This is a genomic window from Bacteroides caecicola, from assembly GCF_023337095.1.
Classification (GTDB): Bacteria; Bacteroidota; Bacteroidia; order Bacteroidales; family Bacteroidaceae; genus Phocaeicola; species Phocaeicola gallinarum.
Genome location: NZ_JAMBLM010000004.1, coordinates 115344 through 173014, shown reverse-complemented (window position 1 = coordinate 173014; position 57671 = coordinate 115344). Strand labels below are relative to the sequence as shown.

47 protein-coding genes (2 of these 47 cut by a window edge) are annotated in these 57671 nt (G+C 45.5%); 21 read left to right on the top strand and 26 right to left on the bottom strand.

Features of this window, described 5'->3' with window-relative positions; all coding sequences use genetic code 11:
• Positions 1-160, top strand: the 3' portion of a protein-coding gene (locus M3085_RS05455; protein WP_191709754.1) for a cyclomaltodextrinase C-terminal domain-containing protein. Its footprint begins 92 nt before the window's first position; only the last 160 of its 252 coding nucleotides appear in the window; its start codon lies beyond the left edge, outside the window; the stop codon is at positions 158-160.
• A gap of 115 nt (positions 161-275) precedes the next feature.
• Here the strand turns inward: M3085_RS05455 and M3085_RS05450 are convergent, their stop codons facing one another.
• Positions 276-1538, bottom strand: coding sequence for a putative DNA modification/repair radical SAM protein (locus M3085_RS05450; RefSeq protein WP_204499178.1), 1263 nt, complete (start codon positions 1536-1538; stop codon positions 276-278).
• 111 nt (positions 1539-1649) lie between these two features.
• On the opposite strand from M3085_RS05450, the gene M3085_RS05445 reads away from it, so the two are divergent.
• Positions 1650-2555 carry a DMT family transporter gene (locus M3085_RS05445; RefSeq protein ID WP_204499176.1) on the top strand — a complete coding sequence of 302 codons (906 nt, stop codon included), beginning with the start codon at positions 1650-1652 and terminating at the stop codon, positions 2553-2555.
• On the opposite strand, the gene M3085_RS05440 is transcribed toward M3085_RS05445, so the two are convergent.
• The 7 genes from M3085_RS05440 to M3085_RS05410 form a co-directional block, all read right to left on the bottom strand.
• Complete coding sequence (locus M3085_RS05440) at positions 2512-2976, bottom strand: Fur family transcriptional regulator (protein WP_191709757.1); 465 nt, start codon at positions 2974-2976, stop codon at positions 2512-2514. The genes M3085_RS05445 and M3085_RS05440 overlap by 44 nt on opposite strands.
• Before the next feature lie 327 nt (positions 2977-3303).
• Complete coding sequence (locus tag M3085_RS05435) at positions 3304-4089, bottom strand: META domain-containing protein (RefSeq protein ID WP_225230877.1); 786 nt, start codon at positions 4087-4089, stop codon at positions 3304-3306.
• 234 nt (positions 4090-4323) lie between these two features.
• On the bottom strand, positions 4324-5592 hold the full coding sequence (locus tag M3085_RS05430; RefSeq protein ID WP_191709758.1) for an adenylosuccinate synthase: 1269 nt from the start codon (positions 5590-5592) through the stop codon (positions 4324-4326).
• Between the two features lie 10 nt (positions 5593-5602).
• Positions 5603-6070 (bottom strand): Fur family transcriptional regulator, encoded by a 468-nt coding sequence (locus M3085_RS05425; protein WP_178257393.1) that lies wholly within the window; start codon positions 6068-6070, stop codon positions 5603-5605.
• 43 nt (positions 6071-6113) lie between these two features.
• On the bottom strand, positions 6114-6785 hold the full coding sequence (locus M3085_RS05420; protein WP_178257394.1) for a DNA alkylation repair protein: 672 nt from the start codon (positions 6783-6785) through the stop codon (positions 6114-6116).
• A gap of 42 nt (positions 6786-6827) precedes the next feature.
• Entirely contained in the window at positions 6828-8798 is a 1971-nt protein-coding gene (locus M3085_RS05415) for a dipeptidyl peptidase 3 (protein ID WP_249052478.1), read from the bottom strand.
• A gap of 11 nt (positions 8799-8809) precedes the next feature.
• Entirely contained in the window at positions 8810-9277 is a 468-nt protein-coding gene (locus M3085_RS05410) for a helix-turn-helix domain-containing protein (RefSeq protein ID WP_178257396.1), read from the bottom strand.
• A gap of 186 nt (positions 9278-9463) precedes the next feature.
• Here M3085_RS05410 and recQ point away from each other — a divergent pair, with 186 nt between their 5' ends.
• On the top strand, positions 9464-11302 hold the full coding sequence (gene recQ / locus M3085_RS05405; RefSeq protein ID WP_204499303.1) for a DNA helicase RecQ: 1839 nt from the start codon (positions 9464-9466) through the stop codon (positions 11300-11302).
• A 161-nt stretch (positions 11303-11463) separates the two neighbouring features.
• Here recQ and M3085_RS05400 read toward each other — a convergent pair whose 3' ends face one another.
• The 4 genes from M3085_RS05400 to lysS form a co-directional block, all read right to left on the bottom strand.
• Complete coding sequence (locus M3085_RS05400) at positions 11464-12189, bottom strand: HAD-IA family hydrolase (protein ID WP_249052477.1); 726 nt, start codon at positions 12187-12189, stop codon at positions 11464-11466.
• 91 nt (positions 12190-12280) lie between these two features.
• A complete protein-coding gene (locus tag M3085_RS05395; RefSeq protein ID WP_178257398.1) occupies positions 12281-13627 on the bottom strand; it encodes a glucose-6-phosphate isomerase in 1347 nt (448 codons plus the stop codon).
• Positions 13628-13640: 13 nt separating this feature from the next.
• Positions 13641-14636 (bottom strand): NAD(P)H-dependent glycerol-3-phosphate dehydrogenase, encoded by a 996-nt coding sequence (locus tag M3085_RS05390; protein WP_178257399.1) that lies wholly within the window; start codon positions 14634-14636, stop codon positions 13641-13643.
• 68 nt (positions 14637-14704) lie between these two features.
• The gene (gene lysS / locus M3085_RS05385) at positions 14705-16426 is read right to left on the bottom strand and encodes a lysine--tRNA ligase (RefSeq protein WP_178257400.1); all 1722 of its coding nucleotides are present in this window, start codon (positions 16424-16426) and stop codon (positions 14705-14707) included.
• A gap of 374 nt (positions 16427-16800) precedes the next feature.
• On the opposite strand from lysS, the gene M3085_RS05380 reads away from it, so the two are divergent.
• The 8 genes from M3085_RS05380 to M3085_RS05345 all read left to right on the top strand — a co-directional run bounded on the left by M3085_RS05380 (position 16801) and on the right by M3085_RS05345 (position 26087).
• A complete protein-coding gene (locus M3085_RS05380; RefSeq protein ID WP_178257401.1) occupies positions 16801-17562 on the top strand; it encodes an amidohydrolase in 762 nt (253 codons plus the stop codon).
• A 43-nt stretch (positions 17563-17605) separates the two neighbouring features.
• A complete protein-coding gene (locus M3085_RS05375) occupies positions 17606-19225 on the top strand; it encodes a thiamine pyrophosphate-dependent enzyme (protein WP_249052476.1) in 1620 nt (539 codons plus the stop codon).
• Complete coding sequence (locus M3085_RS05370; protein ID WP_191709766.1) at positions 19222-19818, top strand: indolepyruvate oxidoreductase subunit beta; 597 nt, start codon at positions 19222-19224, stop codon at positions 19816-19818. The genes M3085_RS05375 and M3085_RS05370 overlap by 4 nt, the downstream gene beginning before the upstream one ends.
• Complete coding sequence (locus tag M3085_RS05365; RefSeq protein WP_204499168.1) at positions 19815-21128, top strand: aminotransferase class I/II-fold pyridoxal phosphate-dependent enzyme; 1314 nt, start codon at positions 19815-19817, stop codon at positions 21126-21128. Before M3085_RS05370 ends, M3085_RS05365 begins: the two co-directional genes overlap by 4 nt.
• 82 nt (positions 21129-21210) lie before the next feature.
• The gene (locus tag M3085_RS05360) at positions 21211-22512 is read left to right on the top strand and encodes a phenylacetate--CoA ligase family protein (RefSeq protein WP_178256029.1); all 1302 of its coding nucleotides are present in this window, start codon (positions 21211-21213) and stop codon (positions 22510-22512) included.
• Between the two features lie 22 nt (positions 22513-22534).
• Entirely contained in the window at positions 22535-22951 is a 417-nt protein-coding gene (locus M3085_RS05355) for an ACT domain-containing protein (RefSeq protein WP_178256028.1), read from the top strand.
• Positions 22952-23086: 135 nt separating this feature from the next.
• On the top strand, positions 23087-23659 hold the full coding sequence (locus tag M3085_RS05350; protein ID WP_249052475.1) for a helix-turn-helix domain-containing protein: 573 nt from the start codon (positions 23087-23089) through the stop codon (positions 23657-23659).
• Positions 23660-23873: 214 nt separating this feature from the next.
• Positions 23874-26087 (top strand): heavy metal translocating P-type ATPase, encoded by a 2214-nt coding sequence (locus M3085_RS05345; RefSeq protein ID WP_249052474.1) that lies wholly within the window; start codon positions 23874-23876, stop codon positions 26085-26087.
• Between the two features lie 89 nt (positions 26088-26176).
• Here M3085_RS05345 and mfd read toward each other — a convergent pair whose 3' ends face one another.
• Positions 26177-29536, bottom strand: a complete 3360-nt coding sequence (gene mfd / locus M3085_RS05340; RefSeq protein WP_249052473.1) for a transcription-repair coupling factor — start codon at positions 29534-29536, stop codon at positions 26177-26179.
• A gap of 409 nt (positions 29537-29945) precedes the next feature.
• Between mfd and M3085_RS05335 the strand changes: the two genes are divergently transcribed.
• Together M3085_RS05335 and M3085_RS05330 are read left to right on the top strand one after the other, a co-directional pair.
• Positions 29946-32102 carry a tetratricopeptide repeat protein gene (locus M3085_RS05335; RefSeq protein ID WP_191709770.1) on the top strand — a complete coding sequence of 719 codons (2157 nt, stop codon included), beginning with the start codon at positions 29946-29948 and terminating at the stop codon, positions 32100-32102.
• A gap of 153 nt (positions 32103-32255) precedes the next feature.
• Complete coding sequence (locus M3085_RS05330) at positions 32256-32840, top strand: hypothetical protein (protein WP_249052472.1); 585 nt, start codon at positions 32256-32258, stop codon at positions 32838-32840.
• A 24-nt stretch (positions 32841-32864) separates the two neighbouring features.
• Here M3085_RS05330 and M3085_RS05325 read toward each other — a convergent pair whose 3' ends face one another.
• Positions 32865-33713 carry a helix-turn-helix domain-containing protein gene (locus M3085_RS05325; RefSeq protein WP_225230878.1) on the bottom strand — a complete coding sequence of 283 codons (849 nt, stop codon included), beginning with the start codon at positions 33711-33713 and terminating at the stop codon, positions 32865-32867.
• A gap of 154 nt (positions 33714-33867) precedes the next feature.
• Between M3085_RS05325 and M3085_RS05320 the strand changes: the two genes are divergently transcribed.
• The 5 genes from M3085_RS05320 (at position 33868) to galK (ending at position 40434) form a co-directional block, all read left to right on the top strand.
• Entirely contained in the window at positions 33868-35052 is a 1185-nt protein-coding gene (locus M3085_RS05320) for a multidrug effflux MFS transporter (protein ID WP_249052471.1), read from the top strand.
• A 252-nt stretch (positions 35053-35304) separates the two neighbouring features.
• Entirely contained in the window at positions 35305-36591 is a 1287-nt protein-coding gene (locus M3085_RS05315) for a bifunctional folylpolyglutamate synthase/dihydrofolate synthase (RefSeq protein WP_249052470.1), read from the top strand.
• A 97-nt stretch (positions 36592-36688) separates the two neighbouring features.
• Entirely contained in the window at positions 36689-37783 is a 1095-nt protein-coding gene (locus M3085_RS05310; RefSeq protein ID WP_249052469.1) for an aldose epimerase family protein, read from the top strand.
• 49 nt (positions 37784-37832) lie between these two features.
• On the top strand, positions 37833-39179 hold the full coding sequence (locus M3085_RS05305; RefSeq protein ID WP_191709773.1) for an MFS transporter: 1347 nt from the start codon (positions 37833-37835) through the stop codon (positions 39177-39179).
• 100 nt (positions 39180-39279) lie between these two features.
• On the top strand, positions 39280-40434 hold the full coding sequence (galK, locus tag M3085_RS05300; protein WP_178256018.1) for a galactokinase: 1155 nt from the start codon (positions 39280-39282) through the stop codon (positions 40432-40434).
• A 275-nt stretch (positions 40435-40709) separates the two neighbouring features.
• Here the strand turns inward: galK and M3085_RS05295 are convergent, their stop codons facing one another.
• The gene (locus M3085_RS05295) at positions 40710-41468 is read right to left on the bottom strand and encodes a LytR/AlgR family response regulator transcription factor (RefSeq protein ID WP_249052468.1); all 759 of its coding nucleotides are present in this window, start codon (positions 41466-41468) and stop codon (positions 40710-40712) included.
• Positions 41469-41473: 5 nt separating this feature from the next.
• The gene (locus M3085_RS05290) at positions 41474-43495 is read right to left on the bottom strand and encodes a histidine kinase (RefSeq protein ID WP_249052467.1); all 2022 of its coding nucleotides are present in this window, start codon (positions 43493-43495) and stop codon (positions 41474-41476) included.
• Between the two features lie 130 nt (positions 43496-43625).
• On the opposite strand from M3085_RS05290, the gene hemW reads away from it, so the two are divergent.
• On the top strand, positions 43626-44756 hold the full coding sequence (hemW, locus tag M3085_RS05285; protein ID WP_249052466.1) for a radical SAM family heme chaperone HemW: 1131 nt from the start codon (positions 43626-43628) through the stop codon (positions 44754-44756).
• A 73-nt stretch (positions 44757-44829) separates the two neighbouring features.
• On the opposite strand, the gene glmM is transcribed toward hemW, so the two are convergent.
• From glmM to M3085_RS05250, 7 genes are all read right to left on the bottom strand, one after another.
• On the bottom strand, positions 44830-46215 hold the full coding sequence (gene glmM, locus M3085_RS05280) for a phosphoglucosamine mutase (protein ID WP_178256015.1): 1386 nt from the start codon (positions 46213-46215) through the stop codon (positions 44830-44832).
• Between the two features lie 21 nt (positions 46216-46236).
• The gene (locus tag M3085_RS05275; RefSeq protein WP_249052465.1) at positions 46237-46905 is read right to left on the bottom strand and encodes a DUF4827 domain-containing protein; all 669 of its coding nucleotides are present in this window, start codon (positions 46903-46905) and stop codon (positions 46237-46239) included.
• An 85-nt stretch (positions 46906-46990) separates the two neighbouring features.
• A complete protein-coding gene (locus M3085_RS05270) occupies positions 46991-48028 on the bottom strand; it encodes a DHH family phosphoesterase (RefSeq protein ID WP_204499151.1) in 1038 nt (345 codons plus the stop codon).
• Positions 48029-48502: 474 nt separating this feature from the next.
• Positions 48503-50101, bottom strand: coding sequence for a ComEC/Rec2 family competence protein (locus M3085_RS05265; protein ID WP_249052464.1), 1599 nt, complete (start codon positions 50099-50101; stop codon positions 48503-48505).
• Entirely contained in the window at positions 50098-50763 is a 666-nt protein-coding gene (rpe, locus tag M3085_RS05260) for a ribulose-phosphate 3-epimerase (protein ID WP_178256011.1), read from the bottom strand. The genes M3085_RS05265 and rpe overlap by 4 nt, the downstream gene beginning before the upstream one ends.
• 103 nt (positions 50764-50866) lie before the next feature.
• On the bottom strand, positions 50867-52171 hold the full coding sequence (locus M3085_RS05255) for an outer membrane beta-barrel protein (RefSeq protein WP_249052463.1): 1305 nt from the start codon (positions 52169-52171) through the stop codon (positions 50867-50869).
• 3 nt (positions 52172-52174) lie between these two features.
• Positions 52175-52723, bottom strand: a complete 549-nt coding sequence (locus M3085_RS05250) for an RNA polymerase sigma factor (protein WP_178256009.1) — start codon at positions 52721-52723, stop codon at positions 52175-52177.
• Between the two features lie 152 nt (positions 52724-52875).
• On the opposite strand from M3085_RS05250, the gene M3085_RS05245 reads away from it, so the two are divergent.
• Positions 52876-53637 (top strand): hypothetical protein, encoded by a 762-nt coding sequence (locus M3085_RS05245; RefSeq protein WP_249052462.1) that lies wholly within the window; start codon positions 52876-52878, stop codon positions 53635-53637.
• 33 nt (positions 53638-53670) lie between these two features.
• On the opposite strand, the gene fmt is transcribed toward M3085_RS05245, so the two are convergent.
• The 3 genes from fmt to M3085_RS05230 form a co-directional block, all read right to left on the bottom strand.
• The gene (fmt, locus tag M3085_RS05240) at positions 53671-54642 is read right to left on the bottom strand and encodes a methionyl-tRNA formyltransferase (protein ID WP_191709779.1); all 972 of its coding nucleotides are present in this window, start codon (positions 54640-54642) and stop codon (positions 53671-53673) included.
• Between the two features lie 15 nt (positions 54643-54657).
• Complete coding sequence (locus M3085_RS05235) at positions 54658-56457, bottom strand: chloride channel protein (RefSeq protein ID WP_178256006.1); 1800 nt, start codon at positions 56455-56457, stop codon at positions 54658-54660.
• Positions 56458-56534: 77 nt separating this feature from the next.
• Positions 56535-57098: an L-threonylcarbamoyladenylate synthase gene (locus tag M3085_RS05230; RefSeq protein WP_178256035.1), complete on the bottom strand. Its 564-nt coding sequence runs from the start codon at positions 57096-57098 to the stop codon at positions 56535-56537.
• A gap of 110 nt (positions 57099-57208) precedes the next feature.
• Between M3085_RS05230 and dinB the strand changes: the two genes are divergently transcribed.
• Positions 57209-57671, top strand: partial view of a DNA polymerase IV gene (gene dinB / locus M3085_RS05225; RefSeq protein ID WP_249052461.1) — the beginning only. It continues 635 nt past the right edge of the window; only the first 463 of its 1098 coding nucleotides appear in the window; its start codon is at positions 57209-57211; its stop codon lies off the right edge, out of view.

The following is a 57671-nucleotide window of genomic DNA, read 5'->3' as shown; positions in this document are numbered from 1 at the left end:
ATTAAACAGCACTGACAGCGAACAAGTATTATCTGCCGAACATTACAACGTGCTGACTAAAGACTCTAAATCAGGAAAAGAAATTGCAAGCGGAAAGAAAATCGACTTCTCTCAAAATTTAGTGCTATCGGCACGTAAATCATTAAGTATAGAATTTTAAGAACTCTAAGACATTTATGTCGATATTATAAAAGCGCAATGTTTTGAAGTATAACACTTCGAATATTGCGCTTTTGCATTAATATCCAATAAGCCATACGCCTATCATCATCTTCTTACTCCGAAAAATCCAACGTAAGCTGACGTTCGTCTATTACTTTTTTCGGCTTCGGCAACAGCAGTTTTCTAACAGTGGTGCTGCCGAGTTCATGAATCGTTTTTTCGGGCAATTCGTTACACGTTATAAAATATTGGGCTTTCTTGATTACGGCACCCATTTTCTTTAACTCATAAAAGCCGATGCGAGAGAAACGACGAGATGCGACAATAAGCTTTGCCGAACGAGTGCCTATGCCCGGAACACGCAACAGAACTTCGTAATCGGCCGTGTTGATATTCACAGGAAAAAACTCAGGATGGCGAAGCGCCCACGAAAGTTTGGGGTCAATTTCCAAATCTAAGTCGGGAACGTCGTCGTTCACCAGTTCATCTACTTTGAACTGATAGTAACGCAACAGCCAGTCGGCTTGATAGAGACGGTTCTCACGCACTAAAGGAGGCTGTTTCAAGGCAGGAAGCCGCTTGTCGTAAGTGTTCACTGAAATGTAACCGGAGTAATAGACACGCTTCATTGTAGGGTGCTGATAAAGCGATGACGAAACGTTTAATATGTCTTTGTCTGTTTCGGAGGTTGCACCCACTATCATCTGTGTGCTTTGACCTGCAGGGGCAAAGCGGGGAGCATAACGATACTTTTTCCGTTCTTCGGAACTCTCCAGAATGCCCTGTTGGATGTAACGCATGGGCTGATACACACTCCGATGGTCTTTTTCCGGAGCAAGGCGTTTTAAGTTTTCTTCCGTAGGAATCTCCAGATTCACACTAAGGCGGTCGGCATAACGCCCGGCTTCGCGCACCAGTTCTTCGCTTGCTCCGGGAATACTTTTCAGATGAATATATCCGTTGAAACGGTGTACCTCGCGCAGGTCTTTCGCCACACGCACGAGGCGTTCCATCGTATAATCGGGGTTACGCACCACTCCCGAACTAAGAAACAGTCCTTCGATATAATTTCTACGATAAAACTCAATGGTCAGTTCCACCAACTCCGATACCGAAAGCGTGGCACGCGGAATGTCGTTGCTGATGCGGTTGATGCAGTACGCACAATCGTAAATGCAGTAATTCGTCAGCATGATTTTAAGCAGAGAGATACACCTCCCGTCCTCCGAAAAGCTGTGGCAAATCCCCCACCCGCTCACCGTGTTACCCAGTCCGCCTTTGATGTTCCGGCGAGACGTGCCGCTCGATGCGCAAGAGACATCGTACTTTGCCGATTCTGCCAGCACCTTTAATTTATGGATTACCTGCTCGTTCATGCGAAAACTTTTATCACAAACAAAGTTAGTTACTCTGACTGAACCATGCAACGACTTTATGAAATTTATCGTACCTTTGCACGTCAAATAAAAACAAACCGATTCTGCTATATGTGGTTACTACTTGCTTTCTGCTCGGCAGCGTTGCTGGGCTTTTATGATGTTTTCAAAAAAAAATCGCTGGCAAATAATGCCGTATTACCCGTTTTGGGACTGAATACGCTGTTTTCAAGCCTGATATTTCTACCGTTTATTCTTATTTCTTACCTCAAACCGGAATGGCTGGCGCAGACACTTTTTTTCGTTCCGCGCGCAGGATGGGAAGTGCATAAGTTTATCATACTCAAGTCGCTAATCGTGTTGTCATCGTGGACGTTTGGATATTTCGGCATGAAGCACCTGCCCCTTACCATCGTAGGTCCGATTAACGCCACCCGTCCGGTGATGACGCTGGTAGGCGCACTGCTTATTTTCGGAGAGCGACTGAACGTGTATCAGTGGATAGGCGTACTGCTTGCCATCGTTTCGTTTTTCATGCTGAGCCGATCGGGGAAAAAAGAGGGCATCGACTTTCAGCATAACAAATGGATATGGTTTGTGGTACTTGCTGCCGTATTGGGAGCTGTGAGCGGACTGTACGACAAATACCTCATGAAGCAATTCAATAACATGGTGGTACAGTCGTGGTACAACATTTACCAACTGTTTCTGATGGGCGGCGTGCTGATGTTCCTCTGGCTGCCGCGCCGTAAAACCACCACACCTTTCCGTTGGGACTGGTGTATTATCCTGATTTCCGTATTCCTATCAGCTGCCGACTTTGTTTACTTTTACGCACTGAGCATGGACGGCTCGATGATTTCCATCGTGTCAATGGTACGCAGAGGAAGCGTAATCGTTTCTTTCCTGTTTGGCGCAATGGTATTCCGCGAAAAGAATCTCAAGAGCAAAGCCATCGACCTCGTGCTGGTACTTATCGGGATGGTTTTCCTTTATTTGGGCAACGTGTTGGGCTGACGTGTTTCGCACACTCGGCACACGTCCCTTTCACGATGTAATTTACTTTCCGCGCGATGAATCCTTCGGGGATATCAACGTGAGGAATGAGGTCTTGATCCAAGCAATAGGTTTTTCCGCAACACTCGCAGTAGAAATGGCAGTGTTCTTCTTCGTTGGTGCAATGTCCGTGGTTATGACAGAGGCAGTATTTCAACGAACCGCTTCCGTCGTCTACACTATGAATAAGCCGGTGTTCGTGAAAAAGTGTCAAAGTACGGAAAATAACAGACTTGTCAATGCTCTGCAACTGTGCCTCCAGACTGCCCAAACTGAATGTATCCTTCGTTCCGGCTATGGCTTCATAGATTAAAAGGCGGGTAGATGTAGGGCGTATTCCCGTCTCTTCCAATATAGAACTATAGTCTTGCGCTTTTTTCATGTTTCTTTGTCAATTATGCCTTTATTCCAACTAAAAGTTACGGGCATAAAAATAAAAAAACATGCTTACATTTTAAACAAAATATAAGCATGTTTTCTAAGAGCCTGTTTAAATTTTCCAATAAGTTATTTTTATCAGCTTCCCTTTGAGTTTGTTTCCGGTCTGTTTTCCCGTTTTTACTCGTCAGATAGCCCGCTATCCTCCTCGCAAAAACAAAAAAACATCCTCGAAAACAATTCTCAAACTAAAGCCGAGCAAAATTTAAACAAGCTCTTAGAGCCTGTCTAAATTTTCCAATAAGTTGTTTTTATCAGCTTCCCTTTGAGTTTATTTCCGGCTCAATGTTATTACTGTTGTTCCTTCACCGTCGACCAGAAGCATTGTTCCGTTTTCATCCAAACTGAAACTGCGAACTTTATCCAAAGCCCCCAATACTTGACGCTCAATATCCATATCCGGACAAGACATCATCGTAGAAATCATTTGAGTGAAACGTAAAGAAGAGGCTTTATCTGCTTCTTGCTCAAATCCACCATTAATGACATTGCAACCCGCATTTCCGTGAACCCGCTTTTCGGCTACATTAAAAGCGAGAAAAGGAGCTTTCTCCATTCCGCCCAATTCAAAATTATATACCGAAACGATATTCCATTCACCTTCCAAGTCTTTCACCGAAACTTCCGGCTGCAAACGTTTTTCCAGCTTCATAATCTGCTTACCTTCAGAATCATTCAATGACAATCCGCTTTTTGTTTCCTCGTATCCTGCTACTTTATCAAGTGCTTCTACCACTTTGCGTTCGGTTTCCATATCAGGACACATCATACGTGTTGTTGCCACGGAAGCGAAATGGATTTTTCCGGGTTGGATGGAATCAAAATCCAGACTGCCCATCATGCGGTTACATCCCGCATTTCCGTAAATTCGTTTTTCTTTCATGTCCATTCCCAGATAGGGAAGGTTTTCTGCCGTTATTTTTTCACCATTAACTTCTACGATGTTCCACTCTCCTGCCAAATCGACAGACGAAATAGCTTTGCTACCTGTTCCGCAACTGTTCATCATCAGCAAAACGCCGCCTGCAACCACACTTAACATTTTCTTATTTACCATAAATTTCCAATTTAATATTCTCTGGTACAAAAATACAGAGATATTCCGAATACTGCATCCTATTTTAATTTTTTACTTAAACATGGAACTATTTTAACCTATTTGAGAGAGCAGACGGCGTAATAAACCACTACCGAATGGTTACAGGAAAACTGTTAGAAAAAAATCCCCGCCATCCATCGCGCAAATACAGGCAACGGATAACGGGGATCTAACTAAAGCAACTATTCTTGTTTATTCTGTATAGCGTTCAATCGTTTGTTCACGGTCGGGACCTACAGAAACAATCTTAATGGGCGCACCAAGTTGTTCCTCCAAGAATGAGATATAAGCATTAAACTCTTCGGGGAATTCATCTTCGCTGGTCATGTGAGTCATGTCTGTCTTCCATCCGGGCATTTCCACATAAACAGGTTCCACACCTTCGGAAATATCATAGGGGAAATAATCGATTTCCTCTCCGTTTACCTTGTATGCCACACATGCTTTTATCGTATCGAAGCCATCAAGCACATCGCTCTTCATCAGGATAAGCTGGGTTACGCCGTTTACCATGATGGAATAACGCAAGGCAACCAAGTCTACCCATCCGCAGCGACGTTCACGTCCGGTAACAGCTCCGTATTCATGTCCTAAATCACGAATGGTTTTGCCGGTTTCATCAAATAATTCAGTAGGGAACGGACCTGCTCCTACACGTGTGCAATAAGCCTTCATGATGCCATACACCTCTCCTATTTTATTCGGAGCAATACCCAAACCGGTACATGCACCTGCACAAACGGTATTAGAGGAAGTAACAAACGGATAAGAACCGAAATCAACATCGAGCATTGTTCCTTGAGCACCCTCACACAATACGCTTTTTCCTTCTTTCAGCAGATTGTTTACTTCATGTTCGCTATCTACCAAATGGAACTGACGCAGGTATTCAATACCTTCCAGCCATGTCTTTTCCAAATCGGTAACATCGTATTCGTAGTTCAGGCTCTTCAAAATCTTTTCATGACGGGCCTTTGCAGCAGCATATTTTGCTTCAAAATCATGAAGGATATCGCCTACACGCAAACCGTTACGACTAACCTTATCCGTGTAAGTAGGACCAATACCCTTACCCGTAGTACCTACTTTGGCATCGCCTTTAGCAGCCTCATAAGCTGCATCCAAAATACGGTGAGTAGGCAAGATAAGATGAGCTTTCTTTGATATATGCAAACGTTCTTTCAACGGATGTCCGCTGGCTTCCAATGCTTCGGCCTCAGCTTTAAACAAAGCGGGGTCAAGCACAACACCGTTTCCTATTATATTTATTTTATCACCCTGAAATATTCCTGAAGGAATAGAACGGAGTACATACTTCTGACCTTCGAACTCAAGAGTATGGCCTGCATTCGGTCCGCCCTGAAAACGAGCTACTACATCATAACGGGGAGTCAATACATCGACAACTTTACCCTTGCCTTCATCGCCCCACTGCAAACCTAATAAAACATCTACTTTCATGATAATTTTTCTATTTTAGTTTGTTTTTTCTACGTTTTCCTCCCATACATTTGCTGCATAACCCATAAATGTATAACGAATAGTGAGAAGCATGAAAATTTTTCAATTTCGTTTGTGCTATGGCTTGCTTCAAATTTTCATCTTCAAACTCCGTCACTTTCCCACAGCCTGTACAAATCAGATGATGATGGGTTTCATTCTTATACGAACGTTCATACTGAGATGTATTTCCAAACTGGTGTTTAATAATCAGTCCGGCATCAATCAGCAATATGATAGTATTATAAAGAGTGGCACGGCTTACACGGAATTTTTCTTTTTCCGCCATGTAACTATACAGCATGTCTATATCGAAATGTCCCTTTATCGAATAAATCGTATCCAATATAGCATAACGTTCGGGCGTTTTTCGATGTCCGTTTTTTTGCAGATACTCCGTTAGTATCTGTTTCACCGTTTCTTTTACATTCTCTTCCATGCCATTATCGTTCAACGTCCAAAGATAACCTTTTTTGTGTAATTTAGAAAGATTGCAAACAATATTCTATCTCATTTTTTATTTCATCGGCTAAGGCACATACATCCGGCTTATCCGATTTACACAAAAGTCCTAACGGGCGGCTTATCTTTTTCCAATTATTTTTCGAACGTGTTCCATACTTACGCAAGGCGGTTGCCGCAGCTTTTCGCACTTGTAATGAGTCACTTTCCAACCCGGTAAAGGCTTGGTCGAAAAACTCGGCTTCTGCCCGGTCGTCCAACTGCAAGCCTTGCATAATCAAACGTGCCGTCAATAAGAAACCGCATACCTGAAAATACTCACGCTCGTCTGCCATCCACGGGAAAATCACTTCGGAAGCATACGGCAGGTGTTGGAAAAGATTCATTACCGTATATTCTGCCAATTCCGGATAATGAATGTCTTCAATCCATATTTCAGCGATGTCCTGATAAAAGGAGTCAACCGGCTGGAGCAGTCCCGCCATGATTTTACATTCGCGAATATTTTCTTTCCAAAGAGCCTGTGCCAAATCATGATTCGGTTCGTATTCCGCCGCAATTTCCTTGATACGGGGATATTCGATTCCGAAATTCAATTTATAGTCCATCCCTTTGTCTCGCATACTTTGCGAAATCATGCCGTTCATATAAAGCCGGAGCTTTGATTTTATTTCTTTAAGAGTTTCATGCATAAGTAAATCCGATTTACATAATAAAGATACTTGCTTCGGCGGCTACAGATTTGAGTAGTCCCGACTATACCGCAACATCTGCTCGGCATAGCCCTCTGCATAACTAATCTTTACGTCTATGATATTTCCCTCGCCGTCGGTTTCCGGCGTATATACCGGATTGACAAAGCCCTTATAAGGAGCAAGATGTAAAGCGCGATAGCGTTCCAACACTTCGGTATGGAGTTTCGCGTCTACTTTTACGGCATAGGTTTCAACCAAGCGGCGAGCTGCCTCATAATCTCCTTCGCTCTTAATCCGTTGGATTTCTGCCAACAGTTGTCCGAACAGTCCGCGGAGTTTTACATAATCATTGATACGTACGTAAGTTTTCCCGTCGCGTTTCACCCACTCCACTACCCGGTCGGCAAGTCCGTGCTCCAAGCTCCAGCGTGCTATCAACTGCCGATTACGCATGTGGGCTTCCTCCACCGTACATCCCGGCTCGATACGTACCAGTTGAGTCATCAGACCATTCATCATATACGCATAATATTCCGCTTTATAGGCTTCCGAGTCAGGGGTCAGTCCGAGTTCCACCATTTTTTCATCAGGCAGGTAATAAAGTCCGAACAAATCGGCACGAGCTTCTTCGATTGTTGCCCCGTATGCCTTCAGCGCATCGGGGTCGACACCGGGTAATAATTTTCCGGAGCCGTGTCCCAAACATTCATGAAGGTCGGTATGCAAATTATCGGTCAGGTCGGCATACTTATTCAATAATGTTCTTTCCACATCACTGTACACGAATTCTTCGCGGAAGCCATTGCCTCGTGCCGCCTGATTATAGGCAGCAGTCAGATTACCAATGGTTACCGACTTTGAGCCGTGTACGCTTCGAATCCAGTTTGAGTTCGGCAGATTAATGCCGATAGCGGTACTCGGATACAAATCGCCCGCCAGTATGGCAGCAGTTATCACCTTTGCCGAAACACCTTTCACCGTTTCTTTTTTAAAGCGAGAATCTACTGGCGAATGGTCTTCAAACCACTGGGCGTTGTTACTGATGGTTTCAGTACGCCGGGTAGCCTCCATGTCTTTGAAGTTCACGATTGACTCCCAACTGGCTTTCATGCCCAACGGGTCGCCATAACTTTCGATAAAGCCATTCACGAAGTCTACCATCGAGTCTGTATCCTTCAGCCACGCGATGGAATAAGCATCAAAAATTTTCAGGTCTCCGGTGTGATAGAAATCGATCAACAGGCGGATGACTTGCCGCTGTGCATCGTTTTCCGCTACATCTTCCGCCTTTTCCAGCCATCCTACTATCTTACGCAGAGCGGCATCATACATGCCCCCTATTTTCCAGACTTGCTCTTTCACCGTTCCGTTTTCTTTCACCAGCCGGCTGTTCATGCCGTACATTACGGGTTGCTCATCGTCAGGAGCTTTCAGGGCCGCATAAAAGTCTTCCGCCTCTTTTTGGGTTACTCCCTCATAATAGTTTGCAGCCGAGGTTAAAACCAAATCTTCTCCGTCGGCTTGATTTACCCGCTTTGGCATCACGGAAGGATTGAAAATAACGGGGAAAAGTTTATCACACATCGTTTGCACCGTTTCTCCTTCGCCCAGCGGCAGGTACGCCGCGGGCAAAGAGAGAATCACATCCGACAGGTAGTCGGCTGTAAATCCGGGTACAAACTTATCGCACGCATAATGATGGTGAATGCCGTTCGAAAACCATACTCGCTTCAGGTAAACCTCCAGTTCATGGAAAGCCGATGCTGTACGGTCTCCCTGATAATGCAAGTAAACGGCTTCAAACAAGCGACGAATTTGCAGGTTATATTTACCGTTTTGATCGAACAGAATATCTCTACCTTCCAAAGCCGCTTGCGACAAATAATATATCAACTGTTTACGCTGCAACGACAATGTTTCGAAACCGGGAACCCGGTAACGCAACAGTTGCAAATCGGCAAACTGCTCTACAATATAGTCGAACGACGAATCTTCTGTCAACTGTTCCATCAGTGTAAAACTTACTTTTTGGGTGTATGATTAATTCGATACTCGCGAGGTGTTCCCCCCACATGTTTAAAGAAAGCCGCATAAAACGACTGGCGATTGGCAAAACCTACCATCGCACTGATTTCCTCTATGGTTTTATCGGCGTATCGTTTATCTACCAACAAATGTTTGGCGTCGCGTATGCGATATTCATTTACCAGACACGTGTAGTTCATGCCAAAACGCGAATTGATAACTCCGGACAGGTAGCGGGTGTTGGTCTTCAGGTCTTTTGCCAAATCCCGCGCACAGTAATTGGGGTCTTTGTACTTCTTTCGCGCTACGATGATATTTAAAATATCGTCATACAACTTGTCTGCCAGTTCCGCACGTATCATCTCGCGATAGGCAGCCTTTACAATTTTCCGTTCTCGCAAGTTATAAGGCAATTTCTTCTCAGATGCCTGTACTTGCGTTTGCTTGTCTTCAGTCTCTCTCATCTCTTGTTCATTAAAAATTAAGTTTTACAAATTTGGGCAGAAGTTTTTTAATTCACAATAGAAACGGGTATATTTTTTCATTTCAATTACAATCTTCTTACTATTTTTTTACGCCTGACAACTTTCTTTTCTTCCCGGCAAATTGTCTATCTTTGCACACCACTTATATTTTTATATCGATTCATGATGCTAAAAACATTAAAAACTTACTTTGGATATACACAATTCCGCCCTTTGCAGCAAGAAATCATCTCTTGCATCCTCAATAAAAAAGATACGCTCGTACTGATGCCCACGGGAGGAGGAAAATCCATCTGTTACCAACTTCCCGCCCTGATGATGGAAGGAACTGCCATTGTGGTTTCACCGCTTATCTCGCTGATGAAAGACCAAGTGGAGTCTCTTCAGGCAAACGGAATAGCGGCAAGAGCACTGAACAGCAGCAACAATGAAACGGAAAATGCGAATTTGAGGCTTGAGTGTGCGCAGGGGAAAATAAAACTGCTGTATATATCGCCCGAACGTCTGCTGTCGGAGGTAGGTTTTCTTTTACGGGACATCAAAATTTCACTCTTTGCCATCGACGAGGCACATTGCATCTCACAGTGGGGGCATGATTTCCGTCCGGAATACACGCAGCTGAAGGTGCTCCGCCAACAGTTTCCACAAGTCCCCATCGTAGCACTTACGGCTACTGCCGATAAAATTACTCGTCAGGATATTCTTCGGCAGCTCGCCATGCGCGACCCGCAGATTTTTATTTCTTCGTTCGACCGCCCCAACCTAAGCCTCGAAGTGAAACGCGGATACCAGCAAAAAGAGAAGATACGCGCCATCGTAAAGTTCATCGAACGTCATCCCGGCGAAAGCGGCATCATCTACTGCATGAGCCGGAACGGAACGGAGAAGGTGGCGGAGCTGCTTGAAGAGAAAGGATTCAAAGTGGCAGTTTATCACGCGGGGTTAGACAACTTGGAGCGCGAAAAAGCACAAGACGACTTCATCAATGACCGCGTACAGATAGTTTGTGCCACCATCGCTTTCGGAATGGGAATAGACAAATCGAACGTACGGTGGGTTATCCATTACAACTTGCCCAAAAGCATTGAAAGTTTTTATCAAGAGATAGGAAGAGCCGGACGCGACGGATTGCCCAGCGACACGTTGTTGTTTTACTCGTTCGGCGACATCGTTCTGCTTTCTAAATTTGCTGCCGAAAGCAAACAGCAGGATATTAATTTGGAAAAGCTGAACCGTATGCAGCAGTATGCCGAATCGGATATTTGCCGACGACGTATCTTGTTGAACTATTTCGGCGAGACGGCAGACCACGACTGCGGGAATTGCGACGTTTGCCGCAACCCTCCCGAACGTTTCGACGGCACTATCATCGTACAGAAAGCCTTGAGTGCCATCGCCCGCACCGACCAGCAGGTGGGAACGCGCACGCTGACGGATATTCTGAAAGGAGCCGTTACGCAGGAAATCATTGACAAGGGATACGACAAACTGAAGACTTACGGAGCAGGACGTGACATCCCGGCCCGCGACTGGCAGGATTACCTTTTGCAGATGTTGAACTTGGGATATTTTGAGGTGGCTTACAACGAAAACAACCATCTGAAAATTACGGAAGCCGGCAGGAAAGTCTTGTTCGGACACGCCACGGCACAATTGGTTGTAATCAAGCGAGAGGAACGTACCGTCAAGCCATCGCGCAAGAGTACGCGGAAAGATGTTTCGTTGCAACCGGTCATCCCCACCCTTATTCCTGCAATCTTCGAAGATGAAGACGAGCAACTGTTTGAGACGCTGCGCCAACTGCGCAAACAGCTTGCCGACCAACAGGCTATTCCTCCCTACATCGTACTATCCGACAAGACATTACACTTACTCGCTTCACGTCAGCCCCGCACGCTCGATGCTTTCGGCGAGATAAGCGGAATAGGTGAATACAAAAAGAAGAAATACGGTAAAGATTTTATTGAAGCAATAGAAGCGTATAAAGCGGAAAACAAGCGGTAATCCGTCTTAAAACAGTTCTTAAAATTTCTATGGGTAAAGTGTTCGATTCTTACCCATAGAAAGTGATTACCTTCCGAATAGAAAGTGGTCGTCTTCCGAATAGAATTTCCCTTCGCTATGGGATAAAAAAAACGGCAGCCCGCCACACTGAAAAATCGCTGTCACAGCTCGGAATAAAAAGTCTCCCAAGCCTCGTTAAACGCTGGCATAGAAGGGAATAACAAATCTGCCCCTTCGTCTAACAAAGTCTTATCGGGCAGAGGCCCCGTATTGACTGCCACGGTAAAAATACCTGCCGCCACTCCGGCACGCACGCCCAGCGGAGCATTCTCTACAACAATCGCTTCATTAGGTTGAATCCCTGCTTTCCGAAGCGCCATCAGGTAAGGTTCGGGATTGGGTTTGCCATATTTCACATCGAACGCCGTTACCATCAGTTCGGGCTTGAATATATCAGGGAAATGATGGTTCAACTTATCCAACAGCGATTTCTGTCCCGACCCGGTCACTACCATCGGAATAAGTCCCTCTTGTTTGATTTTAAGCAACACTTCGTAAGCCCCCGGCATCCGTTCAGGCTTCGCCAGCCGAGAAAAAATATCGCTTTTGGTTTGATAGATTTCCTTAATCTCAGCCTCGGTAGCTTCATGTCCGCGCTCACGCAGACTGACGATATTGATGGTCGAAGCTCCGGTACGCCCTTCGTGCAGATAAGCCTCTTCAGGACTTAGCGTCATACCGTAAAGTTGCATAGCCTCATGCCAAGCAGCAGCATGATTCTTCATCGAATCAAACAGAACACCGTCCATATCGAAAAGAACGGCTTTTAATGAAATAGAAGAATACTTATGAGTTTGAAGATATTGGGTAATAGCTTGTTCGTACACTGTTTGTAGTTTAAAATGGAAAATGATATATTTAAAACAAAAAGAAAATGGAGAATTAAAGGCTTAATTCTCCATTTCCAACGCTTTCGGCTTATTTCAACCGTGCCTGAATAGCTTCTGATTCTTTTTCATAACCCGGCTTGTTCAAAAGAGCAAACATGTTTTTCTTATATGCCTCTACGCCCGGCTGGTTAAACGGATTGACACCCAGCAGGTAACCGCTGATACCGCAAGCCTTTTCGAAGAAATAAATCAACTGTCCCAAATAATATTCGTTAAGTACAGGGACACTTACACGCAGGTTAGGAACTCCACCGTCAACGTGTGCCAGCTGCGTACCCAGTTCTGCCATCTTGTTTACTTCGTCTACACGCTTGCCTGCAAGGAAGTTCAAACCGTCGAGGTTTTCTTCATCTGTCGGTACACGGAGTTCGTGGTTCGGAGTTTCGACAGACACCACGGTTTCGAAAATCGTACGTTCACCTTGCTGAATCCATTGTCCCATAGAGTGAAGGTCGGTAGAAAAATCTACTGAGCTGGGATAAATACCTTTGTTATCCTTTCCTTCCGACTCACCGTAAAGTTGTTTCCACCACTCCATAAAGTAATGAAGTTTAGGCTGGAAGTTTACAAGGATTTCAATTTTCTTGCCTTCCTTGTAAAGTTCGTTACGGGTAGCTGCATAAAGAGCAGCAGGATTTTCCATCATATTTTCGTTCGCACATACTTTTTCCATTTCGCAGGCTCCGGCTACCAACTGTTCGATGTCGATACCGGCAACGGCTATCGGAAGCAAACCTACCGGAGTAAGTACAGAGAAACGACCTCCTACGTTATCAGGAATGATGAATGACTTATACCCCTCTTTGTCAGCCGTTACACGGGCTGCCCCTTTCTTAGCATCGGTTACAGCTACAATAACCTTACGCGCCATTTCTTTGCCGCGCTGGTCTTCGCATTGCTTTTTCAGCAGGCGGAAGGCAAGAGCAGTTTCGGTAGTTGTACCCGACTTTGAAATATTGATAACACCAAATTTTTTATTTTTCAAGAATTCAGTAAGTTCAGCCAAATAATCCTCGCCAATGTTATGTCCGGCAAAAACGATAATCGGTTGTCCGGCTTTCTTTTCTTCCAGCCACAGGAAACTGTTCGACATGGCTTCGATAACGGCGCGTGCACCTAAATAGCTACCCCCGATACCGGCTACCACCACTACTTCGCAATTCTGGCGGAGTGTTTCAGCAGTCGCTTTCAGGTCGGCCAAATGTTCTTTAGTTATCGAAGAAGGCAAATGTAACCAGCCCAGAAAATCATTTCCCAGTCCCGTGCCTTTCTCTAAAGTTTCCATACATTCTTTCACTTTCGGCTCATAAGCAGCCAAACTTTCTTTCGTGATAAACCCTAAAGTTTTTTCGACGTTAAGTGTAATGTTTCCCATAACTATCTGTATTTTATCTGAATGAATCAGTTAATAATTTAATCTCGATCATCGGAGCAATGCGTTCGTAAAGGATATTATAAACCGCATCCACTATCGGCATATTGACATGCAAATGCTTGTTCAACTCTTTAATGCACTTTGTTCCGTAATATCCTTCGGCTATCATCTCCATTTCAATCTGAGCGCTCTTTACGGAATATCCCTTACCTATCATCGTTCCGAATACACGGTTTCGGCTGAAATTGGAATAAGCCGTTACAAGCAAATCGCCCAAATAGGCTGAGTCATTCGTACAACGATTCACCGGATGAACCGTATCAAGGAAACGGTTCATTTCCTGTAAGGCGTTAGACACCAATACCGCTTGGAAATTATCGCCATACTTCAGCCCACTGCAAATACCGGCTGCTATCGCATATACATTCTTTAATACGGAAGCATATTCGATGCCTGCCACATCGGTATTGACCGATGTTTTAACGTAGTGTCCTGAAAGCTGACGTGCAAAGAGCCGCGCTTTCTCTATGTCCTTACACCCCACGGTGAGATAAGAAAGCCGCTCCAATGCGATTTCTTCGGCATGGCATGGTCCAGCCAAAACTGCAATATTTTCTTCGGGAACGTCGTATACCTTATGGAAATAATCGGAAATTATCATATTTTCATCGGGGACGATTCCCTTAATGGCGGTAACGATGAACTTATCCTTTAACTTGGTTTTTAGCTTCTTCAGGTGGCTTTTCAGATATGGCGAGGGAGTGACGAATATCAGCGTGTCTGATTCGCGCACTACCTTGTTTATGTCTGAAGAAAAGCTGATACGCTTCACGTCGAAACGTACGCTCGTCAGATAAGCCGGATTATGCCCCAGCCGCTTGAAGTCTTCTATCCTATCGTCACGGCGCATATACCAGTTTATCGTGTCTGCTTGGGCTAATATAATCTTAGCGATAGCAGTAGCCCAGCTTCCTCCACCCATGATTGCTATTTTACCGGGTAATTTCATATCAATTTAATTGAAAATCAAAAATGGGGAATTGTGAATTGAATCGTTATCAAATCCCCATTTCCAATTTATTTCGTCCAGTTAGCAACTTCTTCAACAGACGGATTAGTCAGTCCTAATTTATATTTCTTATTTATACCACAAATATCTTGGTGCAACTTCTGAGGATTAACCTCTTTCATGTCTGCCACCATGTTATATCCTGCTTTCTGGATTACGGGAACCCATTCTTCGGGGATACCCAATTCCATAAACTTGGCAGGAGCATCCTTCGGGACTACTTTTTCAGGACGCATTTGCGGGAAGAATAATACTTCCTGAATGGTGCTCTGACCGGTCATCAGCATTGTAAGACGGTCCATACCGATACCCATACCCGAAGTAGGAGGCATACCGTATTCCAATGCACGGACAAAGTCTTTGTCAATAACCATTGCTTCATCGTCTCCTTTCTCGCTCAGACGCATCTGTTCTTCAAAGCGTTCCAACTGGTCTATCGGGTCGTTCAGTTCCGAATAAGCGTTACACAACTCTTTTCCGTTCACCATCAGCTCGAAGCGTTCGGTCAGTTCGGGGTTTGTGCGATGACGTTTCGTAAGCGGAGACATCTCCTTCGGATAGTCGGTGATAAACGTAGGCTGGATGTAGTGACCTTCACAGAACTCGCCGAAGATTTCGTCAATCAGCTTGCCCTTGCCCATCGTGTCGTCTATCTCCATATTCAGTTTCCGGCACACTTCGCGAATCTGGTCTTCATCCATGCCCGTAAGGTCATAGCCCGTAAATTCTTTGATGGAATCAAGCATCGTTACGCGCTTATACGGAGCCTTGAAGTTTATCAGGTTTTCGCCTACCTGCACTTCGGTAGTACCGTTTACGTCCAGACAGATTTTTTCAATCATCTGTTCGGTAAACTTCATCATCCAGTTATAATCCTTGTAAGCTACATAGATTTCCATGCAGGTAAACTCCGGATTGTGCGTACGGTCCATACCTTCGTTACGGAAGTTTTTACCGATTTCGTAAACGCCCTCGAAACCGCCTACTATCAGACGTTTCAAGTAAAGTTCGCTGGCGATACGCATATAAAGCGGAATATCCAGTGCGTTATGGTGAGTGATGAACGGACGTGCCGCCGCTCCTCCGGGGATAGCCTGAAGAATAGGAGTTTCTACTTCTACATATCCTTTTGCGTCGAAATACTCGCGCATGGACTTATATACTTTTGAGCGTTTCAGGAAGATGTCTTTCACGCCGTCGTTTACCACGAGGTCGACGTAACGCTGACGATAACGCAGTTCGGGGTCTTCAAACTTGTCGTATGCCACGCCGTCTTTGTACTTCACGATAGGAAGCGGACGGATGGATTTCGAGAGGACTGTCAATTTCTGTGCATGGATAGAAATTTCCCCCATCTGCGTACGGAACACAAATCCTTCGATGCCTATAAAGTCGCCCAAATCGAGCAACCGTTTAAACACTACATTATATAAATCTTTATTTTCGCCCGGACAGATATCATCGCGGGTAATATAGACTTGGATACGACCTTTAGAGTCTTGAAGTTCGATGAAAGAAGCCTTTCCCATTACGCGGCGCGACATGATTCGTCCTGCCACTGATACCTTACGCGGTTCTGCCTCGTCATCTTTAAATTCGGCTTTTATATCTGTCGAAAAAGCGTTTGTTACATACTCGGCTGCGGGATAAGGTTCAATGCCCATCGCTCTCAACTCGTTCAGACTGTTTCGTCTGATAATCTCCTGTTCACTTAACTCTAATACGTTCATCTGTTAATGCATTAACTCAAATTCGCTACAAAAATAAAAAACATTTTGCAAAACTCGCCTATAATCAAGCGAGTTTTTATACATACCGACACAAAACGGGGGAAAAGCCTCTGATGTTTCTCCCCTCTTGCCGCCCCTCAGACACCTGTTTGCAGAAGGCTCATACCACCGCCTTACAGCGGTAAAAAAACGCTACCCGAAGCGTAAGCAAGTTCTATGGGTAGAACAGGTCAACGCTACCGCATAAGATTAGTAACATTTCCCATAGCGTTTCAAGCGGGACAAAAGATAATAATTTTTTAATTTATCCCATTCAGAATTTATTTTATCCTGAAATATTTCTTACCTTTGACCTCTACCAAATTATGAAAAACATGAAAATTGTCATTTTACAAACCGATATTCACTGGACGAATCCTGCGGCTAACATCCGACACGCAGATGAGATTATATCGCGTTACGCCGACGGAGATTTATTCGTCCTCCCTGAAATGTTTTCTACCGGATTCTGCACGCAGCCGAAAGGAGTGGCAGAAACAGACGGGGGCGAGGCCCTGCAATGGATGAAGCGCAAAGCTGCGGAACGTGGGTGTGCGATAGCCGGAAGCATCGCAGTGGAAGAGGACGGAAAGTATTACAACCGTTTTTACTTCGTACACCCCGACGGCAAAGTGCAGCATTACGATAAGAAACATTTATTTACTTACGGCGGCGAGCACAAACAATACACGCACGGAACGAAACGGGTTATTGTTTCTTACCGGGGCATACGTTTTTTGCTTCAAGTGTGTTACGATTTGCGTTTCCCTGTATGGTCGCGCAACCGGAAAGATTACGATGCTATCCTTTACGTTGCCAGTTGGCCGACTCCGCGCATCGGAGCATGGAAAACGTTGTTACGCGCACGGGCTATTGAGAACCAATGTTACGTAATAGCCGTGAACCGTGTGGGCGAAGACCCTGCCTGCCAATACTGCGGCGGAAGCGCCATCATCAATCCTTACGGCGAAACATTGGCAGCCTGCGAAGACGGTACGGCGTGTGAGGCCGAGGCTGTTATCGACATGAACGAGTTGGAGGGCTTCCGCAAAAAATTCCCCGTACTGGACGATGCCGACGGATTCAGCCTTTTATAAAACCGGCTTTTTGAACGAAAAAAATAAAAACAAATACCTAAATATGGAAAATAACAAACTCTTACTATTGGGCGACCAAGCGATAGCACTTGGCGCCATTCATGCAGGAATATCCGGTGTATATGCTTATCCCGGTACTCCTTCGACCGAAATCACCGAATACATCCAAGAATCGCCGCTGGCTAAAGAGCGAGGCGTACACAGCCGCTGGTGTACCAACGAAAAGACTGCAATGGAAGCGGCGTTGGGCGTATCGTACGTGGGCAAGCGCGCATTGGTATGCATGAAGCATGTAGGCATGAATGTATGTGCCGATGCTTTTGTAAATTCTGCCATCACGGGCGTCAACGGCGGGATTGTAGTGGTAGCTGCCGATGACCCGTCGATGCACTCTTCACAAAACGAACAAGATTCACGCTTTTACGGCAAGTTTGCCATGATTCCCATACTCGAACCGTCTTCCCAACAAGAGGCTTACGACATGATGGGATATGCTTTCGAACTGTCTGAAAGCAAAAAGCTCCCCGTATTGATGCGTATCGTAACCCGTCTGGCACATTCGCGCGCGGCTGTCGCTGTAAGAAATGCGGCAAACGAAACCGCTTGTACGGGCAGAGCTTCCGTCCCCACCGACTGGATATTGCTCCCTGCCAACGCTCGCCAGCGTTACAAAGAAGTTATTAAAGTTCAACCCGAACTTATAAAGCTCGCCGAAGAAACTTCATACAATGCCTTGTCGGTAACAGCCGGAGGCACAGCAGAAAAAGGTATCATAGCTTGCGGCATCGGATATAATTATGTAATGGAGAATTATCCCAACGGTTGTCCTTATCCGCTTCTGAAGATAGCTCAATATCCCTTGCCCGCCGAAAAAATAACCCGGCTGGCTCATGCCTGCAAGGAAATCTTGGTAGTAGAAGACGGTCAGCCTTTCGTAGAAGAACAGCTTAAAGGAGTATTGCCATCGACATACATCGTGAAAGGAAGATTGAGCGGTGAACTGCCCCGCACGGGAGAATTAAATCCCGACAATGTGAAAGCAGCTTTGGGCATAGCCGGCGCACAGGTATATGCTGCGGCACAAAACGTAGTTCCTCGTCCACCCGCACTTTGTAATGGATGCGGGCACCGCGACGTGTACGACGCACTGAACCGTGTAGCTGCCGGATATCCCGATGCCAAAATATTCGGCGACATCGGATGTTATACGCTGGGCGCACTTCCTCCGTTCCGTGCGTTAGACAGCTGTGTCGACATGGGAGCTTCCATCACAATGGCAAAGGGAGCAGCCGATGCCGGACTGTTTCCTGCCATAGCCGTTATCGGCGATTCTACCTTTACCCATTCGGGAATGACAGGCTTGCTGGATGCCGTAAACGACCAATCCAATATCACCGTAATCATCTCCGATAACCTGACTACTGCCATGACTGGCGGTCAGGATTCTGCCGGAACCAACAAATTCGAGGCCATTTGTCTGGGGTTAGGCGTAAAGCCTGAACACGTGCGCGTAGTGGTTCCTCTTCCGAAAAACATGGAAGAAATCACCCGCATCATCCGCGAAGAAATAGAATATAAAGGAGTATCTGTCATTATCCCGCGCCGCGAATGTATGCAGACTCTCAACCGTAAGTTAAAACAAAAAAGAGCAGAAAAGAAATGAAAACAGACATCATACTTTCAGGAGTGGGCGGACAAGGCATCTTGTCAATAGCCACCATTATCGGCGAAGCGGCCACCCGCATGGGATTGACCTTGAAACAAGCCGAAGTTCACGGAATGAGCCAGAGAGGAGGAGACGTTCAGTCGAATCTCCGCTTATCGGATACGTCCATCGCTTCTGACCTTATACCGCTCGGCACTGCCGATATGATTCTTTCGTTAGAGCCGATGGAAGCGCTGCGCTATTTGCCGTATCTGGGAAAAGACGGGTGGATTATCACGTCTTCTACTCCGTTTAAAAATATACCGAATTATCCCGACGAAGAAAAGCTAATGGCTGAACTGAACGCCCAGCCTCACGTGGTGGCACTGGATGTGGAAGGATTGGCAAAAGAGCACCAGATGCCCAAATCGGCAAACGTGATTCTGCTTGGCGCAGCAGCTTCTTTTCTTCAGATACTTGACGTACAGACGCTGCGTGAAAGCGTGGGACGTATCTTTGCATCGAAAGGTGAAGCCGTAGTAGAAACCAATTACCGTGCCTTCGACATCGGGTATGAGTATGTGAAACGTCTTAACCAGCCTGCCTTATGAGTCGTGTATTCAGCGAGGAACAAGTATCCTCGGTAGCCAAAGAGATGAAAGTTGCCGACTTACAAAACGCCACCATCGGCGACGTATTGCTGGTAGCTTCCCGCTTGGAAGAGTTGACAGGCATTCCGTTTATCCGCATGGATCAAGGCTCGCCCGGATTACCCGCCAACCGCATAGGCATTGAAGCAGAAAAGGCTGCGCTCGACCGCGGAGTGGGTGCGCAATATCCTGCCGCAGCGGGAGTAGCAGAGCTGAAAGAGGCTGCTTCACGTTTTGTCAAGGCATTTATTGATATCGACATCTCTCCCCGCGCCTGCCTGCCTACCACCGGCTCGGTAGCCGCTTCGTTCGGAGCATTTATCGCCTGTACCCAACGCATTCCGGGTAAAGATAAAGTATTGTTTATCGATCCGGGATTCCCGATACAGAAATCCCAGCTTCGCATCCTCGGTATCGGATGGGAATGGTTCGACATCCACGATTTCCGCGGGCAGGCTTTACGCCCGAAGTTGGAAAGTTTCCTCGAAAAAGGCGACATCGCTGCCATTGTGTACTCTAACCCTAACAATCCGGCATGGATTTGCTTGGAAGAAGAAGAACTGCAAATCATCGGCGAACTGGCTACCCGGTACGATGCTGTGGTATTGGAAGACCAAGCCTACTTCTGCATGGATTTCCGCCACGCATTCGGTCGTCCGTACACAGCTCCTTTCGTGCCCACCGTTGCAAGATACACGGATAACTATATCCTGATGCTGTCTGCCTCAAAAATATTCAGCTATGCCGGACAGCGTATCGCGTTGGCTTGCGTTTCTGACAAGCTGTTCGACAAGCAATACCCTGCCCTCGCCCAAAGATATGAAGACTCCGGCGTGTTCGGTCCTACGTTTATTGCTTCCATCATGTATATGATTACGTCGGGCTGTACGGCTACTACGCAATATGCCATGGCTGAAATGCTGAACCGCTCGGTATCGGGAGAAATCAATTTCGTAGAAGATGTGCGCGAATACGAACGCCGTGCACGCCGCATGAAACAAATCTTTACGGACAACGGCTTTACCATCGTTTACGACCGCGACGTTACTCAGCGCGTGGGCGACGGATTCTTTTTCACCCTCGGCTATCCCGGCATGACGGGCGGTGAATTGCTTTGTGAACTGATGTATTACGGCGTAAGCAGCATTTCGCTGTCTACTACCGGCAGTGACCAGCAAGGAGTGCGTGCCTGCACATCGCGTATGCGCGAAGAGCTTTACCCGATACTGGAAGAAAGAATGAAAGCTTTCCGCGAAGACCACCCGATATAAATTAATAATGTATATAAAGGAGTGATAACAGAGTATGGTTACGCCGCTCGTTATTCACAGCCTATGTTAACGATTATCTGACATGATTTGGAACACTAACAAAGAATGTATGCCGCGCGAACAAATGCGCGAACTACAAGGCAAACGCTTGCAGAAGCTCGTTGTTTACGTTTATCATAACGTACCTTTCTATCGCAAGAAAATGCAGGAAATGGACCTTGCGCCCGATGACATACGCTGCATCGACGACATTGTGAAACTTCCGTTCACCACCAAGCAGGATTTACGGGACAATTATCCGTACGGGTTGATGGCGGCTCCGCTTTCAGAGGTGGTGCGTGTACATGCCTCATCGGGCACGACAGGAAACCCAACCATTGTAGGTTATACCCGCCGCGACCTTTCCATCTGGTCGGAGGTGATGGCACGGTGTCTGTCTGCTTATGGCGTTACGCGCGATGATACCTTTTCCGTTAGTTATGGATACGGACTGTTTACAGGAGGACTGGGGGCGCATTACGGTGTTGAGAACCTCGGTGCTACCGTTATACCGGCTTCTACGGGAAATACCGAGAAACACGTGCGCCTCATCCGCGACCTCCACATTACGGGTATCGCCTGTACGCCTTCATACGCGCTTTATCTGGCTGAGGTGGCTGAACGCATGGGTATCCAAAAAGGAGAACTCGGACTACGTGTGGGGGCGTTCGGGGCAGAACCGTGGACGGAAAACATGCGCCGCGAAATTCAGGAACGCCTCGGACTGAAAGGATATAATATCTACGGATTAAGCGAAATCATGGGGCCGGGCGTGTCTTACGAATGTCAGGAGCAAAACGGCTCGCACATTAACGAAGACCATTTCTATCCCGAAATCATCGACCCTGAAACGCTTCAGCCGCTGCCCGCCGGCACAAGAGGAGAACTGGTGTTTACCACGCTCACCAAAGAAGGAATGCCTTTGCTCCGATACCGCACGAAAGACCTTACTTCGCTCATGCCGGGCACGTGTCCGTGCGGACGAACCAACGTACGGATGACTCCTATCATGGGACGCAGCGACGATATGCTCATCATCCGGGGTATCAATGTATTCCCGTCGCAGGTAGAAAGTGTTATCCTCGGCATGAAAGAATTTGAACCGCGTTACTTGCTGGTGGTCGACCGCAAGAAAAACCTCGACACACTGGAAGTGCAGGTAGAGGTGCGCCGCGACTTCTTTACCGACGACATCGGTGCCATGTTGGGACTGAAAAAAATGCTTTCCGACAAACTCAAGAGCGTACTGTCCATCAGTGCCGATGTGAAGTTGATGGAACCTAACAGCATAGCCCGCAGCGAAGGAAAATCGACACGGGTAATAGACAAACGTGTATTGGTATAACCTAAAAAGCAATTATCAAGCTATGACAATAAAACAATTATCGGTTTTTTTAGAGAATAAAACCGGACGAATCAACGACGTAGTGCGCACGTTGGGACAAAACGGAATCAACATGCACGCTTTCAGTATGGCAGAAACGGCAGATTTCGGTATCCTGCGTCTGATAGTTTCTGATGTAGACAAGGCCGTAGAGGTATTGCGCCAGCAAGACTTTGCCGTGATGTCTACCGATGTGGTTTGTTTGAGTTGTGAAAACGTACCCGGCTCATTGGCTGTGATTTTAGAGTATCTGGCGCAAGAGCAAATTTTCATCGACTACATGTATGCTTTTGCCCAAAACGACCGTGCGCACGTGGTCATCAAGCCCAACGACATGGCGCGCTGTCTCGATGTACTGAAGCAGCACGGGTGTGAAGTGCTTTTAGATAAAGATTTGTAAATCCACAGCCACTCCGGTGAGAAGAAATCCGCCGTACTTCCGTTGACCCATTGACGCTTTACGGAAGCGCGACGGATTTTTTCTTGGCATATCCGAATCTTTTCGTAGCTTTGTAATGTTATCAAAAGAAAAACTATGGCTACGATACTTTATATTAAAAACATGGTTTGTAACCGTTGCATCATGGTGGTAGAAAGCATTCTGAAAGCAGAACATCTGACAGCGGAACGGGTAGAACTGGGAATGGCTTCCATCAGCGAAACGCTGACGGAGGAACAGAAAGAAAGCGTGCGCCGGCAGTTGGAGGCTGTGGGCTTCGAACTGATGGATGATAAGCGCAGTCTTTTGATAGAACACATCAAGCAACTTATCATCGAGCTTATCCACCGACAGAACGGAGAATTGCGAACCAACCTGTCGGATTACCTCACGGAACATTGTGGACAAGATTACAGTGCGTTAAGCAAACTGTTTTCGGAAATCAACGGCATTACCATCGAAAAGTATTTCATTGCCCAAAAGATAGAGCGGGTAAAGGAGTTGCTCGCCTACGACGAACTTTCACTGAACGAAATAGCTGATTTGCTGAACTATTCGAGTACGGCACACCTCAGCGCACAGTTTAAAAGCGTAACCGGAATGCCGCCCAGCCAGTTTAAGAAGCAAGCCAGCCACAAGCGCTTGTCGTTAGACAAAATCGGACAATAATATCCCCCAAAAACGCAAGCGGATGCGTTGATAAAAACATCCGCTTGCGTTCAACAAAACATGCGGATAAGTTACCTTACGCTATGGGAAGAAATTTTGCAGGCTTCAAACGATACAAAACTTGTAAATCCTATCCTTAATTATATAAATGGTTTTGCGGAAAAGCCGTTACTTTTGCATTCGCTAATAAGAACAGAATCAAATTTAAAAGTATATGGATAAACCCAAAACCATCAAACGGAATTTTCCTGTATTGGAAATGAGCTGTGCCGCGTGTGCAGCCCGTGTAGACAAGACATTAAACCGTCAGCCGGGCGTACAGACTGCAAGCGTAAACTACGCTTCGGCTATGGCAACCGTAGAGTATGACCCTGAAATATGTTCACCCGAATCGTTACGTACAGCCGTACAGACAGCCGGATACGACCTTGTTATCACTGCTGATAAAGAGGAAAGCAAGCAAGAGGCAGAAGATGCTCACGAACTGAAGTACCACGCTTTGAAGCATCGTACCATCTGGGCGGTTCTTCTCTCGCTCCCCATCGCCATAATCGGACTTTTCTTCATGGATATGCCTTACGCCAAGTACATTATGTGGCTATTATCTACTCCCGTTGTATTCTGGCTGGGCAGAGGATTCTACATCAATGCTTGGAAGCAACTGAAACATGGAAGTGCAAACATGGATACGCTGGTGGCAAACAGTACCGGAATTGCTTATATCTTCAGTCTGTTTAACCTTTTCTTCCCTCAGTTCTGGTTAAGCCGAGGCATCCAGCCTCATGTTTACTTTGAAGCGTCGAGTATGATTATCGCTTTTATTCTATTGGGCAGACTGCTGGAAGAACGGGCAAAAGGAAACACTTCTACCGCCATTCGGAAACTGATGGGGCTGCAACCCAAAACGGTGACGCTGCTTACTCCGCAAGGTGAATTGCGCGAAACTGCCATCGAAACGGTAAAGATTGGTGACACGCTGGTTGTAAAACCTGGAGAAAAAATAGCCGTAGACGGAACGGTTACGGAGGGAAGTTCATACGTCGATGAAAGCATGTTGAGCGGCGAACCTGTTCCGGTGGAAAAGTCTGTATCTGCAAAGGTATTTGCCGGCACCATTAACCAAAAAGGAAGTTTCCGATTCAAGGCAGAAAAGGTGGGCAGCGAAACCATGCTGTCTCAGATTATCCGCATGGTGCAAGACGCGCAAGGCAGCAAAGCTCCTGTACAGAAACTGGTAGACCGTATCGCTGCGATTTTCGTTCCTGCCATTATGGGTATCGCGTTGTTGGCGTTTGTCTTGTGGCTGATATTTGACCCCGTAAACGGATTTACCCGCGGACTGCTGGCGGCGGTAACGGTACTGATTATCGCTTGTCCGTGTGCGCTGGGACTCGCCACACCCACAGCCATCATGGTGGGTATCGGAAAAGGAGCCGAGACCGGCATATTGATTAAAGATGCCGAGAGCTTGGAAACAGCAAAGGGTATTGACACCATTGTACTCGATAAGACGGGAACGGTTACAGAAGGGAAGCCCGTGGTTACGGATTTTATCTGGACGGCAGAGACGCCGTTGCTGAAAAACATTTTTTACAGCTTGGAGGTCAGTTCCGAACACCCGTTAGCGGAAGCCGTGGCAAACCATCTGAAAGGCGAAGCTCTCCCGATAAATAACTTTGAGAGCCTGACCGGTGCAGGTATCAGCGGGATAGTTAACGGAAAGCGTTACTACGCCGGAAACCTGCGACTCATGAAGCAACAGCATATCCGTATCAGTGAATCGCTCGCCGCAACTGCCAAACAGCTGACGGAGGAAATGAAAACCGTGATATGGTTTGCCGACGAACAGGAAGCGTTAGCCCTTGCCGCCATTACCGACCGCATCAAGGAAACATCCAAAGAAGCTGTAGAGAAGCTCCGCCGAATGGGTATAGACATCTACATGTTAACGGGAGACAACGAAGCGACAGCTGCATCCGTAGCCAAAGAAGCGGGCATACCGCATTATCGCGCCGAGGTTCTGCCTGCACAGAAAGCCGGATTCATAAAAGAGTTGCAACAACAGGGGAAACGGGTGGCAATGGTAGGCGACGGAATTAATGACAGTGCCGCTCTCGCCCAAGCCGATTTAAGTATCGCAATGGGTAAAGGAAGCGACATTGCCATTGACGTTGCCAAAATGACAATTATCTCGTCCGACCTCCGCAAGATAGCCGATGCCGTCCGCCTGTCTACACTCACTGTCCGCACCATCCGCGAAAACCTTTTTTGGGCGTTTATCTATAATCTCATTGGCGTACCGATAGCTGCCGGTGCACTCTACCCCATTTGCGGTTTCGTTCTGAGTCCTATCATAGCGGGAGCAGCAATGGCGATGAGCAGCGTAAGCGTAGTGACCAACAGTCTCCGCCTGAAAACGAAACGCTGACAAGCGCATACGCAAACTGCTGTCATTGTCCGTACAAAGCTTCGGAACAGTGACAGCAGTTGGTGTATGCGGCAAGTTACTCTGACAGATTAACAAGCCACCATCTCTTGCAATATACGCACGGCAGATTCTACATCGTAAACTTCTTTCATCACCATGCTTCGTTTGCCGCTTTGCTCCCGCAGGTTACAGTTGCGCGGGTATTTCGCCATGTAGTTTATTATCTTACCGAATGCCTTGCTTTGGTAATACGGACTGTCAAGGTTGCTTACGAAGTAGAGCGTCATGCGTCCGGCTTTCAAAACCACTTTCTCAATGCCCAACCGCTTGGCAATGCGGCGCAACGGAACGATACGGATCAACTCTTCGCCTTCGGGCGGTATCTTGCCAAAACGGTCGACCAGACGTGCCTTAAATGATTCCACATCCTTATCCAGTTCCAGCTTATCCAACTCGCGATACAGCAACATGCGTTCGCTACTACTCGGTATGTATTCGTTCGGGAAAAGCAATTCGAGGTCGCTCTCTACGGTACATTCGTCAACAAACTCTTCGCCGCTGAATTTCTCTTCGCCCGCTTTCACCTCGTCGGCATACAGTTCGGCAAATTCGTCGGTCTTTAATTCTTTAACCGCTTCCGCAAGAATTTTCTGATATGTTTCATAGCCCAAGTCGGCGATAAAGCCACTCTGTTCGGCTCCCAGCATATTCCCTGCCCCACGGATATCCAAATCCTGCATGGCTATATGGATTCCGCTGCCGAGGTCACTGAAATTCTCTATCGCCTGAAGCCTGCGTTTGGCTTCGGGGGTAAGGGATGACAACGGAGGTGCCAACAGATAACAGAATGCTTTCTTATTGCTGCGCCCTACACGCCCACGCATCTGGTGGAGGTCGCTAAGCCCGAAGTTCTGAGCTTGATTGATGATGATGGTATTGGCGTTAGGAATGTCGATTCCGCTCTCAATGATAGTGGTAGCTAGAAGCACATCGTAATCATAGTTCACGAAGTCGAAAATAATTTTCTCCAATTCATCAGGCTGCATCTGCCCATGCCCGATACAAACACGGCAGTCGGGGATGTTACGCTGAATCATCATCTTCAGTTCCATCAGGTTTTGGATTCGGTTATTGACGAAGAACACTTGTCCGTTACGGCTCATCTCGAAATTGATGGCATCGGCTATGATTTCCTCGTTAAACGTATGTACTTCGGTTTGGATAGGGTAACGGTTGGGCGGCGGAGTCTGTATCACCGAAAGGTCGCGCGCTCCCATCAGCGAGAACTGAAGCGTACGCGGAATGGGAGTTGCCGTCATGGTCAGCGTATCGACGTTCACTTTTATCTGCCGTAGCTTTTCCTTTACGCTGACACCGAACTTCTGTTCCTCGTCGATAATCAACAGTCCCAAATCTTTAAACTTAACGCTCTTGCCGATGATTTTATGCGTACCTATCAGGATGTTTATCTTGCCATCCGCCAATTCTTTCAATATCCGGGAAGTATCTTTGGCTGTCCGGGCACGGCTCAAGTAGTCTACTTTGCAGGGCATGTCTTCCAAACGCTTCTTAAAGGTTTGGTAATGCTGGTATGCCAATACGGTAGTAGGCACCAACACCGCCACTTGCTTGTTGTCGGTCACGGCTTTGAACGCCGCCCGAATCGCCACTTCTGTCTTTCCGAACCCCACATCGCCACACACCAAACGGTCCATCGGGCGATCGCTTTCCATATCCGCTTTTACCTCCTGCGTTGCTTTTAGTTGGTCGGGCGTGTCTTCATAAATGAAGCTCGCTTCCAGCTCATGCTGTAAAAAGCTGTCGGGACTGTACTTGAATCCTTTCTCCTGCTTGCGCTGCGAGTAAAGTTTTATCAAGTCGCGGGCTATGTCTTTTATCTTGGTTTTGGTGCGTTCTTTCATCTTCTCCCATGCACCTGTACCCAACTTGCTAAGGCGAGGCTGTTCTCCCTCTTTCCCTTTGTATTTGGATATTTTATGCAGCGAATGGATAGAGACAAACACCACGTCGTCATTCTGATAAACCAGCTTGATAACCTCTTGCGTGGTATTTCCGTTAGGGATGCGCACCAGTCCGGCAAACTTACCGATACCGTGGTCAATGTGTACCACGTAATCGCCCGGCTCAAACTGGTTCAGTTCTTTCAGCGAGAGGGCAACCTTCCCGCTGCGTGCTTTGTCGCTCCGAAGGTTATATTTATGAAAGCGGTCGAATATCTGATGGTCGGTAAAAAAGCAACATTTCAGCGTATGGTCGATAAATCCTTCATGCAACGTGCGGTCTACCGCCACAAAACGAATCTTATCTCCGCGTTCCGTAAATATATCATGCAGACGATCGGTTTGTTTCACGCTGTCGGAACAAATATATAACGTATATCCCCGTTGCAGATAATCGGTAAACGAACTCGCCACGAGGTCAAAATTCTTATGGAAAATGGGCTGGATGGAAGTTTCAAACTTCAGGGTTGCCTGCGGAGTTCCCAGCGCTTTATGACCGAAATCAATGCGGCGGAAATCCAGCGAGCGTACCGTAAATTCAGAACCGTCAATCAGTTTCTTTTCCAGATTCATCAGTTCTGTCTGCTCCCCTTCGTAAGCGATAAGCGCCTGCGGAGAAACAGCCTCATCGTGAACGGTTTGAATCCGCTCACGCACCCACACCAAATCTTTCGCCCAAATCACCGTGTCGCGGGGAATGAAATCCAAGAAACACACGTTGCTGTCCGACGTTCCCGACAGTTCGGGCACAATGCTTACCGAGTCTTTCTTTTCTTTCGAAAGCTGTGTTTCCACCTCAAACGTACGGATGCTGTCGATTTCTTCGCCGAAGAAGTCGATACGGTACGGATATTCCGAAGCAAAAGAAAACACATCGAGGATGCTTCCGCGCATGGCAAACTGCCCCGGCTCATACACGTAATCTACATGTTCAAACCCGTATTTCACCAGCGCTTCGGTTATTTTTTCGGTTTCAATCTCCTGCCCTACGCGCAGCGTGAGCGTATTCTCGTTCAGCGACTTGCGGGAAACCACTTTCTCAGCCAGCGCATCGGGAAATGTTACCACCGCAACCGCCTCGTTTCGCTCCAGACGGTTTAACACCTCGGTTCGCAATATCTCGTTCGCCGCATCCTTCTGCCCGTACTTGATGGCACGGCGATACGACGACGGGTAAAACAATGTCTGCTCGTCGCCATTCGCCTGAACGATATCGTGATAGAAATATCCAGCCTCTTCTTCATCGTTCAGGATAAAGACGTATACTCCCGGACGCGCCTTGACAAAAGCGGAAGCATACAGAGAAGCACACGATGCGTGCATTCCGTCTAAATAAACTGTTTTTATATCTTTATTGTCCAACAAAGAAACCAGTCCCGCTAAATTGGGATGTTTCGCATAAATCTGCTGAAGTTCTATTATAGTCATTAGTTAATCGGATAGTTGGCGCAAAAATAAAGAATCTCACGGGAAAAATCGAATAAAATTTGATGATTCATACGCATCCGCTTGCGTTGGATGACACTACCCATAGAAATGGCTAACTCATGCGGTAGAAATCCTTAACGCTAACGGTAGTTTTTTGGAGCACTTCCGCAAATTTATTTATCGCTGTATATCAACACTATAAGGATGCTCTGAAAATTATCAGTCCGATACCCATAAAGTAAGTGATTTTAAAGCATACGCTATGCTTAGAAACTGTTTTGAATTTCTACAAAAAATTATTCTTGGCTTGATGTATCCGTTTTCGTGTGTGCGTTGGTCGATAAATTCAAAACAGTTTCTTACTTTTTCAAATTATCATTATATTTGTACTCTCTATTATTATTTATAAATGTACAACGACATTATCAAATTACTAAAAGAGCGACGACTGAAAGAAGCCTTTGAATTACTGAACTTATCGGCTTCCGATGCCGGAAACTGGCTGGTCAAGTCGGAGGTGGAGAACCTCAAAACCACGTATGGATACATGCTTCAGTATGCCGCCAAAGGTATGCAAGACCCCGAACGGGACAAGATGTACAGCCAACTTGTATGTAAGGCGTACGAACTGGCAGACCGGGTGGAGTATATCCGCACTTATACCTCCGGACAAGGACACCGGGGGGAACTGTTCCGCACGTTCAAGCGTACTCCGCCCCCCTCTTACGGAGAACTGTGTCTGACGCTGGAAACCATCGCGGAAGATATGGGCGTGGTTCCGCTTATGGAAAACGATGAAGGCAAGCGGAAGGAAAAGATGAAAGCATTGTCCGTGCGACGCGAAAAAACGGTAGACACGCTGTTCGACAAGACGTGGGTGTCTGACGGATGGACGGAAGAAGAATTCAACGAAGCAACGGCGTTACTTCGGTCGGTATTGATTCCGGTCAATGACATTGCCGTGATGATAAGTGCCGTAACCATGAGTCTGCTCGATTTGTTCGACCCCCGGAAATATCAGTTCCTACTTACGGCTTATAACGAACGGACCGAAACGTTGCTTACCCAACGGGCGCTTATCGGCATCGTGCTGGCTACCTTCCATCAGAAAGAGCGTCTGGCACTTTATCCGGAATTTATCGCCGCCTTGTCTCTCTTCATGGAAAATCCTGAAACGCTCAGACAGTTGCATGACATTCAGATATTGCTTCTGCTTTCGCGCGAAACGACGAAGATAGACAAGAAAATGCGCGAGGAAATCATTCCGCAGATGATGAAAAACCCACAGTTTAACAACTCCAATATAAATGTGGCAGACTTGGATGACATGGAAGACATGAATCCGGAATGGAAAGCCGGAATAGAAAAAATAAGCGAGCGCATCCGTGAAATGGGGGAATTACAAATGGAAGGAGCGGACACGTATATGACTACGTTCTGCCAACTGAAAAGTTATCCGTTCTTCAACCGGATGGCACATTGGTTTTATCCGTTCGACAAGCAAGTGCCGGAAGTGGCTGCCTTGTTCGATAACGAAAACATCAGTGACAAGTCGCTTATCAATCTGCTATTGGAATCGTCTACTTTCTGCAATTCCGACAAGTATTCGTTTTGCCTTACGGTAAACTCTATTCCCCTTGCCCAACGGCAGGCTTTGAGTATGCAGCTTGACGAGCAAAACGAATTTATGAGGCAAAACCTGAAAGAGGAGAAAAAGGCAAACGATGCAAGTCGCCAATACATCCACGATTTATACCGCTTTTTCAAAATCAGTTTGTTCCGCCAAGAGCATGACGATATTTTTGCCAACCGGATGTCGCTTTGGGAGAATCCGTTCTTACGCCCGCTGATCCTGACCGATGAATATCGCAAACCTATCGCTGACTATTTATTCGCAAAAGATTATGTAGACGAAGCTGCCCTACTGTATACCGAACTGACCCGAACAGGTTCTGAGGATGCTGAGGTTTGGCAAAAATTGGGCTTCTGCCTCCAAAAAGGGAAAAGATATGAAGAAGCCATCGAAGCCTACAAACAGGCAGACTTGTTCAAGCCCGACCACCGATGGACGCTCAAGCATTTGGCACAATGCTACAAACGGATGCAAAATTATGAAGAGGCTCTTTCATACTTCCTGCGGATAGAACAAATGCAACCGGAAGATTTGAACTTACTGATGCAAATCGGGCAGTGCTTAACGGCACAATGCAAATATAATGAAGCGCTGAATTACTTCTTCAAAGTGGAATACCTGACAAACAGTCCGGTTAACGCACAGCGTGCCATCGGGTGGTGTTACTTCATGGAGAAGAAATACGATGAGGCAATTCACATCTACGAAAAGATTCATGCTTCCAGTGAGGTGCGTCCTGCCGATTACCTGAACGCCGGACATGCTTGCCTGCTTCGCAACGATCTCACAAAGGCTCTGGATTACTACCGCCATACGCAAGAGCTTTGTAAGTCGTACGATGAATTTATTGAAACTTATCATGCTGATAAAGAAATCATGCTGCAACATGGCATTACGGAAGAGTATTTCTATTTGATACCCGACTTGCTGTAAACACATCTATATCTATATTATTAAAACGATTATAATATAAGTGAAAAACAGCAGGTAACGACATCGGAGAAAACAAATTATCTGTATATTTGAAACCGTATCGGTAAAGGATTCGACCTCAGCCGATACGGTTTTTCGTTAAAACAGGCTGCCATGAAAAAGTTCATTCTATTTTTATTGATATGTTTGCTTTACCCGTTCATGGGCAAGGCACAAAACGAAACGTCCCCAGCGGTTACCGACTCGCTGAGCGTACCGCTTCCTTCTCCCGTCCCACAAAGCGGATTGCTTTACTCTCCTTTCAGCATGTATGGCATTACGCCATTCAGCTATGCCACATGGAAATTGCATGAAGGATTCAATGCGTCGTTAGGAATGAACATCACGTTCAGTCCGAGCCGTTACGCCCCGTCGGGAGTGGGATTCGGACAGGATGCCGCTTTTTTATATGCCGTACCGCTCACCAAACGATTCAGCGTGGCAGGAGGAATATATGCCAGCAACTTGGATTGGGGATTCATAGACTATCGGAACGTTGGAGTTGCCGCCATTGCTGCCTTTAAAGTAAACGAGCGTATCAGCCTGTATGCTTACGGCAACAAGTCGCTGATGCCCAAACGCTCACCCTTATATTATCCGCTCCCGCACTTCGCCCCCGACCGCTTCGGAGGCATGGTCAATTTCAAATTGGGCGAAAGCAGTTCCATCAGTTTCGGCGTAGAAGGAATACGGTATTAGTTGGCAATACGAACTTTACATGCCTCACACATTTCTTCGCTGGCGAAATTCTTTGGGAGACATCCCTGTGCTTTTTTTAAAGAAACGGGTGAGATACGACTGGTCGGCGAAACTCAGTTGTTCGGCTATCTCGGTAACAGACAGTTCAGGCTTATTCAGCAACACCTTTATCTCGGCTACCAACTGTTCGTCAATCAGTTGTTTAGGCGTTTTGCCTCCTAAATATTCTACGGTTATCTGGTGCAAATAGCGCGGAGTGATACAAAGCTCCCCGGCATAAAAGGCTACCTGATGCTGTTTCATGCTACATTCTCTTACCAACTGCATGAAGCGATGGCAGAGCACCTGCTTACGACTGTACTGATTAACGAGCGCCAGTTTTTCCTGAATCGTATTAAACAGCCACATCAACAGGCTTTGCAGGAAATTGTACTCCAGTTGTTCTCTGAACTGACGGGGCTGTCCGCCGAACAGCATCTGCGCCATTTCCATCCACAACTTCACTTCCCGCCAAGTTTTCTGGCTGCGTTCGTCTGCCGTATGCCGGTAGCAGGGATGCTCGTGGGTATAATTAAAATAAGGAGTATCGATGGGTAACATTGCTTTCAAGAAAACTTCGTTCGGAAACACCAGCATCGTAACCTTGAAATCGGCGGATGAAGAAAGCAACTCCATCAACGCACCGGTTAAAAATATCAATTCGGTCTGCTCATCCAACTCGTACTGCTGCACACCTGTCGAAACAACGCCTCTCCCCTGCGTACATATCAAATAAATACCACACCGAAAATGGAAAGGATTTCCTTTCAAGAAACTTAAATCAGACTCTTCACAGCGTATCGTGGATATTTCGGATAAAAATTGATTATACATAATCATTTCTCTTTTTGCGCAACAAATATACGCATATTCCAAAACAGTACACCTGTTTATTCTTAAAATGAAATGTTTTGTACTATTTAAGTCATATTCCATTTCCTACAAAGCTAATAATTTTGCACCCGAATAAAATAAAGAGTAAAACACGATGAACAAACAAAATAGTAAGACATTTTTATCGATCTTCTTGGGAACAATGAGCGCATTCGGTCCGTTTGTTATGGACATGTATTTGCCTACACTGCCTTCCATGACGAATTATTTTCACTCGTCTTCATCCATGGTTCAATTAGGACTTACCGCAGGAATGGTAGGTCTTGCCGCCGGACAACTGATATTCGGTCCGCTGAGCGACCGGTACGGACGCCGGCAATCGCTGATTGTTGCCATGATTTTATTTCTCCTTTCCACACTGGGCTGCTTATTTTCTCAAAACATCTTCCAATTCACTATCTTACGTGTGGCTCAAGGGATAGCCGGAGCCGGCGGAGTGGTATTGTCTCGCTCGATTGCCGCCGACCGTTATGCGTCGCATGAGTTGGCTGCCATGCTTGCACTCATCGGCGCCATCAACGGAATAGCCACGGTAGCCGCTCCCATAGCCGGAGGTATATTGGCAGGGTTCGACGGTTGGAAAGGTATCTTCTGGTTCCTTTGCCTGCTGGGAGTTGCGCTACTCGTCGGTACACTTTACTTTAAAGAAACCCTGCCCCAAGCGCGTCGGCAGTGCGGGCAGTGGATAAGCGTTTTACAAAATTTCGGCACCGTGTTCCGCAACCGTACGTATATGTCATACGTCTTTCAGTACGGATTTACCATGAGTGTATTGTTTGTCAACATAGCTTCCGCTCCTTTCATCATGCAGCAACATTACGGACTGTCACCGCTTTCGTTCAGTCTTTGTTTCGGTATCAATGCCATTGCGATGGTTATCTCATCCGGTGTGGCTGTCAAACTTCCCACTATGGAGCGCGCCCTGCAGACCGGAAGTTACGGTATGATACTGTTCGCCGCCATGATATGTACCGCCCTGTTCTTAGGATGCAGTTTTTGGATATACGAAGTATTAACTTTCTGCCTGCTGTCGATGGTAGGTATGAGCTTTACCGCTTCAAATGCGCTGGCGATGGACTGCGAACGCCGACATGCAGGCATTGCCTCGGCACTGTTGGGGGCAGTGGGATATGCCGCCGGAGGTATCGTATCACCTCTGGTAGGTATCGGAGACATCTTTATGTCTACGGGAACTCTGTTTGTTGCAGGAAGTATCTGTGCTTACATCTGCACGCGCTACGCGCTGACCCAGCGTTTCTTCCGCCTCCGCACATTTTAAAAATCCAACCCGTCAAAACAGCTTCAGAAGGCATTCAAACAAGCCTGAAAATTCATGCGGATAAGTAAGGCAACGCATCCGCATGTTTTGGTGAAAACATACGGATGCGTTGAGTAAAACTACCGCATAAAATTTACATACCACCGAAAGCGGAAAATAACCCTCTCAAAAAGCCAATAGTTTTCCATCCCGACGGCTTGGGAAAGCGAAAAGAAAGCTCTAACTTTGTTTCTTGATTTAAACCGAAACTTTATGGATTATCAAGAAACACTTACTTATTTATATAACAGTGCGCCGCTTTTCCAACAGATAGGAAAAGACGCATACAAAGAAGGGTTGGAAAATACAATCCGGCTGGATGAATATTTCGGGCATCCACACCAATGCTTCCGTACCATCCACGTAGCAGGTACAAACGGAAAAGGCTCTTGCTCACACACACTTGCCGCTATCCTTCAATCGGCAGGTTACAAAACCGGACTTTACACTTCGCCCCACTTGGTAGATTTCCGCGAGCGCATCCGAGTTAACGGGATACCGGTATCGCAAGACTTCGTTATACGCTTTGTAGAACAGCACCGTGCGTTTTTCGAACCTCTCCACCCGTCTTTTTTTGAACTGACTACGGCTATGGCGTTTCTGTATTTTGCCGAACAGAAAGTAGATGTGGCGGTTATAGAAGTCGGGCTGGGCGGACGACTGGACTGTACCAACATCATCCACCCCGACCTGTGCCTCATCACCAACATCAGTTTCGACCATGTTCAGTTTTTAGGAAACACGTTAGAAAAAATAGCCACGGAAAAAGCCGGTATCATCAAGCCCCACGTGCCGGTGGTCATCGGCGAAACCACCCCCGAAACTTATCCGGTGTTTAAAGAAAAAGCCGATAGCGAACATGCACCCATCGTCTTTGCCGAAGAAGAACAACTGCTGAAACAGACTTCAAGAAACGCAGACGGAACATACCTCTATCAGACAGCCGACTATAAAGACCTGACAGGTGAACTGGGAGGACTCTGTCAGCAAAAAAACACCAATACATTGCTCTCCGCCATCCGGCAGCTCATAAAAGCAGGTTACCCTATCGGCGAAACCAACGTAAGAGAAGGATTTGCACACGTATGCGAACTGACTGGACTGATGGGACGCTGGCAGAAACTAAGCGATCGTCCCACGCTGGTATGTGATACGGGACACAACACGGGAGGGATGCAATACATAGCCGAACAACTTAGCTTGCAAACTTACCGGACGTTACGCATCGTTATCGGCATGGTAAACGATAAAGACATCAGCGGCGTGCTTTCGATGCTTCCGAAAGAAGCGTGTTACTATTTTACCCAAGCCAGCGTGAAGCGTGCACTACCCGCCGAAAAAGTAAAAGAAGCAGCAGCCGGCTTCGGATTGAAAGGAAATATTTACCCCAATGTGGGAGCAGCCGTAGAAGCTGCACGAAAAGATGCCGCAGCCGAAGACTTCATTTTTGTAGGAGGAAGTAGTTTTATTGTGGCTGATTTACTTTCTTTAAACAATTAACCCCGTTTCTTTTTACTCAAATGTTTGGGTATATTGAATAAAATCTTTTTATTTGCATAAAATTTGACACATGTAAATAAAAAGATTTTATTAATATATGAATAACACATTCTACAAAGAAAACAATCTGAGCGGCTTGAAGAGAGCCGATTTCCAGAAAACAATCGGCGGAAAAGAAACCGACCTATTTATCTTGTCGAACGAAAACGGAGCTGAAGTGGCTGTTACGAATTATGGAGGAGCCATTATTTCGATTATGGTCCCCGACCGTAACGGAAAACTGGCGAATGTAGTTCAAAGTCACGATACCATTGATGGGGTAATCAACAGTCCCGAACCTTTCTTGAGTACACTTATCGGACGCTACGGAAACCGTATTGCCAAAGGAAAATTCAAATTAGACGGCGTAGAGTATCCGCTGACGGTAAATAATGGTCCCAATTCGCTTCACGGCGGTCCCACCGGCTATCATGCCCGCGTATGGGATGCAGAACAGACCAATGCTCACAGCGTTACGCTACACTATCTTTCAGCAGACGGTGAAGAAGGTTTTCCGGGAAATCTGGACATTACGGTGGTTTATACCTTTACCAACGAAAATGAAATCATCATTACTTACACAGCCATCTGCGACAAGAAAACCATTGTCAACCTTACCAACCACGCATTTTTCAGCTTGTCGGGAGTAAACAATCCTACTCCTACGATAGAAAACAATATTGTAACCATCAATGCCGATTACTATGTGCCGATAGATGACGTGTCTATCCCAACAGGCGAAATTCTGAAAGTAGAAGGCACTCCGATGGATTTCCGTACGCCACATACCGTGGGAAGCCGTATCGACGAACCATTCCAACAATTAATCAACGGCGCCGGATATGACCATTGCTATGTATTAAATAAAGAAGAAGCCGGAACTCTGACATTTGCAGCAAAATGTGTAGAACCGGAAAGCGGACGTACACTGGAGGTTTACACTACCGAACCGGGCGTACAAGTTTATACCGACAACTGGGCAACCGGTTATCCCGGATATCACGGAGCCACTTTCCCAAGAAGAAGTGCAATCTGCTTTGAAGCCCAACACTTCCCCGATACTCCGAACAAAGGTCATTTCCCCTCTGTCGTATTAAATGCAGGAGACACCTACCACCAAGTAACCATATACAAGTTCGGAGTAGAAAAATAATAGATAACACTAACCTAATTTATAAACTTTATTACAATTACTAACAACCATGAATCAACAAAAACAGAACGGTAACGTCATCGCAATCGTTACCATGTTCTTCCTCTTTGCGATGATTTCTTTCGTAACCAATCTGGCTGCTCCGTTCGGTACTATCTGGAAAAACCAATATGCAGGAGCCAACACGTTAGGTATGATGGGAAACATGATGAACTTCCTTGCATACCTGTTTATGGGTATACCGGCAGGAAACATGTTGGTTAAAATCGGTTACAAGAAAACGGCGTTAACCGCCATTGCAGTAGGTTTTATCGGCCTGCTCATACAATATTTGTCCAGCTTATTCGGTGCAGATACCGATGTTTTTGCTTTGGGAGAATATGCCATTAAGCTGAATTTCATCATCTATCTGTTAGGAGCGTTTGTCTGCGGCTTCAGTGTATGTATGCTTAACACGGTGGTTAACCCCATGCTGAACTTGCTGGGTGGCGGCGGAAACAAAGGAAACCAGCTTATCCAAACAGGAGGTGCGCTTAACTCTTTGTCGGGTACATTGACTCCGCTGTTTGTAGGTGTGCTAATCGGTACAGTTACACCCAACACAGCCATGTCAGACGTTGCTCCGCTGCTGTTCATTGCGATGGGCGTATTTGCTTTCACTTTCATCGTGATTTCATTCGTCAGCATCCCCGAACCTCACATGCGTAAGAAAGGAGAGACTGTAAAAGAAGAAAAATTCTCTCACTCTCCGTGGAACTTCCGCCATACGGTATTGGGCGTTTTCTGTATCTTCGTATATGTAGGTATTGAAATCGGTATTCCGGGTACATTGAACTTCTACTTGGCAGACCCGACCGAAAGAGGAGCCGGCCTGCTTACAGATGGTGCAGCCATCGGTGGTGCCATTGCAGCTATCTATTGGCTGTTAATGCTTGTAGGACGTTTGACCAGTAGTATTATCAGCGGTAAAGTATCAAGCCGCACTCAGTTAATCGTAGCTTCTGCAACGGCTATCATTTTTATTCTGATTGCTATTTTCACTCCGAAAGAAGTAACCATCTCTATGCCGGGATATAGCGCTGACAATGGTTTCCAAATGGCATCAGTACCTTTGAGCGCATTGTTCCTTGTGTTATGTGGTTTATGCACTTCGGTAATGTGGGGAGGAATCTTTAACTTGGCTGTAGAAGGATTAGGTAAATATACCGCTCAGGCTTCGGGTATCTTTATGATGATGGTTGTGGGCGGAGGTATCTTCCCGCTTCTCCAACAATTCATCTCCGATTCATTAGGATACATGCCAAGCTACTGGTTAATCATCGCCATGCTTGCTTACTTGCTGTATTACGGACTGATTGGATGCAAGAACGTTAACAAAGACATACCAGTTGATTAAGAATCATAAAAAATGAAGGATGGAGAATCAAAAACAGGCTCTTCATTCTTCATTTTTGTTTTCACTCATTTGAAATATTAACCTTTAAACTTTTATCATTATGGACATAGAATTTGTAAGAAGCCGCTTTATTAAACATTTTGACGGTACAACAGGCTCAGTATATGCTTCACCGGGACGTATCAACTTGATTGGCGAACACACGGATTATAATGGTGGATTCGTATTTCCCGGCGCGGTTGACAAAGGTATGATGGCTGAAATCAAGCCCAACGGTAAAGATAAGGTTTGCGCTTATTCTATTGATTTAAAAGATTACGTTGAATTCGGATTAAACGAAGAAGATGCACCCAAAGCAAGCTGGGCACGCTATATATTCGGTGTATGCCGCGAAATGATTAAAAGAGGAGTTGACGTTAAGGGATTCAATACCGCATTTGCCGGCGATGTTCCATTGGGAGCAGGTATGTCGTCGTCTGCTGCATTAGAGTCTACTTTCGCCTATGCCTTGAACGATTTGTTTGGAGACAACAAAATTGATAAATTCGAATTAGCTAAAGTAGGACAAGCTACCGAACATAACTACTGTGGTGTAAACTGCGGTATCATGGACCAATTTGCTTCTGTATTCGGTAAAGCCGGCAAATTAATCCGCTTAGACTGCCGTTCTTTGGAATATCAATACTATCCGTTCAAACCGGACGGCTACCGCTTGGTTCTTGTCGACTCGGTTGTAAAACACGAATTGGCTTCTTCTGCTTACAATAAACGCCGCCAAAGTTGCGAAGCCGTAGTAGCAGCCATACAGAAAAACCATCCGCACGTAGAATTTTTACGAGACTGCACAATGGAAATGCTTAACGAAGTAAAAGAAAATGTGTCTGAAGAAGATTACAAACGTGCTGAATATGTTATCGAGGAAATCCAACGGGTGCTTGACGTTTGCGATGCGCTGGAAAAAGGTGACTATGAAACTGTAGGTCAGAAGATGTATGAAACTCATCACGGCATGAGCAAACTGTATGAAGTTAGCTGCGAAGAACTTGATTTCTTAAACGATATTGCTTTCGACTGTGGCGTAACAGGTTCACGAGTAATGGGAGGCGGCTTCGGTGGTTGTACCATCAACTTGGTGAAAAACGAACTCTATGAAACTTTCATTACAACGGCTAAAGAACGCTTCAAAGAAAAATTCGGCCGCAGCCCGAAAGTTTACGATGTAGTTATCGGAGACGGTTCACGGAAAATCTGCTAAACCGTTTTGGAAGAACGTTTAAAGAATAACCATATAGAATCTGTAAAGCCAACCTTCAACCGAGGTTGGCTTTATTTTTTCCGGCAAGGGACAAAAGCCGATAATATTTGTTACAACCTGATAATCAAGCACAAAGAAAAGGATAACCCGACAGCAGTTTATCCCGTAAAACGCAACCGTTAGTGTTGCCCATTTCATGCGGATGAGTTGCCCATTCCTACCCATAGAACTTGCCCGTCCTATGGGTAGAATTTTCAAGCCGTTGCAGGGAGCGTTTAAAGCTGGAAGAAACGCTTCATCATTTCTTTCCGGTACTTTCTTGATACGATTAAATCTTCGGATGGAGCATCGAACGGCGGATACATAACACAACGGTTATCTTGAACCATAAGCAGGTAGCTCAGGTTTATGATGAATGACTGGTGTATCTGAACGAATTGTTCATCGTAAGCGCACAGTTGTTCGGCAGACGTATTACGCCGAAGCGAAATAAATGTACCGTTTGTCAATGCCACCTCCCATGATTTCCGTGCAGACTGGTAACGGAAATAGCCAATGTCAGAAGCACGCAGCACGCGCAAGTCGCCCGTCGGCGTAACCAGCATAAAAGGTTTCTCACTATCCACCGAAAAAACTCCGATACGGTTAGGAAACATATCTTCTTTCTTTTGTGTTTTCACGCGCGACAATACCACTTCCAGTTCTTTTCTATCAACCGGTTTCAACAAAAAATCGAAAGCATAATTGCGCAGAGCGTCAATCATATATTTGCTATAAGCCGTATAAAACACGATTCTCATGCTCCATGACAGCCCTTCACGCAATTTCATAATCACATCCATACCTAACATGTCGGGCAGTTCTACATCAAGAAAAACCAAATCGGGTTTTATTTTCTCTATCAGCTTGATTCCGGCAATCCCTGTGTGAGCTATCCCCTCCACAGATATCGAATCATAATGTTTCAACTCAAAACACAAGTTGTCAACAGAGCTCTCATCATCGTCAACAATAACAGTTTTCAGATTTTCCATATTAATCATCTTTTGTTTAACTGATAAGAATAATCAAGGGGAACGACAAAGCGCACTTCACACCCCGTTTCTCCATCGTCCATTGGTACATTACCGATACACATAGTTATCGGAGTACGGTTATAGTAATTGAGCAACTGGATGGTCCGCGTAATAACTTTCATTCCCGTTCCGGTTCCTTGATTCAGACTTTTCTCGCGGTAACCTCCCCCATTATCGCGAATAATAATCTCAACCGCCTCACCGCCACACCTAATCTGCACATTCAGCAATCGTTTCCCCTGCTTCGTCCGAAGTCCATGCTTGATAGCATTCTCTACGGGAATCTGAATTAACATAGAAGGCACATGAACCGTTGCCAAATCAATATCCTTATCTATATCTTGAACATACGTAAACTGCTCGCCCAAAACCTCTTTTTCCAACTGGATGTATGTAGAAACAAAATCAAGTTCATCGGCAAGCGAAACCGACACACTGTCGGTCATTTCCAGATTGCGGCGAAGCAGTTTTATCAGCCCCATCAGGTTTCCATCGTCTTTTTCCGCTTTAGAGTGAAGGTTTACTTCGCGGCTCAAGACATTAAATATAAAATGCGGAGAAATACGGCTACGCACATTTGCCAAACGCAACGAAGTCATAACGGTTTGCATCCGCCAACGCTCGCGGTCACGTTTCCGCCTGATAACAAGAATCAAAATGGCAAGCAATAGAACTCCTGAAATGGCAGCGTACAGCCATTGATGTAACCGGAGCACTTGGTTTTCTTTCTCCCGGATGGATATTTCTTTCTTCATCAGCGTGCTGTCTCTGCTATACTGCAAGGCTATCTCCATAACCCTCATCTTAATCCATTCGTTTCGTGTGGAGTCATCGATACGCTGGTTTTCCGACTGATAATGGTAAGCCTGCTTAAAGTCTCCCTTCTCAGCATAATAATGTTGCAAATAGCGGTTCCGGATATGCACCATGTTCGGGTCAATATGCTCAGGCTTAACCGCCTCTTTCAGTCTCCGGGACGCCAGCTCAAGGTTGCCTTGCTTCAGAGCAAGCTCTATCAGTTGGGTATCAATGTAATAAAGCGCACTGATGTTTCCGATAGAATGAAAGAAATCATAACAGCGACTCAAATAATATTCTGCCGAATCGGTACGATTCAACAACAAATACACCTCACCCAGATTAATCATCGTCAGATTCCGTTCGAACTCCATTCCGGGATATTGGTTAGAAAGTTCCAAAGAACGGCGGAAATACTTCAAAGCCGTTTCATAGTCTTCGCGGAAATAATACGAGTTGCCCCTGTTATTCAAATAAATATGTTTCTCGAACGGCTGCATACGGTCATAAAAACGATAAGCCAAATCGTAATAATAATCGCATTTAGAAAAATAGCGAAGCTCCATATTAACTTGGGCCAACCCATAATAAACAGGAAAACGCTTTTCTTCAGGGATTCTCAAAGAATCGAAAACCGATAAGGCATACCGATACCAATAAGAACCTTCATCGTAACGCGCCAAGCGGACATAAGCATCTCCCAAATTCAAGCAAATATCGGGAACGAACGTCTTGCCTTTTATTTGCATCGCATATCCGTAGGCTTTCCGGTATGCCCAGACAGCAGAATCGGCAGAGGCCTTGATACGTGAATATACATTTCCCCTGACATTCCATGCTTCTGCACATAACTGTATCACTTCTGGAGTCCGGTTCGCTTTTTCACAATAAGTTTCTATCTTATCCAGATAACACATCGTAGAATCGGAAACAGATAAAAACATCAGTGCCTTTGCTTTCAGCATCAACAGTTGATAATAATCAAAGCTGTCGGTTTCAGAAGCCAACAAACTGTCTGCCTGCTTACAAACCCACGCGGGATTTTTCGACACGGAATCGCCTATCAGCGTCATAAAAGCCTGACTCTTTCCGTCTCGAAAGTCTTTTTCGGAACGCGCACAACCTACTATCAAAAACTGGACAACCAAATATCCTATTAACACAAAGAGTATTGTATGCAGTTTCATATCGGCATTGATTTGTCAACAAATTTAAATAAAATGAACAAAGAAGCAAAAAAGTGTCCTGTTTTATTTAGTCCGGCTTCTCGCAAATATCTGAAAAATAGACTTACCTTTGCAAAAAACAATCAATCTTATGGCTGGTATTTATCTTCATATCCCTTTCTGCAAACGGCGCTGTATTTATTGCGACTTTTTTTCGACCACTCAGAGTAACCTAATGCCCCAATACATTGACGCACTCTGCCGGGAACTGGAAATCCGAAAAGATTACTTGGAAGGAGAACAGATAGAAACCATTTATTGGGGTGGCGGAACTCCGTCGCAGCTTAACGAAGAACTGTTTGAGCAGGTTTTTCATACAATAGATGCAAACTATCAGGTATCAGACGAGGCCGAGGTGACGCTCGAAGCCAATCCGGACGATTTGACTCCGGCGTATATTGACATGTTACGCAAGTTGCCTTTCAACCGGCTGAGCATGGGAATACAAACGTTCGATGACCGAACATTGAAGCTGTTAAACAGGCGACATACGGCACAACAGGCTATCGAAGCCTTTGAGAATTGTAGGAAAGCCGGATTTAAGAACATCAGTATCGACTTGATGTATGGGCTTCCGGGAGAAACAACCGAAAGTTGGGAAAGAGATTTACAGCAGGCTGTCCGCTTGAATCCGGAACATATATCGGCTTACCATCTCATCTACGAAGAAGGAACTCCGCTATGGACGCTGCGCGAGCAACACCGTGTGGCAGAAGCAGATGAAGATTTAAGTCTGAATCTTTTCACCCAACTGATTCATCGGCTGAAAGAAAACGGTTATGTACACTATGAAATATCAAATTTCTGCTTGCCGGGATTCCATTCCAAACATAATTCAAGTTATTGGACGGGGAAAAAGTATTTGGGATGTGGAGCATCTGCACATTCTTACAACGGCTCGTCGCGTCAATGGAATGTTGCTTCGCTAAACAAATACATAGAAGGCATATCGGAAAACAACAATAGCGTGAGCGAAAAAGAGGTTTTAGACCGTTATACGCGCTACAATGACTTCGTGATTACCACGCTCCGAACATGTTGGGGAATGTCGCTCGTCCGGCTTAAAGACGATTTTGGCAATGAGTTATATGACTATTGCCTGCGCATGGCAAAGCCTTATTTGAAACAGGGTACATTATCATTATCTGACAATATCTTACGGCTTACGGATAAAGGCATATTTATTTCCGACGGCATCATGAGTGATTTGCTGTGGGTATGAACCGGCAACAAAAAAGGCGTACGGCAGTTTGTTTTGCCATACGCCTTATATCGTTTTTCCGTTTATCCTATTTTCATGTCAGGCTGTAAACCACATCCATAATCTGTTTACCCAGTTCATCTGCCGCTTCCATTGTAGAAGCCTCTGAATAAACGCGGATAATCGGCTCTGTATTGCTCTTGCGCAAATGAACCCACTTGTCGGGGAAGTCGATCTTCACTCCGTCGATGTCATTTATCTCTTCATCCTTATAAAGTTCTTTCACTTTCGCCAAAATAGCATCCACATCGGTTTCGGGGGTTAAATCGATACGGTTTTTAGCAATAAAGTAGTTCGGATAAGAAGCACGCAACTCGCTCACTTTTTTACCTTCGTGTGCCAAGTGGCTCAAGAAAAGTGCAATGCCTACCAGCGCATCGCGTCCGTAATGCGATTCAGGGTAAATTACACCGCCGTTTCCTTCACCACCTATTACGGCATGTGTTTCTTTCATCTTCGTTACCACATTAACCTCGCCTACTGCCGAAGCGTTGTACTCCATACCGTATTTACGGGTAACATCGCGCAAGGCACGGGTAGAACTGAGGTTGGAAACCGTATTTCCGGGGGTATGTTTCAACACATAGTCGGCAACGGTTACCAGCGTATATTCTTCGCCATACATGGTTCCGTCTTCACAAATCATAGCCAAACGGTCTACATCAGGATCGACTACGAAAGCGACATCGGCATTACCGCCTTTCATTAGGCTCATGATATCTCCCAAATTCTTCTCCAAAGGTTCGGGGTTATGCTGAAAATCGCCCGTAGGTTCACAGTAAAGTTTTTCTATATGCTGTACTCCCAACTGCTCCAACAACTGAGGCAAAACAATGCCGCCCACCGAATTGACACAGTCGATAGCGACACGGAAATTAGCCTTGCGGATAGCTTCCACGTCGACCAGCTTCAATGCCAAAACGCTGTCGATATGTTTCTGGTTATACGTATTGTCTTCTGTATATTTACCGATGTGGTCAACGTCGGCATATTCAAACGCTTCTGCTTCGGCAATACGAAGCACCTCATTGCCTTCGGCTGCATTCAGAAACTCTCCGCGTTCGTTAAGCAACTTCAAAGCATTCCATTGTTTGGGATTATGGCTGGCAGTCAGAATAATTCCGCCACATGCTCCTTCCATCGTTACGGCCAACTCGGTAGTGGGGGTAGAAGCCAATCCGATGTTTACTACATCAAATCCCATCCCCATTAACGTACCGCATACCACGTTTTTCACCATCTCACCCGAAATACGGGCATCACGGCCTACTACAATTTTATTGCTCTTCACACTACTGGTCTTACGGATAAGTGTAGCGTAAGCCGAAGTAAATTTCACAATATCCAAAGGATTCAGTCCTTCGCCTGCATGTCCGCCAATCGTTCCGCGGATGCCGGAAATAGATTTAATCAGTGTCATATTTATTAGATTCCTATTGGTTTACTTTACCAAATCATAAGTTATTTCGTAGTAACACGGATACACCGCCGAGATAGCCGTACTTGTTCCTTCGCTGTGGGGAACAATCAGACGGACACGGGATATCTTTTCTGAATCGGTGGTACGTACCAGTTTCAAATAACGCAGCGGGAGCAACCAGCCTGAAGGTACGGCTACCGAATTGTGAGTGTCATAGATTACCGAATTGCCCACAAAAGAACCGGAATAAGAACTTCCGCTAATCATCACGCGAATCTCATCCGGCTGAGAATAGGAGGAATAAACTCCCCAATTTATAGCCAGCGTATCGCCCACCGAACATCCTACCTGATCGTTGTTGCTTAACGCTATCTCGACAAAGCGTGTCAATATATTGTGTGTTCCCTCTCCTAACACCTCGCCGTCGCCGCGTGTTACGATGTTCATATACACTCCGGTTTCGTCGAACAAAACAAATTCATTTGCTCCGGTGGTAGAGTCTTGTGCCAAGAACTGGTCTTCGCTGATAAATGTAGCGCCGATTGAATCGGTAAGTTCATTCTTAAAACGGTTGATGGCGTCACGTTCTTCTTCCTCCATCTCGGCATAAGTCTTGCTGTTATCGCAACTCTGAAAAACGAAAAAACCTGCACAAACGGCAAACAATATCAGTAAATGTATTTTCTTCATGCTTCTTTTTATTTTATGGCGACAAAAGTAATAAATTGCCTCATATAGTACATATACGATAAAAAATAAATAACGAATTTTATTATTAATTCTTCAACAAGAGGCTTTCATACTTAACCAGTGCCTGCTTAAAGAGCGCAATGGCTTCGTCCATTGTTCCGTAAAGCTCTCCGCCGGAAGCATTCAAGTGTCCGCCTCCGTTGAAAAACTCCGCAGCCACCTTGTTACACGGGAAAGCCCCTACCGAACGGAGCGACACTTTTATCATTTGTTTTTCAGTATCTTCGCGCAAGAAAACCGAAAAGCAAATGCCTTTCATCTGCAAAGGCATGTTGACAAAACCTTCGGTATCGCCTTTTACGTAATGGAACTTGCCCTGCTCTTCTTTGGTAAGCCAGATGAGCGCGGCGCGGAACTGCGGGAATACCTGCATTTTTTCGTATAACACATACCCCATCAAGCGCAAACGTCCCTCGGAATACGTATTGAAAACCTTACGGTAAATCTCGTCTTTATCAATCCCTTTCGACAGCAGTTCACCGATGATGAAATAAATCTGACGGTCGTTCGAATTATATGTAAAGCCTCCGGTGTCGGTCATCATCCCCGTATAGATACATTCGGCTCCTTCACGGGTAATGTCGTCAAAACATCCCATGCGGCAAATCAGCCGGAATATCAGTTCGGAAGTAGAAGAGATTTCGGGGTGCGAAATCGTGACCCGACAGAACGGTTCGGGATTTAAATGATGGTCTATCATCACTTTCCGCCCTTCGGCTGCCTTTACAGACTCTGCCATGGCATCGATGCGTGACAAAGCATTGAAGTCGAGGCAGCAAATCACGTCTGCTTCGGCTATCAGCTTATCGGCAAAATCGGAATATTTATCGTAGCGCACAATGTCTTTTGCACCGGGCATCCAGCGCAAAAAATCAGGAAAAGCGTTCGGAACAATCACGCGCACGTCTTTCCCCTGCCCGCTCAAGAAGTGGTATAACCCCAACGATGAGCCTAAAGCATCGCCATCCGGCGATACGTGGGTTACGATAACTATTTTATCGGCGCGGTTAAAATAGGTTTCAACCTTATCAATATTGGCTTGTAATATAACTTTTGACAACATATTTTTCTCTTATTCTATAATGAAGAAGCAAAATTACGAATTATTTCTTGAGCCGACTGCATTTTTCGCCGAAAAGAATTTTAGAAACTGTTCTGAATTTCTCCAAAAAGTTTTCTGGGCTTGATGTATTCATTTTCGTGTGTGCTTTAGGCAAGTTTTTGGTCCTTTCCGCTTCTGTTCTTCGTCAGATAGCCCGCTATCTTCCTCATCACACAAGTGAAAATGACTCAAAAACTCATCCCAAATCATCGCACGATAAATTCAAAACAGTCTCTAAGAAACTGAGGCAGAGCAAAATTGAAACGACAGGCTCTGAAGCCGAACAAAATTAAAAACAAGCTCTTAAACCCGGACATGAAACGGCGAAAAAAACATCCGCATACGTTCTTATACGCTATGGGATGAACCAATGAACATTAGCGGATGAACGGAGCAAAACATCCCATAGCGTAAAACGGGTATCAAACCACCCGCTCAGGCGAACACATTTCCTGCCGCAAAAGCATTCAGGGCAACCAGTGCTCCGACAAGGCAAGAGGCTTTCCGGTTATACCAATAGGCATAGAAGAAAGCCATACACGCGCATAAGGCTAACGACTGGAAAGCGGAGATATAAAAAGAAGTAATTTGAGAACCGGCGAGTTGCTGAATCCAAGCCATCGAATCGTTCAGGGCTACGGTAGAAAACTGTAACGCCTTTACTGCCCACATTCCCCCAAAAGGAAAAACAACCGACAGAAGAATTGCCCCCAATGCGCAGCCCAAAATACAGACCGACAAGGGAGATACAAGCAAGTTAGCCAGCAAGAAATAAGTAGGAAATGTTCCAAAATAATGAAGCACGAAAGGCAGTGTCCCTAATTGGGCAGCCAAAGAAAGTGACAACAGATTCCATACATAGCGAAAGGGCTTTGAACGAAGCGGACACCAACCGGAAAATACCGGATAAAAACAAAGTATGGCAAGCACTGCCACAAACGAAAGTTGAAAACTGACATCAAACAGATAAAACGGCTGGTAAAGCAGCATCAGAAATGCCGTCAGCGTAAGCGTAAGAAAACCCGAAAAGCGCTCTGATGTAACCAACGAAGCGAAAATGAACAGCGAGAACATGGCTACGGCACGTACTACCGACGGACTTAACCCCGACATGACTGCGAATCCCCACAGAGCAACAACGATCAGGCAGGAAACGAGTTTTTTCCCCACCGGAAACCGGCTGAAGGGATAGAACAAGCACATCAACATACCTGCCAAAATGCCCACATGCAGTCCGGAAAGAGACAACACATGGCTTGCTCCGGTAGCATTATAAACAGCCTTGATCTCAGGAGTCAAACCATCGGTCTCGCCCACCGTCAGCGCAGATACCACTGCCAATGTTTCATCTTTAAGTCCCCACCTGCGATACATATCCGTTATCTGACGTTGTACTCCGGCAGCCTTTTGCCGGAAAGTCAGCCCGCTGCGGTTAGGCAAACGCTGCCAGTCTCCCGCAAAAGCCATCGCAGTACCACTGATACCTTTACGCATGAGGTATTCTGCATAATCAAAACGTGCTTCTTTGAAATCGGGACGCGAAATACGGGCATAAAAACAAACACTATCGCCACAGCGCAATGCGGGGACAAGACTGTCGGGCATCCAGTAGAGCAGCACAGAGCGATTTACAACTCTCCCGCCAAGTGTGTCGGCCGGATTAAACACAGAAGCTACACGTACTTCCGCCCGTAACGTTTTACCTTTGGGGCTGGGCACCGTTTCTACCATTCCGTAATAAACTTGTTTCCTTCCGTCCCACGGATAGTAAACAGCCTCCCGCTCTTTCAGAACCAGAGTTCCGCCAAGCAGTACGAATGACAGGCAGCCACACACACCAAACAAAGCGCGATACTTATATTTGAAAGTGCGATAAAAACAGCAAAGAATCAATACGGAAACTCCGAAAGCCATCGCCACCGAAGTCCACGGCAGGCAGTCGGACGCTATCGAATCGAACAAAAAAATTCCGGTTGCCAACCAAACAGTCAACCGGAACAACGGATAAGCGACAAACGGAGGTATCGTTCTCACTTACCTTTAATTATTTTAAGTTGGTGAATAGCCTCTTTCATATCTGGAGCTTTAAAGACTGCGCTTCCCGCCACAAGGACATCTACGCCCGCTTCTATCAGCTCCGGAGCAGTATTGTTATTGACTCCTCCGTCTACTTCAATCAGCGCATGGGCATTTTTGCGTGCTATAAGTTCGCGCAAGCTGCGTACTTTCTGCAAGGTATGCGGAATAAATTTCTGTCCTCCAAAGCCCGGATTTACGCTCATCAGCAGCACCATATCGACATCTTCTATAATATCTTCAAGCAAAGAAACCGGCGTGGAAGGATTTAGAGTTACCCCGGCTTTCATTCCTGCCTCCTTAATTTGCTGAACTACCCGATGTAAATGCGGACACGCCTCGTAATGCACATTCATCATCATGGCATTCAATGCACGAACCTCACGGATAAACTTCTCCGGTTGTACAATCATCAGATGTACATCGAGCGGTTTCTTGCAAAGTTCTGCAACATATTTCAAAACCGGGAAACCAAATGAAATATTCGGAACGAACACTCCGTCCATTATATCCAAATGTAACCAATCAGCCTCGCTGGAATTAATTTTATCCATTTCTCCACGCAAGTCAGCAAAATCAGCAGCTAATAATGAAGGAGAGACTTTTATTTCTTTCGCCATATCTTTCTTTTGACCTTTATCATCTAATATGATTCAAAGATAAAGATATTTTATCACAATGCAAAGAATTCAGTCTTAATTCGATAATTTCGTCTGTTTCTATTTACTTGGAAAAACTAAAACGCAGTCCTAATTGCAAGTTAAAATTCAGAGGATGCTCTTTACGGAAAGTCTCTATATCACTGCCATCGTCGAAATAATACGCTATACCCGGTTCGATGTACAGCCCGATCTGGCGTGTGAAATTAACTTGCGCACCAACGGCTCCTGTCACAGACCACTGCAACGGATCGACGTCCAAAGAAGAATTAATCTTCTCATGCTCGTTACTTCCTGTTACATATACAGTTTCCAAGCTGCCTGAAACGCATTTTTCAACAGCCCCCCCTGCAGAAACATAGAAATTAAAACGTTCGTTCTGCCAAAGTGAGCGATGTACTTTGAGTGGTATTCCGATGTAATGTAACTTCCATTCTTCCTCCATATAAGAATCAGAGCCGGAATGGGAATTTGATGACAGCAGGGTATAGAACAATCCGGTTTCGATAGCCCAATCTTTATTTAAAAGCCATTTAAAGGATGCACCGACACTTACCGGCATACGATGATGGACTTCCGTTTTCGAAGACTGTTCACGGTTATTGAATAATACTTGGTTATATGCCGTGGTTTCATTCGACAAAGGATTCATCAGCAGACCATCGGCACTACTCTTAACAGCATGTGAAACCATACGTCCGAATCCGCCGAACGAATTGGAAAAAGAATACGGCGTATTACCGGCAGCAAGTCCCATCTGCCATTTCTGTTCCTTGCGGTCAGTATTCTTTTCGGTCCAATAAGCATTACGTTTCACTTGTTCACGGTCCGCTTTACGGGTAGCACGAAGAAGCTGCATCCTTTTTTCTGTTTCATCATCTTCTTTCGTGTCGGCTTTATTCATTGACTGAGGCATTTCCGACGGCTGTTCTGCATAAATGTTTTCTTCCTTTACTACTTCCGGAGCAGCTACAATGTTTTCTTCCAAAACCTTCTGTGATACCAACGATACCGATTCAATATCTTCCTCATCCTTATTTGTTTCGGCTTTCGCCAATATTAAGTTTTCAGATTCATTTACCGGAATAAAAGGTTTGTTATCTTCCAATACGGCCTGTTCCTCTTGCTGGGCTAACTTCCCTTTATCACTTAACGAATCAGCCATAGGTGAAGTCCAAAACCATACACCTACCGAAAAGACAACAGCTACCATCGCTGCCGCAGCCACAAATTGCCACCGCTTCCATAACGGTATTACCTTAGGGACATTAAAATCCTTCTCCAGCTTTCTCCACATATCGGGAGGCAGTGGTTCCGAATAATCGTCCATCCGATTACGTATGTTTTGTATCCACTTTTCGTCTTCCATCACTTATAGTTTCTTTCGATATTCATTAATTTTCTTGGCTAACAAAGTTTTGGCACGATAAAATTGCGAAGAAGAAGTATGTTCGGTTATACCTAACAATGCTGCTATTTCTTTATGACTTTTTTCTTCAAATACATAAAGGTTGAACACTGTACGATACCCGTCCGGCAATTCGCTAATCAACTTCAATAATACCGAACGCGGAATCTTGTTCACATCTTCATCATCTGATATTTGTGTATCCGGTATTTCATCCATCAAAACTTCTTGTTTGGTCTGTATGCTCTTTTTACGCAAATATCCTAACGCTTCATTAACCATTACACGAGACAACCATGCTTTCAACGAGCCTACTCCTTGATAAGCAAATTGATTTTTTATAGATTGAAACACGCGGATAAATCCATCATGGAATACATCCTCGGCTTCTTCCCTATTACCTATGTAACGAAGACAAATGGCAAACAACACACCCCCGTACCTTTCGTACAGTTCTTTCTGTGCCTTTGTGTCTGCCTTTTGACACTGCAACGCCAGTTCCTCTTCTGTCATATTATTTGTCTCGTGCTTTTGGTTTATAAATGATGCAAATGCAAAAATACTGCACGTAACAGCATCTTTTTCTTCTGTTAATGTGTTTTAACACAAAAGAGTGCAGTAAATTCTGTCTCAGCTTATTTTAGAGACAAAAAAAATAAAATACAATGAAAGTCTTTAAGCAAATATATCTTATTGCAAGTGTGTTATTATGCAGTTCAATCATTTCTTCTTGCGATTTAAATGAAGATGATTCGAAATCACTGTTTTATCTGACATTAGGAACAGTCATTAATGAAGATGGGCTAATGGTAGAATCGGATTCGCACGGTATATTAGTACCTTCCAATCCGGGCTATTTTACATCTGCCAAACTGGATACTACCGGACAACGGGTCTTAATGAGTGTGCCCGCCAGCGATTTGGAAGCTATGGTGCCTGACGGGGAGCAACGCATTGTAGACATTGTTGAACTATATAAGGTTTTGACAAAAGATGCCAACGACCTCCGTAACGATTCATTGATAAGCGAGAACGATACCGATTTCGGAAATGACCCGGTTCAGATTACAGGCATATCTATCAGTGCAAAACACCTGAACATTGAAGTTTACATAAAAGGAAATGACCGAGAAAAGCCGCATCGCCTCAGCTTGTTGCTGAATAAAGACTGCAAACTGGATGAAAACGGATGGTTGCCTGTTGAGCTGCGCCACAATGCAGAAGGTGATTCGCAGAAAGATGTGTTTTGGAGTGTTGTATCGTTCAATCTGTCCAGTATTCCTGAATATCAGAACTCAACCTTTAAAGGTTTCCGCGTTTATTATAATAATGGAACAAACCCACACGCTACTTGCGAAATCTCTAAAGGTCAAACTCTGAATCAAAAAGAAATCAATACGAGCCGCATACACAGCAACAACAAATAAGAGCCTGTCGTTTTAATTTTGCTCAAAATACGATTACTTTACCACAGCTCCATCTTCATGATGATAGCCTCGTAAGAAATCAGCCACGCCCATCCGTTTCTTCCCTGCGAGTTGCAAGGAACGGATGTTTATATAGCCATCTGTTACGGCTATGCGGAAATAGGTTTTCTTATCCGTTACAACCGCTCCGGGTTCAAACGAATGTTCGGCAAATATTTTATCGGTTTCATAAATCTTCAATACCTGAGGAGCAGTGCTACCTTGACAGAGTTCAGTCCATGCTGCCGGGTAAGGCGACAGTCCGCGCACGAAATCATAAATTTGTTTCACGCCTTTACTCCAGTCTATGCGGCAGGTTTCTTTGAAAATCTTAGGAGCCGGACGCAGGACTTCTCCTTCTGCCAATTTATCTTGCGGAACAGTCTTTACACTACCGTCAAGAATAGAGTCGACTGTTTTTACAACCAAATCGCCGCCTAAATTCATCAAGCGTTCATATACATCGCCTACATTGTCTGTATCGGCTATCGGAACACGTACTTGGTCAATGATTTCTCCCGTATCAATTTCATGCTTCAAGAAAAAAGTTGTAATGCCGGTTTCTGTTTCACCATTGATAACCGCCCAGTTGATAGGAGCAGCTCCGCGATATTGGGGCAACAATGAGGCATGAAGGTTAAACGTCCCCAAACGGGGCATGTTCCAAACCACTTCGGGCAGCATACGGAAAGCAACCACAATCTGAAGGTCGGCTTTCAGTTCGCGCAGCTCTGCCACGAAACTTTCGTCTTTCAGTTTTTCAGGCTGAAGCACTTTCAAGCCTTGCGATACGGCATACTGCTTCACCGGACTGGGTTGCAACACACTGCCGTGACGTCCCATCGGTTTGTCGGGCATTGTGATCACCCCTACTATATTATATCCTCCCTCAACCAAACGCTTCAAACTCTCAACAGCAAATTCGGGAGTTCCCATGTATACGATTCTCAAATCTTTCTTTTCCATGATACAAAAATTTATTTATTCGGCAGATAAATCGACCAATACCTGACGATATGCTGTCAGCATCTTCGATTTAGATACAATTCCCTTATACCTTCCTTCTTCATCTACAACCGGTAAATTCCATGCCCCGGTTTCATCGAACTTCCGCATCACCTCTTCCATCGAATCTGTGATTTTGATACACGCTTTGGGCGTAACCATGAAATTTTCAACACGGTAACGGTGATACAACTCTTGCCGGAAGATGATGTTGCGAATGTCGTTCAAGGGTACGATGCCCAAAAGAACATTATTCACATCTACCACCGGAAACAGATTTCGTCCTGATTTGGATATAGCTTTTACCATCTCTCCCAAATCCATATCGGGGCGCACTACCTGAAAGTCTGTTTCAATCACACTCTCCATGTTCATCAGAGTCAGTACCGCCTTATCTTTATGATGTGTCACCAGTTCACCTTTCTTTGCCAGACGCATGGAATAAATACTATGCGGTTCGAAGATGATGATGGTAAGATACGCACACACCGAAACAATCATCAACGGCAGGAACAGGGCATATCCTCCGGTAAGTTCGGCGATAAGGAATACACCGGTAAGCGGAGCGTGCATCACGCCCGACATCAGACCAGCCATTCCCATCAGCGCAAAGTTTTTCTCAGGGATATAAGTGTTTCCGATATGGAATTCATTGCATACATACGAAAATACGAAACCGGCTATACATCCCAGAAACAAACTCGGAGCAAAAATACCACCGCAACCGCCTCCACCGTTCGTGGCACTGGAAGCGAATACTTTAAACAAGATTATCAGCAGCAAATAGATTACCAACAGATGCCCGTTGCCGTAAAACAGTGAATTGTTCATCACCGTGTCCCAGTCTGCCGAAGTGGTTCCGTTAAGCAACAGCGAAATCGTATCATAGCCTTCGCCGTAAAGCGGGGGAAAGAGGAAGATTAAAATACTCAGCATCGTACCTCCTATCACAAACTTCACGTACGGATTAGAGTAGCGGCGGAAAATATTTTCTATCCAGTTCATAGAACAGGTGAAATACCAAGCCACCAACCCGCAAAAAACACCCAGCGCGATGGCATAGGGAACGCGCTCCATCGCAAACGGATAGTCTAAGTGGAAATAAAACATCGACTCCGTACCCGTCAGCACGTATGAAAGCGATGCTGCCGTCACGCTGGTTATCAGCAGCGGAAGCAGCGATGCCATCGTCAGGTCAATCATCAGCACTTCGAGCGTAAACACCAAGCCGGCTATGGGGGCTTTAAAGATTCCCGATACAGCTCCTGCGGCACCGCATCCCACGAGCAACATCAGTGTCTTGTGGTCCATACGGAAAATGCTGCCCAAGTTCGAACCGATGGCAGAGCCTGTCAACACAATAGGTGCTTCCGCTCCTACCGAACCACCGAAACCGATGGTTATAGCCGAAGCACAGATAGACGACCATACGTTATGACGCTTAATGCGGCTCTGACGGCGGGAGATAGCGTAAAGGATTTTCGTAACTCCGTGGCTGATGTCATCGCGCACTATTTTCCGGATAAAGAGACTTGTCAGAAAAATACCCACCACCGGATAAACCAAATACAGCCAGTTGGCTCCGGTTGAATCGAAATTATCGGTAAGAAATTCTTTAATATATTCTACTAAAAACTTCAACACATACGCCGCCAGTGCCGTACAGATTCCGACGATGAAACTTAAAATCAAAATAAATTGTTTGTCTTTGATATGTTTCTCGCGCCAGACCAACAGTCGTTGAAGTAAATTATTGTTTTCGTCAGCTATGTTCATTATTGTGTTATATATATAATGTATAAAGGCAACCTCATGATGATGATGCTTGTTTCCTGAAGAAACAAGCCAAACATTTATTCTCTTATAATCTTCACTTCGCCTCCCTTGCCTAACTTGATAATGGAAGAAGGCTTCGGATGTCCGGTTTCTTCACGGCGGAAATCAACCACATAATCTACTGCCTGCTTGATTTCTTCGCTTATTTCGCTAAACACCGCCGGAGCAGGCTGTCCGCTGATGTTGGCAGAAGTTGAAACAATGGCTTTGCGGAAGCGGAAACACAGTTCTTTTGAAAACGCCTCGGAAGTAACCCGGATACCCACACTGCCATCTGCCGCAATCAGGTTCGGAGCCAAATTACGCGCTCCATCGTAAATTATAGTCAAAGGTTTTGTTGTCAACTCTATCAAATCCCAAGCCACGCCCGGAACGTCTTTCACATAAAAGTCCACCTTAACAGGACTGTCCACCAGTACCAGCATAGCCTTGCTGTCTGCTCGCTGCTTTATCTGATAAACTCGTTTTACGGCTTCTTCGTTTGTTGCGTCACATCCGATACCCCACACTGTGTCAGTAGGATAAAGTATCACGCCACCCTTTTGCATGACTTCACATGCACGTTTAATCTCATCTTTCATCATAACTACTATACATTGGTACAGTTAATATAAACGCAAGCAAAAGTACAAAGGATTTTTAGGATAGCCCAAGAAAGTTTGATTAATTTTGCAGAAAGGATTTTGTTTTCATGAATACGAAACGCAAAATTATCCATATTGACATGGATGCTTTTTACGCATCGGTGGAGCAACGGGACAATCCGGAACTGAGAGGAAAACCCGTAGCCGTGGGTCATGCCGAAAAGCGAGGCGTAGTAGCTGCTGCAAGCTATGAGGCACGCAAGTTCGGTGTGCGTTCCGCCATGCCTTCACAAAAGGCCATCAAACTTTGTCCGCAACTGATTTTTATCGAAGGACGAATGGAGGTCTATAAAAGTGTATCGCGCCAAATACACGAGATTTTCCACGATTACACTGATCTTATCGAACCGATTTCGCTCGACGAGGCGTTTCTTGATGTGACAGATAACAAAAAAGGAATCGAACTGGCGGTAGATATTGCACGCGAAATCAAACAGCGCATCCGGGAAGAGCTGCATTTGGTGGCATCGGCAGGGGTGTCATACAACAAGTTTCTGGCAAAGATTGCTT

What these genes read in the sequence shown, in the direction of transcription:
- M3085_RS05450 (WP_204499178.1), bottom strand. Translation starts at nt 1,538, where the DNA reads ATGAACGAGCAGGTAATCCATAAATTAAAGGTGCTGGCAGAATCGGCA.
- M3085_RS05445 (WP_204499176.1), top strand. Translation starts at nt 1,650, where the DNA reads ATGTGGTTACTACTTGCTTTCTGCTCGGCAGCGTTGCTGGGCTTTTAT.
- M3085_RS05440 (WP_191709757.1), bottom strand. Translation starts at nt 2,976, where the DNA reads ATGAAAAAAGCGCAAGACTATAGTTCTATATTGGAAGAGACGGGAATA.
- M3085_RS05435 (WP_225230877.1), bottom strand. Translation starts at nt 4,089, where the DNA reads ATGGTAAATAAGAAAATGTTAAGTGTGGTTGCAGGCGGCGTTTTGCTG.
- M3085_RS05430 (WP_191709758.1), bottom strand. Translation starts at nt 5,592, where the DNA reads ATGAAAGTAGATGTTTTATTAGGTTTGCAGTGGGGCGATGAAGGCAAG.
- M3085_RS05425 (WP_178257393.1), bottom strand. Translation starts at nt 6,070, where the DNA reads ATGGAAGAGAATGTAAAAGAAACGGTGAAACAGATACTAACGGAGTAT.
- M3085_RS05420 (WP_178257394.1), bottom strand. Translation starts at nt 6,785, where the DNA reads ATGCATGAAACTCTTAAAGAAATAAAATCAAAGCTCCGGCTTTATATG.
- M3085_RS05415 (WP_249052478.1), bottom strand. Translation starts at nt 8,798, where the DNA reads ATGGAACAGTTGACAGAAGATTCGTCGTTCGACTATATTGTAGAGCAG.
- M3085_RS05410 (WP_178257396.1), bottom strand. Translation starts at nt 9,277, where the DNA reads ATGAGAGAGACTGAAGACAAGCAAACGCAAGTACAGGCATCTGAGAAG.
- recQ (WP_204499303.1), top strand. Translation starts at nt 9,464, where the DNA reads ATGCTAAAAACATTAAAAACTTACTTTGGATATACACAATTCCGCCCT.
- M3085_RS05395 (WP_178257398.1), bottom strand. Translation starts at nt 13,627, where the DNA reads ATGGGAAACATTACACTTAACGTCGAAAAAACTTTAGGGTTTATCACG.
- M3085_RS05390 (WP_178257399.1), bottom strand. Translation starts at nt 14,636, where the DNA reads ATGAAATTACCCGGTAAAATAGCAATCATGGGTGGAGGAAGCTGGGCT.
- lysS (WP_178257400.1), bottom strand. Translation starts at nt 16,426, where the DNA reads ATGAACGTATTAGAGTTAAGTGAACAGGAGATTATCAGACGAAACAGT.
- M3085_RS05380 (WP_178257401.1), top strand. Translation starts at nt 16,801, where the DNA reads ATGAAAATTGTCATTTTACAAACCGATATTCACTGGACGAATCCTGCG.
- M3085_RS05375 (WP_249052476.1), top strand. Translation starts at nt 17,606, where the DNA reads ATGGAAAATAACAAACTCTTACTATTGGGCGACCAAGCGATAGCACTT.
- M3085_RS05370 (WP_191709766.1), top strand. Translation starts at nt 19,222, where the DNA reads ATGAAAACAGACATCATACTTTCAGGAGTGGGCGGACAAGGCATCTTG.
- M3085_RS05365 (WP_204499168.1), top strand. Translation starts at nt 19,815, where the DNA reads ATGAGTCGTGTATTCAGCGAGGAACAAGTATCCTCGGTAGCCAAAGAG.
- M3085_RS05360 (WP_178256029.1), top strand. Translation starts at nt 21,211, where the DNA reads ATGATTTGGAACACTAACAAAGAATGTATGCCGCGCGAACAAATGCGC.
- M3085_RS05355 (WP_178256028.1), top strand. Translation starts at nt 22,535, where the DNA reads ATGACAATAAAACAATTATCGGTTTTTTTAGAGAATAAAACCGGACGA.
- M3085_RS05350 (WP_249052475.1), top strand. Translation starts at nt 23,087, where the DNA reads ATGGCTACGATACTTTATATTAAAAACATGGTTTGTAACCGTTGCATC.
- M3085_RS05345 (WP_249052474.1), top strand. Translation starts at nt 23,874, where the DNA reads ATGGATAAACCCAAAACCATCAAACGGAATTTTCCTGTATTGGAAATG.
- mfd (WP_249052473.1), bottom strand. Translation starts at nt 29,536, where the DNA reads ATGACTATAATAGAACTTCAGCAGATTTATGCGAAACATCCCAATTTA.
- M3085_RS05335 (WP_191709770.1), top strand. Translation starts at nt 29,946, where the DNA reads ATGTACAACGACATTATCAAATTACTAAAAGAGCGACGACTGAAAGAA.
- M3085_RS05330 (WP_249052472.1), top strand. Translation starts at nt 32,256, where the DNA reads ATGAAAAAGTTCATTCTATTTTTATTGATATGTTTGCTTTACCCGTTC.
- M3085_RS05325 (WP_225230878.1), bottom strand. Translation starts at nt 33,713, where the DNA reads ATGTATAATCAATTTTTATCCGAAATATCCACGATACGCTGTGAAGAG.
- M3085_RS05320 (WP_249052471.1), top strand. Translation starts at nt 33,868, where the DNA reads ATGAACAAACAAAATAGTAAGACATTTTTATCGATCTTCTTGGGAACA.
- M3085_RS05315 (WP_249052470.1), top strand. Translation starts at nt 35,305, where the DNA reads ATGGATTATCAAGAAACACTTACTTATTTATATAACAGTGCGCCGCTT.
- M3085_RS05310 (WP_249052469.1), top strand. Translation starts at nt 36,689, where the DNA reads ATGAATAACACATTCTACAAAGAAAACAATCTGAGCGGCTTGAAGAGA.
- M3085_RS05305 (WP_191709773.1), top strand. Translation starts at nt 37,833, where the DNA reads ATGAATCAACAAAAACAGAACGGTAACGTCATCGCAATCGTTACCATG.
- galK (WP_178256018.1), top strand. Translation starts at nt 39,280, where the DNA reads ATGGACATAGAATTTGTAAGAAGCCGCTTTATTAAACATTTTGACGGT.
- M3085_RS05295 (WP_249052468.1), bottom strand. Translation starts at nt 41,468, where the DNA reads ATGGAAAATCTGAAAACTGTTATTGTTGACGATGATGAGAGCTCTGTT.
- M3085_RS05290 (WP_249052467.1), bottom strand. Translation starts at nt 43,495, where the DNA reads ATGAAACTGCATACAATACTCTTTGTGTTAATAGGATATTTGGTTGTC.
- hemW (WP_249052466.1), top strand. Translation starts at nt 43,626, where the DNA reads ATGGCTGGTATTTATCTTCATATCCCTTTCTGCAAACGGCGCTGTATT.
- glmM (WP_178256015.1), bottom strand. Translation starts at nt 46,215, where the DNA reads ATGACACTGATTAAATCTATTTCCGGCATCCGCGGAACGATTGGCGGA.
- M3085_RS05275 (WP_249052465.1), bottom strand. Translation starts at nt 46,905, where the DNA reads ATGAAGAAAATACATTTACTGATATTGTTTGCCGTTTGTGCAGGTTTT.
- M3085_RS05270 (WP_204499151.1), bottom strand. Translation starts at nt 48,028, where the DNA reads ATGTTGTCAAAAGTTATATTACAAGCCAATATTGATAAGGTTGAAACC.
- rpe (WP_178256011.1), bottom strand. Translation starts at nt 50,763, where the DNA reads ATGGCGAAAGAAATAAAAGTCTCTCCTTCATTATTAGCTGCTGATTTT.
- M3085_RS05255 (WP_249052463.1), bottom strand. Translation starts at nt 52,171, where the DNA reads ATGGAAGACGAAAAGTGGATACAAAACATACGTAATCGGATGGACGAT.
- M3085_RS05250 (WP_178256009.1), bottom strand. Translation starts at nt 52,723, where the DNA reads ATGACAGAAGAGGAACTGGCGTTGCAGTGTCAAAAGGCAGACACAAAG.
- M3085_RS05245 (WP_249052462.1), top strand. Translation starts at nt 52,876, where the DNA reads ATGAAAGTCTTTAAGCAAATATATCTTATTGCAAGTGTGTTATTATGC.
- fmt (WP_191709779.1), bottom strand. Translation starts at nt 54,642, where the DNA reads ATGGAAAAGAAAGATTTGAGAATCGTATACATGGGAACTCCCGAATTT.
- M3085_RS05235 (WP_178256006.1), bottom strand. Translation starts at nt 56,457, where the DNA reads ATGAACATAGCTGACGAAAACAATAATTTACTTCAACGACTGTTGGTC.
- M3085_RS05230 (WP_178256035.1), bottom strand. Translation starts at nt 57,098, where the DNA reads ATGAAAGATGAGATTAAACGTGCATGTGAAGTCATGCAAAAGGGTGGC.